Annotated in this window: 47 protein-coding genes and 1 pseudogene (1 of these 48 running past the window's edge); all 48 read right to left on the reverse strand. The window is 47.8% G+C overall.

What is annotated here, in order from left to right; genetic code table 11:
• Positions 1-335: 335 nt before the first annotated feature.
• The gene (lysS, locus tag AC3WTJ_RS35850) at positions 336-1,832 is read right to left on the reverse strand and encodes a lysine--tRNA ligase (RefSeq protein ID WP_492526378.1); all 1,497 of its coding nucleotides are present in this window, start codon (positions 1,830-1,832) and stop codon (positions 336-338) included.
• Between the two features lie 125 nt (positions 1,833-1,957).
• Positions 1,958-2,434 carry a transcription elongation factor GreA gene (greA, locus tag AC3WTJ_RS35855; protein ID WP_127457170.1) on the reverse strand — a complete coding sequence of 159 codons (477 nt, stop codon included), beginning with the start codon at positions 2,432-2,434 and terminating at the stop codon, positions 1,958-1,960.
• Positions 2,435-2,655: 221 nt separating this feature from the next.
• The gene (gene dusB / locus AC3WTJ_RS35860; protein ID WP_127457169.1) at positions 2,656-3,672 is read right to left on the reverse strand and encodes a tRNA dihydrouridine synthase DusB; all 1,017 of its coding nucleotides are present in this window, start codon (positions 3,670-3,672) and stop codon (positions 2,656-2,658) included.
• 17 nt (positions 3,673-3,689) lie between these two features.
• A complete protein-coding gene (locus AC3WTJ_RS35865) occupies positions 3,690-3,902 on the reverse strand; it encodes a helix-turn-helix domain-containing protein (protein WP_157324443.1) in 213 nt (70 codons plus the stop codon).
• The gene (gene folK, locus AC3WTJ_RS35870) at positions 3,884-4,399 is read right to left on the reverse strand and encodes a 2-amino-4-hydroxy-6-hydroxymethyldihydropteridine diphosphokinase (RefSeq protein WP_127457167.1); all 516 of its coding nucleotides are present in this window, start codon (positions 4,397-4,399) and stop codon (positions 3,884-3,886) included. The genes AC3WTJ_RS35865 and folK overlap by 19 nt, the downstream gene beginning before the upstream one ends.
• The gene (gene folB, locus AC3WTJ_RS35875; protein ID WP_407870202.1) at positions 4,396-4,764 is read right to left on the reverse strand and encodes a dihydroneopterin aldolase; all 369 of its coding nucleotides are present in this window, start codon (positions 4,762-4,764) and stop codon (positions 4,396-4,398) included. The genes folK and folB overlap by 4 nt, the downstream gene beginning before the upstream one ends.
• Positions 4,765-4,781: 17 nt before the next feature.
• Positions 4,782-5,597, reverse strand: coding sequence for a dihydropteroate synthase (gene folP / locus AC3WTJ_RS35880; RefSeq protein WP_492526382.1), 816 nt, complete (start codon positions 5,595-5,597; stop codon positions 4,782-4,784).
• Between the two features lie 33 nt (positions 5,598-5,630).
• On the reverse strand, positions 5,631-6,494 hold the full coding sequence (gene pabC / locus AC3WTJ_RS35885; RefSeq protein WP_492526384.1) for an aminodeoxychorismate lyase: 864 nt from the start codon (positions 6,492-6,494) through the stop codon (positions 5,631-5,633).
• 3 nt (positions 6,495-6,497) lie between these two features.
• Positions 6,498-7,079 carry an aminodeoxychorismate/anthranilate synthase component II gene (gene pabA, locus AC3WTJ_RS35890; protein ID WP_492526386.1) on the reverse strand — a complete coding sequence of 194 codons (582 nt, stop codon included), beginning with the start codon at positions 7,077-7,079 and terminating at the stop codon, positions 6,498-6,500.
• Between the two features lie 33 nt (positions 7,080-7,112).
• Positions 7,113-8,651: an anthranilate synthase component I family protein gene (locus AC3WTJ_RS35895; protein WP_492526388.1), complete on the reverse strand. Its 1,539-nt coding sequence runs from the start codon at positions 8,649-8,651 to the stop codon at positions 7,113-7,115.
• A gap of 121 nt (positions 8,652-8,772) precedes the next feature.
• Complete coding sequence (cysK, locus tag AC3WTJ_RS35900) at positions 8,773-9,714, reverse strand: cysteine synthase A (RefSeq protein ID WP_492526390.1); 942 nt, start codon at positions 9,712-9,714, stop codon at positions 8,773-8,775.
• Positions 9,715-9,825: 111 nt separating this feature from the next.
• Complete coding sequence (locus tag AC3WTJ_RS35905) at positions 9,826-10,776, reverse strand: peptidyl-prolyl cis-trans isomerase (protein ID WP_492526392.1); 951 nt, start codon at positions 10,774-10,776, stop codon at positions 9,826-9,828.
• A gap of 34 nt (positions 10,777-10,810) precedes the next feature.
• Positions 10,811-11,677 (reverse strand): Hsp33 family molecular chaperone HslO, encoded by an 867-nt coding sequence (gene hslO, locus AC3WTJ_RS35910; protein ID WP_492526393.1) that lies wholly within the window; start codon positions 11,675-11,677, stop codon positions 10,811-10,813.
• 23 nt (positions 11,678-11,700) lie between these two features.
• A complete protein-coding gene (locus AC3WTJ_RS35915; RefSeq protein ID WP_127457158.1) occupies positions 11,701-12,465 on the reverse strand; it encodes a type III pantothenate kinase in 765 nt (254 codons plus the stop codon).
• Positions 12,462-13,331, reverse strand: a complete 870-nt coding sequence (nadC, locus tag AC3WTJ_RS35920) for a carboxylating nicotinate-nucleotide diphosphorylase (protein WP_407870196.1) — start codon at positions 13,329-13,331, stop codon at positions 12,462-12,464. Before nadC ends, AC3WTJ_RS35915 begins: the two co-directional genes overlap by 4 nt.
• A gap of 1 nt (position 13,332) precedes the next feature.
• The gene (gene nadB / locus AC3WTJ_RS35925) at positions 13,333-14,943 is read right to left on the reverse strand and encodes an L-aspartate oxidase (RefSeq protein ID WP_492526396.1); all 1,611 of its coding nucleotides are present in this window, start codon (positions 14,941-14,943) and stop codon (positions 13,333-13,335) included.
• 133 nt (positions 14,944-15,076) lie between these two features.
• Positions 15,077-16,015: a quinolinate synthase NadA gene (gene nadA / locus AC3WTJ_RS35930; RefSeq protein WP_157324474.1), complete on the reverse strand. Its 939-nt coding sequence runs from the start codon at positions 16,013-16,015 to the stop codon at positions 15,077-15,079.
• A gap of 201 nt (positions 16,016-16,216) precedes the next feature.
• Complete coding sequence (ftsH, locus tag AC3WTJ_RS35935) at positions 16,217-18,169, reverse strand: ATP-dependent zinc metalloprotease FtsH (protein ID WP_492526398.1); 1,953 nt, start codon at positions 18,167-18,169, stop codon at positions 16,217-16,219.
• A 97-nt stretch (positions 18,170-18,266) separates the two neighbouring features.
• A complete protein-coding gene (gene hpt / locus AC3WTJ_RS35940) occupies positions 18,267-18,806 on the reverse strand; it encodes a hypoxanthine phosphoribosyltransferase (protein WP_127457153.1) in 540 nt (179 codons plus the stop codon).
• A 70-nt stretch (positions 18,807-18,876) separates the two neighbouring features.
• Positions 18,877-20,292, reverse strand: a complete 1,416-nt coding sequence (tilS, locus tag AC3WTJ_RS35945; RefSeq protein WP_492526401.1) for a tRNA lysidine(34) synthetase TilS — start codon at positions 20,290-20,292, stop codon at positions 18,877-18,879.
• 36 nt (positions 20,293-20,328) lie between these two features.
• Positions 20,329-21,240 (reverse strand): protein kinase domain-containing protein, encoded by a 912-nt coding sequence (locus AC3WTJ_RS35950; protein ID WP_407870193.1) that lies wholly within the window; start codon positions 21,238-21,240, stop codon positions 20,329-20,331.
• Positions 21,224-21,943 carry a vWA domain-containing protein gene (locus AC3WTJ_RS35955; protein ID WP_127457174.1) on the reverse strand — a complete coding sequence of 240 codons (720 nt, stop codon included), beginning with the start codon at positions 21,941-21,943 and terminating at the stop codon, positions 21,224-21,226. Before AC3WTJ_RS35955 ends, AC3WTJ_RS35950 begins: the two co-directional genes overlap by 17 nt.
• 143 nt (positions 21,944-22,086) lie before the next feature.
• Complete coding sequence (locus AC3WTJ_RS35960; protein ID WP_492526403.1) at positions 22,087-30,315, reverse strand: S-layer homology domain-containing protein; 8,229 nt, start codon at positions 30,313-30,315, stop codon at positions 22,087-22,089.
• A 326-nt stretch (positions 30,316-30,641) separates the two neighbouring features.
• Complete coding sequence (locus AC3WTJ_RS35965; RefSeq protein ID WP_492526405.1) at positions 30,642-34,010, reverse strand: collagen binding domain-containing protein; 3,369 nt, start codon at positions 34,008-34,010, stop codon at positions 30,642-30,644.
• Positions 34,011-34,193: 183 nt separating this feature from the next.
• On the reverse strand, positions 34,194-34,943 hold the full coding sequence (locus AC3WTJ_RS35970; RefSeq protein ID WP_492526407.1) for a class D sortase: 750 nt from the start codon (positions 34,941-34,943) through the stop codon (positions 34,194-34,196).
• Positions 34,944-35,039: 96 nt separating this feature from the next.
• Positions 35,040-37,532 carry a stage II sporulation protein E gene (gene spoIIE / locus AC3WTJ_RS35975; protein WP_492526409.1) on the reverse strand — a complete coding sequence of 831 codons (2,493 nt, stop codon included), beginning with the start codon at positions 37,530-37,532 and terminating at the stop codon, positions 35,040-35,042.
• Between the two features lie 352 nt (positions 37,533-37,884).
• On the reverse strand, positions 37,885-38,475 hold the full coding sequence (locus AC3WTJ_RS35980; RefSeq protein ID WP_157324483.1) for a S1 domain-containing RNA-binding protein: 591 nt from the start codon (positions 38,473-38,475) through the stop codon (positions 37,885-37,887).
• A 105-nt stretch (positions 38,476-38,580) separates the two neighbouring features.
• Positions 38,581-38,901: an FtsB family cell division protein gene (locus AC3WTJ_RS35985; protein ID WP_161407612.1), complete on the reverse strand. Its 321-nt coding sequence runs from the start codon at positions 38,899-38,901 to the stop codon at positions 38,581-38,583.
• Between the two features lie 15 nt (positions 38,902-38,916).
• Entirely contained in the window at positions 38,917-39,492 is a 576-nt protein-coding gene (gene yabQ, locus AC3WTJ_RS35990; RefSeq protein ID WP_492526412.1) for a spore cortex biosynthesis protein YabQ, read from the reverse strand.
• Positions 39,489-39,776, reverse strand: a complete 288-nt coding sequence (gene yabP, locus AC3WTJ_RS35995) for a sporulation protein YabP (protein WP_157324487.1) — start codon at positions 39,774-39,776, stop codon at positions 39,489-39,491. Before yabP ends, yabQ begins: the two co-directional genes overlap by 4 nt.
• A 117-nt stretch (positions 39,777-39,893) precedes the next feature.
• Positions 39,894-40,157, reverse strand: coding sequence for an RNA-binding S4 domain-containing protein (locus AC3WTJ_RS36000; RefSeq protein WP_127457143.1), 264 nt, complete (start codon positions 40,155-40,157; stop codon positions 39,894-39,896).
• Entirely contained in the window at positions 40,157-40,429 is a 273-nt protein-coding gene (locus tag AC3WTJ_RS36005) for an HU family DNA-binding protein (protein ID WP_029197991.1), read from the reverse strand. The genes AC3WTJ_RS36000 and AC3WTJ_RS36005 overlap by 1 nt, the downstream gene beginning before the upstream one ends.
• 168 nt (positions 40,430-40,597) lie before the next feature.
• Positions 40,598-42,115, reverse strand: a complete 1,518-nt coding sequence (gene yabN / locus AC3WTJ_RS36010; RefSeq protein WP_492526415.1) for a bifunctional methyltransferase/pyrophosphohydrolase YabN — start codon at positions 42,113-42,115, stop codon at positions 40,598-40,600.
• A 125-nt stretch (positions 42,116-42,240) separates the two neighbouring features.
• On the reverse strand, positions 42,241-43,947 hold the full coding sequence (locus AC3WTJ_RS36015) for a putative polysaccharide biosynthesis protein (protein ID WP_492526417.1): 1,707 nt from the start codon (positions 43,945-43,947) through the stop codon (positions 42,241-42,243).
• A 131-nt stretch (positions 43,948-44,078) separates the two neighbouring features.
• The gene (gene spoVT / locus AC3WTJ_RS36020) at positions 44,079-44,621 is read right to left on the reverse strand and encodes a stage V sporulation protein T (protein WP_127457141.1); all 543 of its coding nucleotides are present in this window, start codon (positions 44,619-44,621) and stop codon (positions 44,079-44,081) included.
• Between the two features lie 250 nt (positions 44,622-44,871).
• Entirely contained in the window at positions 44,872-45,978 is a 1,107-nt protein-coding gene (locus AC3WTJ_RS36025; RefSeq protein WP_492526419.1) for a peptidylprolyl isomerase, read from the reverse strand.
• Positions 45,959-49,486 carry a transcription-repair coupling factor gene (gene mfd / locus AC3WTJ_RS36030; RefSeq protein ID WP_492526421.1) on the reverse strand — a complete coding sequence of 1,176 codons (3,528 nt, stop codon included), beginning with the start codon at positions 49,484-49,486 and terminating at the stop codon, positions 45,959-45,961. Before mfd ends, AC3WTJ_RS36025 begins: the two co-directional genes overlap by 20 nt.
• Positions 49,487-49,581: 95 nt before the next feature.
• Positions 49,582-49,806, reverse strand: a complete 225-nt coding sequence (locus AC3WTJ_RS36035) for an anti-sigma-F factor Fin family protein (RefSeq protein WP_145669352.1) — start codon at positions 49,804-49,806, stop codon at positions 49,582-49,584.
• A 130-nt stretch (positions 49,807-49,936) separates the two neighbouring features.
• Entirely contained in the window at positions 49,937-50,497 is a 561-nt protein-coding gene (pth, locus tag AC3WTJ_RS36040; protein WP_127457137.1) for an aminoacyl-tRNA hydrolase, read from the reverse strand.
• A 390-nt stretch (positions 50,498-50,887) separates the two neighbouring features.
• Positions 50,888-51,523: a 50S ribosomal protein L25 gene (locus tag AC3WTJ_RS36045; protein ID WP_407870184.1), complete on the reverse strand. Its 636-nt coding sequence runs from the start codon at positions 51,521-51,523 to the stop codon at positions 50,888-50,890.
• Between the two features lie 142 nt (positions 51,524-51,665).
• The gene (gene glmU / locus AC3WTJ_RS36050) at positions 51,666-53,069 is read right to left on the reverse strand and encodes a bifunctional UDP-N-acetylglucosamine diphosphorylase/glucosamine-1-phosphate N-acetyltransferase GlmU (RefSeq protein WP_492526425.1); all 1,404 of its coding nucleotides are present in this window, start codon (positions 53,067-53,069) and stop codon (positions 51,666-51,668) included.
• Between the two features lie 138 nt (positions 53,070-53,207).
• Positions 53,208-53,492, reverse strand: coding sequence for a septation regulator SpoVG (gene spoVG / locus AC3WTJ_RS36055; protein WP_028557369.1), 285 nt, complete (start codon positions 53,490-53,492; stop codon positions 53,208-53,210).
• A gap of 118 nt (positions 53,493-53,610) precedes the next feature.
• A complete protein-coding gene (locus AC3WTJ_RS36060) occupies positions 53,611-53,994 on the reverse strand; it encodes a RidA family protein (RefSeq protein ID WP_127457133.1) in 384 nt (127 codons plus the stop codon).
• Positions 53,995-53,998: 4 nt separating this feature from the next.
• The gene (gene purR, locus AC3WTJ_RS36065) at positions 53,999-54,835 is read right to left on the reverse strand and encodes a pur operon repressor (RefSeq protein WP_492526428.1); all 837 of its coding nucleotides are present in this window, start codon (positions 54,833-54,835) and stop codon (positions 53,999-54,001) included.
• A 270-nt stretch (positions 54,836-55,105) separates the two neighbouring features.
• A complete protein-coding gene (gene ispE / locus AC3WTJ_RS36070; RefSeq protein WP_127457131.1) occupies positions 55,106-55,960 on the reverse strand; it encodes a 4-(cytidine 5'-diphospho)-2-C-methyl-D-erythritol kinase in 855 nt (284 codons plus the stop codon).
• Positions 55,961-56,309: 349 nt separating this feature from the next.
• Positions 56,310-56,480: pseudogene (locus tag AC3WTJ_RS36075) on the reverse strand (small, acid-soluble spore protein, alpha/beta type); the annotation flags it as partial.
• Positions 56,481-56,634: 154 nt separating this feature from the next.
• On the reverse strand, positions 56,635-56,910 hold the full coding sequence (gene veg / locus AC3WTJ_RS36080; protein ID WP_028557365.1) for a biofilm formation stimulator Veg: 276 nt from the start codon (positions 56,908-56,910) through the stop codon (positions 56,635-56,637).
• Positions 56,911-57,175: 265 nt separating this feature from the next.
• A protein-coding gene (gene yabG / locus AC3WTJ_RS36085) for a sporulation peptidase YabG (protein WP_492526431.1) crosses the window boundary here: on the reverse strand, positions 57,176-57,671 show its 3' portion. 377 nt of this gene lie beyond the right edge of the window; only the last 496 of its 873 coding nucleotides appear in the window; its start codon lies off the right edge, out of view — the gene reads right to left on this strand; the stop codon is at positions 57,176-57,178.

The following is a 57,671-nucleotide window of genomic DNA, read 5'->3' on the forward strand; positions in this document are numbered from 1 at the left end:
CAAACTCTCCATAATAGAAAAGCTGAATAGCTCATTGACTTGCTAGCGAGATTTTACAATCTCATTTATAGTCGATTGCTCGACTGTGCTTACTCACTCGTTGTTCAGTTTTCAAAGATCAAGAACCCTTGTCCTATTCGCTCTCTCTCGAAAGCCGGAAATTCAATATACCATACTGAGTTTTTGTTTGCAACTTATTTTTTAAGTTGTTTTTCAACCATTTGCTCGTTGTCCTCAGCGGCAACTTTTATAAGATACCACAGACGCCACAGACAATGCAAGTACTTTCGACAAAAAATTTCGAGGCACCTTACGATGCCCCGAAATGGTCTTCCTTACTCTCCTTGACGCTCACGCATAAGCGGGAACAACAAGACATCGCGAATAGACGGGGCATTGGTCAATAGCATAACCAAACGGTCGATTCCTATTCCTAAACCACCTGTTGGCGGCATTCCATATTCCAATGCACGGATGAAGTCCTCATCCATTTCATGAGCTTCATCATTCCCCTGCTCCTTCTCACGAAGCTGAGCCTCGAAACGCTCCCTTTGATCGATAGGATCGTTAAGCTCAGTAAATGCATTCGCATGCTCACGAGCTACGATAAAGAGCTCGAAGCGATCCGTGAAACGCGGATCTTCCGGGTTCTTTTTGGCAAGCGGTGAAATTTCTAGAGGATGTCCATAAATAAAGGTCGGCTGGATCAGCGTCTCTTCTACAAACGTCTCAAAGAATTGGTTCAAAATATGACCAAATGTCATATGCGGCTCCACCGGCACATTATGCTCTTTGGCTAAGCGATGCGCTTCCTCGTTCGTCATTTGAACGCCGAAGTCTACACCTTTCACTTCTTTAACCGCATCAACCATGGAGATACGTCTCCAGCCAACAGCTAGATCAACCACGTGATCTCCATAAGGAATTGAAGTCGTACCAAGAACCTCTTGAGCGATATGCGCAATAAGCTCCTCAGTCAGCTTCATTATGTCTTTGTAGTCAGCATAGGCTTCGTACAACTCAATCATCGTAAATTCTGGATTATGGCGCGTGGAGATACCTTCGTTCCGGTATACACGACCAATTTCGTAAACTTTCTCTAGTCCGCCAACAATTAGACGTTTCAAGTGAAGCTCAATGGCAATACGCATATGTAGCTGCATATCCAAAGCATTATGATGCGTATTAAACGGACGAGCCGAAGCCCCGCCTGCAACCGAATGAAGCGTCGGTGTTTCCACTTCTAAATAACCCAGCGAATCCAGGTAACGGCGCATCGACTGAATAATACGGGAACGCAGAATAAATGTCTGTTGAACATCTTGATTCATAATCAAATCAACATAGCGTTGACGATAACGCAATTCTACGTCGCTAAGACCATGGAATTTGTCCGGAAGCGGAAGTAAGGACTTGGTCAATACCTCAAGAGACTTAACCTTGATGGAGGTTTCTCCGGTTTTCGTTTTAAAAACAACACCTTGAACGCCAACCATGTCGCCCAGATCCAAAAGATCAAAGGCTTTGTACTTGTTCGCATCCAACGCATCTTCCCGTACGTAGATTTGAATTTTCCCTGTAATGTCTTGGATATGAGCGAAACTTGCTTTACCCATGCCTCTTTTTTGCATAATACGTCCTGCAATACTAACCTCGTGGATCTCTTCGTCCAGCTCTTCCTTTGTTTTGTCCTGGTAAGCTGTCAAGATCTCTTGCGTTGTATGCGTTCTAACGTATTTGCTGCCGAAAGGGTCTACGCCCAGACCGCGAAGCTCGTCCAATTTGTTACGGCGAATGACGAGCAATTCGTTCAATTCCACTTCCTGGCTCATGTTTTCATCTCCTACATATTTTAGTAAAGGGTGCTAAAACCGGAAAAAAGCTTCCGTAAGGAAGCTTTCCAGACAATTTGCCTATGCTAAGCAAAGGTAAACTGCAACGGGGCTGCGGCTGCACGCTACTTTTTAATATCAACAATTTGATACTGAATGACGCCAGCTGGAACGTTAACATCAACGGTTGCGCCCTTTTGCTTGCCAAGAATTGCTTTGCCCACCGGGCTTTCATTGGAAATCTTATTCTGTAGCGGATCAGACTCCGCAGTACCTACAATATTGTACTCAACCAAATCACCGAATTCCAAATCCTTCAGTGTAACGATGGATCCTACACTTACCGTGTTGATATCCACATCGTCGTTATTAATAATCCGCGCATTGCGCAGCATTTTTTCTAAAGTGATAATTCTGCCTTCGATAAAGGCTTGCTCGTTCTTCGCATCTTCGTACTCCGAGTTCTCACTGATATCGCCATACCCGATGGCAACCTTGATTCTCTCCGCGACTTCGCGGCGCTTCACGGATTTAAGATGCTCAAGCTCGTCCTCGAGCCTTCTCAAACCTTCTGGTGTAAGAATGACCTCTTTTTCAGCCATTACCAACTGATCTCCCGTCATGTGAAAGATTTTCATATCGTTGAATCGATGCTTCCTGCTAGGAGTTAGGTCTTTATAGAGCTGATTCAAGTAGTATGAATTCACGGTTATAAAATTAGGAACTTACTCGTTTGTCTTTCAATATATGCAGGAACACATTAATATTGACTGATTATATTGCAACCGTTTCAAAATGTCAATCTCAACCATAGCTGCATGATTTAATGCAGTACGGGAGATTCTTCTTGGCTGGATGACGACGATTGCGCAGCAAGGTGCTCAACGTATTCATTCAGTGTCCGAACCATTTCATCACGCTTCAACATCTCCATAATGGCGTCCTTCACACGAGCTGCTCCTGTTAATCCTTTGAGGTACCAAGCCATATGTTTACGCATCTCTTTGACGGCAACGTGCTCGCCTTTGAGTGCTATGAGCCGGTCCATGTGCAGGATGGCGATGCGGATTTTCTCTTCCGGTGTTGGTTCCGGAGGTAACTCCCCATTAGCAAGATATTGAACCGTGCGGTAGAGCATCCACGGATTGCCTAATGCACCACGGCCGATCATGACGCCGTCCACACCCGTTTGGTCCAACATGCGTTTGGCATCCTCAGGCGTAACTACATCACCATTACCAATAACCGGTATCGACAAAGCTTGCTTCACATCTCGGATAATGTTCCAATCCGCTTTACCTGTGTAGAGCTGCTCGCGCGTACGACCGTGGACGCTAACTGCGCTGCCGCCGCCTCTTTCGACAGCTTTTGCATTTTCGACAGCATAGATGTGATCAGAATCCCAGCCGATCCGCATTTTGACGGTAACAGGTTTGTTTACTGCCTTTACGACGGTTTCGATCATTTGTTCAATTTTATCCGGTTGAAGCAACCAACGTGCGCCAGCATCACATTTGGTGATTTTGGGCACCGGGCAGCCCATATTGATATCAATAATATCTGCATTGGTATGCTGATCAACGATTTTGGCCGCTTGCACGAGTGTTTCCGTGTCGCCGCCGAAGATTTGTAAGCTGAGCGGTTTCTCCCGGTCATCTACATATAACATTTCCATAGAACGGGTGTTCCCGTGTACAATAGCCTTATCACTTACCATCTCCGCACATACCAGCCCTGTGCCAAACTCTTTGGCAATCAGACGGAATGCAGGATTACAAACGCCCGCCATCGGGGCAAGCACAACTTTATTGGGAGCTTCGACATTACCTATTTTCAGCACCGAAGATTCCACCTCTCTTATCTCGCAACCACTGCGACTAACTCGTCCGGCTCGATACCAAGCACCTGCGAGATCTTATTAATGATTTTCGTATCCGGTTTACGTGTTCCTCTTTCAATTGCACCCAAAATGGCGATCGATACGCCGAGCAAATCAGCTAATTCATTCTGGGTATATCCTTTCAATTTACGAAAAGCGCGTATGCGCTGAGCTACTGAGCTTTTTTCCATAACACAACGCCTTCCTTTCCTTCCAGTTTCTCCAGATTCGCGGAGATGAATTCAAATGCAGCATCTTGCCGCTCGTAGAGAACCTCTGAGAGAGGGACTAATACAAAAGCCCGCTCATGCATCCGCGGATGCGGAATGATCAAGTCGGGGGTCGTAAGCTGCTCGTCGCCGTACAGAAGCAAATCCAAATCGATCGTTCTTGGACCCCAGCGCACATCGCGCTTTCTCCCCAAACGATTCTCAATGGCCAGCAATTTGAATAACAAATCTTCAGCAGGAATAACCGTTTGTATCTGAACGACCATATTAAGAAAAGCAGACTGGTCTACATAACCGACCGGCTCGGTTTCGTAAATACTGGACAAGCCAGTCACGACAATACCCGACTCCTGGTTCAGCGCTGTAATCGCATCCTGCAAATATTGTTCGCGATCATTGATATTGGATCCTAATGCGACATAAGCTGCAATGCTGCGTTCTTGTTCTTCGGCTGTCATGTCGTTGCCCGCTTTCGGTTAATCTCTACAGTTACGCCATCAAAAATTACGGCAAAGGGCGGATGCGGCTTAATAACGCGAACCGTCACTTCATTGATACTAGTATAAGTATGAAGAAGCATTGATGCAATGTTTTCCGCTAAAGCTTCAATTAATTGGAAAGTGCGTCCTTCGACAATTTCTTTCACTTTGAAAAAAACCTCGCCATAATTCACCGTATCTTCGAGATGATCCGACTGTCCGGGTTTATGAAGCGGAAGCATCAGCTCGACATCTACATAAAAGCGCTGGCCCAATTTATTTTCTTCCGGAAAAACACCGTGATTACCAAAAAACTGCATGCGGGACAGCGTGATTTTGTCCATTGTTATGACCTCCTTCATTATGAGCGAATAATGGCATCCGTCATGACGGCGGCCCGCTTGGTTGCTAATACATCATGCACGCGAACAATCCCGCAGCCCTGTGCGATCCCCAGCACGACGGTTGAAAGCGAACCTTCCAACCGCTCGGCCGGAGGCAGATTCAGCGTCATCCCGATTACGCTTTTACGCGATGTACCCAGGAGAACCGGATACCCAAGATCAACAAGAGGGCGCAATTGGTTCATAAGCTGCAAGTTCTGTTCGTAAGATTTCGCAAAACCGATGCCGGGGTCCAAAATAATCCGTTCGTCACGAACCCCCGCGTCTCGTGCTTGACTCACATATTGCTGAAGATCACTCAGCACCTCTGGCAGAAAATCCTTATATTCCGCGTTCATTCGGTTATGGGTAATAATGAAGGGACAGTCGCAGTTCGCCGCTATGTCAGCCATACGAGGGTCCGCCTGCCCACCCCATACATCATTGATGATGTGCGCCCCTGCCGCCAAAGCTTGCTTAGCGACCTCTGCTTTATACGTATCTATAGAAATAGGAACGTTAATTTCGCGACTTAACGCTTCAATAACTGAGATTACCCGGCGAAGCTCTTCCTCCTCGGTCACCTCCGCAGATCCCGGACGGGTGGACTCGCCTCCAATATCAATGATATCTGCGCCATCCTCAACCATTTGCCGAGCTCTGCGTATGGCATCTTCTACGGTGACATAGGAGCCGCCATCCGAAAAGGAGTCCGGCGTTACGTTCAATATGCCCATGATGATCGTTCGATCACCGATGGGCAGTTCGTGTCCTTTACAGGATAACACTTTCATCTGCTGTTCACTTCCTGTATGTTTATCAATTTATCAATATTCGTTATATGTCCGAATCAGCTCACGGGTTATGGGACCCACTGTTCCTGTACCCACTGAGATTTTTTGACCGCTTGGTGTATATAAAGTTGTGACCGGCACGATTTCTTGAATGGAATTGACCAAAAACACCTCATCGGCCTCCGTCAAATCTTCCCATCGATATAATCCATCTTCTACAGGAATCTGCCCAAGCTGGGCAATTCGCAGTATATGCGCTCTCGTTATTCCAGCCAAAATGCCCGTATCCAGCGAAGGCGTGTAGCAAGTCCCGTCCTTAATGAAAAAAATGTTGCTGACAATGCCCTCAGCCACATAACCCTCTTCGCTCATCATCAGACCCTCTGCGCCTGTGGCCCAGGGGTATTGGCCTAGCTCTCTTTTAGCCAAAATATTGTTCATATAGTGAAAGGACTTGAATCGGTACAAGCCCTCCGGTGTATTTCTAGGCAGCTTCAGCAGCTGTAAAGCTTTGCCCTCTTCATAAGTTTTCGCATCCCTCGGCGGGAGCGCCTTGATATAGACAATCTCGGTAGGCTGACCGTAGTCCCCAGAAGGAAGACCAAGCGCTTCTACTCCAGCAGAAACGGAAAAACGAATATAAGCATCCTGAAGCTCGTTCGCAGTTAGCAGTTCATCAATTAAATTCTGCACGCGCTCAAGATCAGGCTCATACGCAATCCCCAGTTCCTTACACCCCTCAGCAAGACGATTCATGTGCTCAGCAAGGAGAAAAGGAACTTTGTTATAAGTACGGAAGGTCTCAAAGAGACCTAATCCGTAAAGAAAACCGTGATCATAAACCGAGACCACGGCTTGTTGTTCATCCATAAGTTTGCCATTGATGCTAATAATCATAAATTAAGCTCCCGCTTTAGCCGTGCGGCGTAGAAAATTGCGCAGCATTTGGTGGCCGTGCTCCGTGATAATGGATTCGGGATGAAATTGAACGCCCTCAATCGGATATTCCTTATGACGCAGCGCCATGATTTCACCTTCAGCCGTACGCGCACTGACTTCCAAGCATTCAGGCAGCGTCTCCGCTTTGACAATCAAAGAATGGTAACGCGTCGCGATGAAAGGAGATGGTAACCCTTCGAACAACGTTTGGCCATCATGGAAAATTTCTGAGGTTTTGCCGTGCATTAAGCGCTCAGCGCGAATGACGTCGCCGCCAAAAGCTTGTCCGATAGACTGATGTCCCAGACAAACGCCGAACATGGGGATTTTACCCTTGAAATGGTCAATCAGTGATAGGCTAATACCGGCTTCATTCGGCGTGCAAGGCCCCGGAGATATTAAGATATGGTCGGGCGCCAAGGCCTCCACACCTGCTAAATCAATTTCGTCATTGCGACGAACGATGACTTCTTCCCCAATCTCCCCCAAGTATTGGACGAGGTTGTACGTAAACGAATCATAATTATCAATCACTAAAATCATTCTAAGCTCCCCTTTCGTCAGCCCTGCTCAGGCTTAAGCTCGGCTCATGCTCCGCTCGCTATATTCCATTGCTTTCCACATCGCTTTGGCTTTGTTCAAAGATTCGATATACTCGCGCTCGGGAATTGAATCGATGACGATCCCCGCCCCCGCTTGAATATGCCCCATACCTTCTGCCGCCACCAGCGTGCGTATAATAATATTAAATTCCATATTGCCATTATAGTCAATCCATCCCATAGAACCCGTGTACGGGCCGCGGCGGACCGGTTCCAGCTCTTCAATGATTTCCATCGTCCGAATCTTCGGGGCGCCTGTGATTGTTCCTCCCGGGAACGTAGCCGCAATGACATCGTACGCATCCTTGCCTTCCGCCAGCTCGCCAACTACTTCGGAGACGATGTGCATGACATGGGAATAGTACTCGATGACCATAAAATCTTTGACGCGGACGGAGCCGTACTTGGAGATGCGTCCGAGGTCGTTGCGCTCGAGATCGACCAGCATGACGTGCTCGGCGCGCTCTTTTTCGTTGTCGATGAGCTCGCCGGCCAGGCGCAGGTCATCCTGCTCGTCTTTGCCGCGCGGGCGCGTGCCAGCGATAGGACGCGTCCGCAGGACGCCGTCCTCCAGCTGCACGAGCAGCTCCGGCGAGCCGGAGACGAGGGCGAAGCCTGCGAAACGCAGCAAGCCCATGTAAGGCGAGGGATTGACGATGCGCAGCGCCTCGTAGATCTCTTCCGGCGTCGTATTCAAGCGCCGGCTCTGTCTCACCGACAAGTTGACTTGGAACACGTCACCTTGCGAGATGTAGGCTTGGATGCGCTGCACCGCCGCCATGTAGTCGGCTTTGCCGAACGCAGGCTGGATGCCTGCGATGCTTTCTACATCGATGTGCAGCTGCTCGCGCGCGATCGATGCCCCTTCCGGGCCGCTGTGCGGCGAGCCCGCTGCGCTGGTAGCGCAGATGCTCTGCCAGCGACGAAGCATGGCATCTGCCTGCGCTTGCGCCTGTGCGTAAAGCAGCTGCAGATATGCGTCATCCGCAGCCAGGTCCGGCTGCACGGGCGTGTGGACCGTGAGGTATAGGCTCTTCTCAAGGTGATCCACAGCCCATACTTGATCATACATAGCAAAGCAGTAGTCCGGGATTGGCAGATCATCCGCCGCTTGGGTCGGTAACTTCTCGATGGTACGAATCACATCGTAGCTCCAGTATCCGACACATCCGCCTAAGAATTTAGGCCCGCCTTCTACTTTGGGACTATGATGGGAAGACATCCATTGTTTCACGATCGAAAGCGGCTCGCCTTTCATGCGGGTTACACGACCGGACGAGGTTATTTCAGCCTCCAACCCTTTTCCTTGTATCGTCGAAAATGGTTGTAACCCGAGGAACGTGTAGCGCCCGCCCTTCCCGCTCTCCAGTACAAAAGAATCCGGCGCCGCTTCCTTCCAAGCTGATTCCCAGGAGACGATACGATCTTCGCTCAGCTCGAGCTTAACGACGTAAGGCAGCATGGTATACGCGGAGGACCAACTACGCCACTGCTCTAGGGTTGTTATTATCATGATTGCCCCTCCTTCCAATAATATCCGAAGATTAGTTGTCCATTAGTATACTCCAACCTATTACAGAAAAAAAGCCCCAGCTGCAAGAGCTGAGGCTTACTTAATTGAATGAAGGTCAACTTTATTGCTCTTCGAATTGGTAAAGTGGCGTAGACAAGTAACGCTCACCGTTACTTGGTACGATCGCTACGACACGTTTGCCAGCTCCAAGTTCTTTGGCCACTTTCAAAGCCGCGTAAATCGCTGCGCCTGAGGAAATACCGCCAAGAATTCCTTCTTCTTTGGCTACACGACGGGAAGTTTCGAAAGCATCTTCGTTCTCCACCGCAATGATTTCATCGTAAATGTTCGTGTTCAAAATGCCAGGAACAAAACCTGCTCCGATACCTTGAATTTTGTGAGGACCTGGTTTGCCTCCGGAAAGAACTGGGGAAGCCGCAGGCTCTACCGCATAAATTTTGATATCAGGGAAGTTTTCTTTCAGCACGCCGCCGGCGCCCGAAATCGTACCGCCTGTGCCGATACCGGAAATGAAAGCATCCAATTTACCATCGTGACCTTTGATTGCTTCCACGATTTCTGGACCTGTTGTTTCACGGTGAACTTTCACGTTAGCCGGGTTCTCAAATTGTTGCGGGATGAAATAGGAAGGATTCTCTGCTTTCAGTTCTTCCGCACGTTTGATCGCACCCTTCATTCCTTCTGCTCCCGGTGTAAGAACAAGCTGTGCACCGTAAGCACGAAGCAGGTTGCGTCTTTCTAATGACATCGTTTCTGGCATAACCAGAATCGCTTTATATCCTTTAGCTGCTGCAACTAGTGCAATTCCGATTCCTGTGTTACCGCTAGTTGGCTCAACAATTGTATCACCAGGCTTAAGTTTGCCTTCTTGCTCAGCCACTTCGATCATGGAGATGGCAATACGATCTTTAACGCTGGCACCAGGGTTCTGATACTCCAATTTAACATAAACCTCTGCGCTTCCTTCCGGAACGACACGATTCAAACGAACAAGCGGTGTATCTCCAATCAAATCCGTAATGCTTTGTACTAATCTTGCCATTGCTAGTTCCCCTCCAGATTGAGTAATAGATGATTTCCGAGTTAATTAGTCGGTATTATACATTTAATCTTATCAATGCACCCACGCATTGTCAACCACATTTTCACCGGCCTACCTAAACTCCGGAGCAATAACAGCTACTTTCCATTTCGTCCGAAGCTGCGAAATGTAATCTTTAAGCGGCGGAGCTTCCTGCAGCGCCAACTCTCTGCGCACATTTTCACGAATAAACGCTTGATCCGGATTTTCTTTGTCACGCTTGTTTTTCAGCTTCACTACGGCAAATCCTTGCGTTAACGGTACCGGCTTACTGACTTCACCAGCCTTCAGCAACTTCGCAGCTTCCAGAACGGGTGCCGACACAAAAGGGTCATCCCCTTCAATCCAACCGAGGTCCCCTCCCGAATTATTGGTCGCGTCATCCAGGGAACGATCTCTAGCCAGGATTTCGAAGCTTACGCCTTTCGCCAGCGCGGCAATCACCTTGTTCGCCTGATCCTTGGTAGAAACAATAATCTGCTGAATGTTGTACTCGGTTTCCTGCTTAAATTCGTCAGGATGCGCTTGGACATAAGATTCCACCTGAGCATCCGTTATTTGAATATGGCTGGTGGCAAGTTTCTCCAAAAGCAGTTTATTCGTAACGTCCTCTTTGATTTCTTGCCGGGATAGCCCCAACTGATTTTGCATAGAGGTATAAAATTGTTCTTCACTCTCATATCCTTGCTGCATTCGTTTCAACTCACGTGCAATCTCCGCATCTGCAATCGCAGTCCCCGTCTCGTTTCCTTCCAGAAGTATCACTTCGCGATCCAACAGTTGACCTAACAGTTCTGCACCGTAATGTTGTTCCAACGCCGTTTGAAGCTCTTGCCGCGTAATTTCCCGACTTCCAATTTTGGCTACGACCTGCTCATTGTTCTGCTCGCCTTGCTGCTCAGGATCCGCTGGGTGACTCGATTCTGATTGGTTCATAGTATGAGTGATCAGCAAGGATGCGAGCACGAGAATACATACTGCCATCAGAATGATGACTCCCCACAATCGCTTTACGTTCTGCATCCTGACTCCTCTTCATTTCCATAATGCTGCTGATCTACAGATCAATCATCCGTTGCAAGTCTTCTTCGTCGAAACGATAGGCTTCATTGCAGAAATGACACACAACTTCAGCGAAGCCTTCATCATCGAGAATTTCTTGAAGCTCCGCTTTCCCCAGGGAAATGAGTGTCGATTCAATCCTTTCCCGACTGCATTTGCAGCGGAACATAACATCCATCTGATCGAGTGTTTGAAAAGAAGGCAATACCGTCTGCAAAATTCCCTCCAGGGTTAATCCGCTGCCGAGCATGGTTGTAAAGGAAGGGATGCGTGCGAGTATTTCCTCGATTTCACTAATCTCCTGATCGCTTAATCCAGGAAGCAATTGAATGACGAATCCACCCGCCGCCAAGATGGTATGATCGGTATTTACCAAAACACCAAGAGCTACAGCTGAAGGCGTCTGTTCCGACTTCGCAAAATAGTAGGTGAAATCTTCCGCTAATTCTCCGGAAATTATCGGAGTACTGCCTTTGTAAGGTTCTTTGAGACCTAAATCTTTAGTTATGTACAAAAAGCCGTCCGTTCCGACCGCAGCGGCAACATCGAGTTTGCCATTCGCTTTGAGGGGAGGGTCAACCAGCGGATTATCCACATAACCGCGCACCTCGCCTTTGGCATTGGCATCGACCACAATCTGCCCGATTGGACCGTCTCCTTTGACTTGAATAATGAGATGCTCCTCACCTTTGAGCATAGCTCCCAGAAGAAGGCCGGCTGCTGCCGTTCTTCCTAACGCCGCAGTGGCGGTAGGGGTCGTTTGGTGTCTTCGGCTAAGTTCATCTGTGAGGTCGGTGGTTTGCACTGCAAAAGCACGAACTCTTCCCTGAAGGGCCGTTCCTCGAATTAAATAATCGCCCATGTTACGTCCTTTCCTTAAACAGCTTATGCATTTCTCTCATAAATCATTTGTAAACCTTGCAGTGTCAGCAGAGGATTCACGATTTGAATCGTACGGGACTCACTGGAGATTAATTCTGCAAGCCCCCCCGTTGCTATGACGGTAGGATTTACATTAAACTCCTGTTTTACACGTTCTACAATCCCATCAACCTGACCCACGTAACCGTAAATAATCCCTGCCTGCATAGCAGCTACCGTATTTTTGCCGACTACGCTTTTCGGCTTCACAAGCTCAATGCGCGGAAGTTTCGCCGCCTTTTGATACAGCGCTTCTGTGGAGATACCAATGCCTGGGGCAATCGCACATCCCACTAACTGCTGGTTCGGATCAATATAGTCATAGGTTGTCGCCGTGCCGAAATCAACAATAATACAAGGAGCACCATATAATTCAAGAGCAGCAACCGCATTTACAATACGATCCGCCCCAACTTCTTTGGGATTGTCTACCCGTACATTCAATCCCGTTTTAATGCCGGGACCTACGGTAAATGGCGTCCTTTTCAAATAATGCTTACAAAGGCTTTCCATCACGCTAACGAGCGGAGGAACAACGGAAGAGACGATTACGCCCTCCACTTCGCTGAATTTAATCCCTGAGTGTTGAAAAAGGCTATGCAACTGCATGCCGTACTCATCAACGGTAGCAGAACGGTTCGTGCTCACCCGCCAATGGTGCAGAAGTGTACGCTCTTTGTAGAGGCCAAGCACAATATTGGTATTCCCCACATCGATCACGAGAATCATAACGCTGTCCCCTTCCGCTCATTAAGGTCAAGTGAAATATCCAGCGCTGCAACCGAGTAGGTCAACCGTCCAACCGAGATCACATCTACGCCCGACTCAGCCATTGCTTTAATGGTCTGAACCGTTACAGATCCTGATCCTTCTACTACAATATGCGGAGCTTTGCTTTTAATTATGGAAACTGCTTCCTTCATCTTTGCGGGCGCCATATTATCCAACATGATAATGTCTGCTTGGGCCGATAACGCTTCATGCAGTTGGTCAAAATCTTCGACCTCGACCTCAATCTTCATGGTGTGGGGGATCTGCTTCCTGGCCGCTTGTATAGCCTGTGTGATACCTCCAGAGCCCTTGATGTGATTATCCTTGATCATAACAGCATCATAAAGACCGAAACGGTGATTATGACCCCCGCCTACGCGAACGGCATATTTCTCAAGCAGCCGATGGCCCGGCGTCGTCTTCCTTGTGTCTACGAGTCTGGTAGGCAAACCTTCCAGGGCATTAACAAACTCCCGCGTTCTGGTCGCAATACCGGACAACCTTTGCATGAGGTTAAGGCTCAGACGTTCACCAAGCAGGATGCTTCGCGTGTTGCCCTCCACTTCAGCAATAATCGTCCCTTTATTAACTGACGATCCTTCCGCTACTTTTGTTTCAAAATGAAGCGTTGAATCGACGACAGCGAAAACTTCCCGCGCAATTTGCAAACCGCAGATGATTCCGTCTTCTTTGACGTGGATAATCCCTTTGGACGCATGGTCCAAAGGGATCGTTGTCAGAGTCGTGACATCACCGGTGCCAATATCTTCTTCTAGCCAAAGCCGAATCTGTTTACGAATAAGTTCCATGTTTAAATCCAGCATATTAAATCCACTCCTCTATGCTATCTTCCCCGCGCTTAAAAACAATATGCTTCTTCCAGTCACGATCATCCCGTTCCGGGAAATCTTCCCGGTAATGTCCGCCGCGGCTTTCCTCACGCGCCAAAGCCGCTGTTGTCGTAAGCAATGCACAGTTCAGTAAATTAGCAAACTCATAATCTTCACGTTTCGTCATCAAGGAATCAAAAATAGAAAGCTGTCTGGACAGTTCATCATGGCCTTTCTGCAGACCTTTGGCTGAACGCTTCAATCCGGCGTAACGCAGCATGACTTTCTGCAGCTTCAGCTTCTTTTCGACAACAGCTTGATTCGGAATTTCGGTTCTTGGTGCTTCGGACTCCGCTCGGATTTGAATGTCGCCTTCCAGAGCCGGCAGCTCTTGAATACGCTCGATAATCCTTCTGCCGAAGACGATCGCTTCCGATAACGAATTGCTCGCTAAGCGGTTAGCGCCATGTACACCTGTAGAAGACACTTCACCGCACGCGAAAAGTCGACGAACATGTGTTTCTCCGTGCAAATCCGTCTTCACGCCACCCATCATATAGTGAGCTGCGGGAGCAACCGGGATCCAGTCCGTGCTCATATCCAAACCATAATTCAAGCAATACTCATAAATCGTTGGAAACCGATGTTTAATTAGTTCCTCAGATTCATGTGTAATATCTATGTATACAAATGTTGACTTGCAATTCTCCATCTCGTCGACGATAGCGCGAGCCACAACATCCCTAGGCGCTAACTCCAGCTGCGGATGGTACCTTTCCATAAAGCGCTCCCCTTTGATGTTGCGAAGGTAAGCCCCCTCGCCGCGTACCGCTTCGGAGATCAGAAAGCGGGGAGCGCCAGGATAGCACAGCGCCGTAGGGTGGAATTGTACGAATTCCACATCCTGTATTTGCGCACCGGCACGGTAAGCGATCGCGATGCCGTCAGCTGTCGCGATATCGGGATTGGTGGTGTAGCGGAACAGCTGCCCCGCACCACCCGAGCAAAGGATCGTGGCGTTGCCGCGGACAAAAACCCGCTGGCCGCCCGGCTTCTGCACGAGTGCACCGTAGCACTCGCCATCTTGCGTGATCAGGTCGATCACGAAGTGATCGTCCCAGATCTCGATGTTCGGATCTTGTTTCGTGCGCTCCGAAAGGGCTCGTACAATTTCGGCGCCGGTAGCATCGCCATGGGCATGCAAAATGCGTCGCTGGCTGTGAGCCCCTTCCTTCGTCAAAGCGAACTCTCCATTTTCCAGATCGAACTGAGTTCCCATTTGAATCAAATCCTGTACGCCGTTAGGACCTTCGTGAACAAGAACATCAACAGCCTCTGGTGAGCAGAGGCCGGCGCCGGCGATCAAAGTATCCTGCATATGATATTCAGGTGAATCCTCATCCGAAATAACAGCTGCAATCCCGCCTTGTGCATAACGCGTATTGCTATCGAGGAGAGATTTCTTCGTAATCATCAGAACTTTCTTATTTTCACTAGCGCGCAGAGCCGTAAATAATCCTGCAATACCTGCGCCAATCACAATCACATCTGTATGTACATGAGGAATGGAATTTAAGTCTACATCTACGAGGTATCTAGGAATCATGCCGCTCACCCGATCTTCACCATTTATTCTCGCTAAGAAACAGAATCGGAAAAAATGGGATTCTGTTTCTTCACGAGGGTATAACAAAAATGATTTGATGCGTACTTTCAATTAAACAAGAGAGTAGCGCATGCTACTTTACTTGTAACATGCGCTCTAAGGACAATCTTGCTTTATCGGCTACATCTTCCGGTACATAAATCTCTGGCTGCATGGTCTCCAAACATTTTACAATTTTCTTTAAATTGTTTACTTTCATGTTCGGGCAAACCAGGTATTTGGTTGCAAAGTGGAATTGTTTGTCCGGGCTATCCAAGCGTAATTGGTACCCTGTCCCGTCTTCCGTCCCGACAATAAACTCCTTGCAGTCTGATTCTTTACAATATTTAATAATCGCTGTCGTGCTTCCCACAAAATCGCCCAACTTCACGACTTCTGGCCGGCACTCCGGATGTACAACAAATTGCGCATTTGGATATTGCGCTTTCATTTCCTCTACATCTTTAACCGTCAGCATATCATGCGTATTGCAATAACCTTCCCAGATGATCACTTTTTTGCTTGTGAATTTTGATACATAGTCGCCCAAATTTTTATCCGGTACCCAGATGATCTCATCCGAATCGACGGAATTAATAACATTTATGGCATTTGCAGAGGTACAACAAATATCTGTTTCTGATTTAACATCGGCTGATGTATTGATGTAGGCAACGACCTTAGCTTTCGGATGTTGCCGCTTCAAAGCACGAAGACCCTCAACATTGACCATATCCGCCATCGGGCAGCCTGCACGCTCATCCGGAATAATCACGGTTTTGTTCGGCGCCAGAATTTTAGCGCTTTCTCCCATGAAATGGACCCCACAAAAAACAATCACATCTGCATCTGTTTGTGCCGCCTTTTGCGCTAGCAAAAAGGAATCCCCCCGGAAATCGGCAACTTCTTGAACCTCGTCACGCTGATAATAATGAGCAAGAATAATAGCATTCCGTTCTTTCTTCAATTGAAGCAACCGCTCTTTCAATTCTCGGTTCTGCTCCGCTTTACGCTCTAGTGCTAAAGCTTCCATGGATGCTTCCTCCCCTGTCTGGGATGTAAAGTGTACTTCTTAACTATCTAAAAGTAGTATGATCTAAGCTAGTTAAAATTAGAGATTTACAACTAATTTACACATTCCAGCATCCCCTGTCAATGCGTAAAAAAGCCGAAATAAGCAGAAAATCCGGGTACACCTAACGTGTACACCGGATTTACGAGTTGCCATTGCTTGTTACTCTTCGGATTGATCCGAATTCGGATCTTTCTCTTTTTCGAACTCTAATTTATTGCTTTCATTCTCTTTGCTTTGCGGTTGAATGTTCACTTTAACGTCCTCGTCGATCCCGCCGGCATTCAGCTTGCCTTTCTCCAAAAGCTCAATAATTTCGTCTTTATCGAGCGTTTCTTTCTCAAGCAGCGTTTTGGCTACGAGATGCATTTGATCGGCATGCTCAGTAAGAATAGCGCGTGCACGGTCATAACAAGTGCGGATAAAGCTTTGCATCTCTTGGTCAATCTCATAAGCGATTGCATCGCTATAGTTTTGTTCATGGCCAATATCGCGGCCTAAGAACACTTGACCTTGGGAGCTGCCGAACTGCATCGGTCCAAGCTTATCGCTCATCCCGTATTCCATAATCATGCGGCGGACGATGCCTGTAGCCTTCTGGAAGTCACTGTAAGCCCCTGTGCCGATCTCACCGATAAATAATTCTTCGGCAACACGACCACCAAGGAGTCCAGTCACTTTATCCAACAGCTCGTTCTTCGTCTGCATCATGCGGTCTTCGCCTTCTTTTGGCAGCATCATCACGTAACCGCCAGCGCGTCCGCGCGGAACGATCGTCACTTTGTGCACCATATCTGCATTTTCCGCATGATAACCAATGATTGCGTGTCCGGCTTCATGATAGGCAACAATGCGTTTCTCAGCCTCGCTGATGATCCGGCTTTTCTTTTGCGTACCTACAATAATACGGTCAAAAGCTTCCTCGATCTCAGCCATCGAAATATCTTTACGGTTACGGCGAGCAGCAATCAACGCTGCTTCGTTCAATAGATTCTCTAGATCAGCGCCTGTAAATCCAGTCGTGTAACGGGACAAAGCGTCCAGCTTCACATCTTTGGCAAGCGGTTTATTGCGCGCATGTACTTTCAGTACAGCTTCGCGGCCTTTAATGTCAGGGCGGTCAACCGTGATTTGACGGTCAAAACGACCTGGACGCAATAAGGCAGGGTCAAGAATATCAGGGCGGTTCGTTGCCGCAACGATAATAATACCTTCGTTAGCGCCAAACCCGTCCATCTCAACTAGCAACTGATTGAGGGTTTGCTCACGCTCGTCATGTCCGCCACCTAATCCGGCGCCGCGTTGACGACCGACTGCATCGATCTCATCAATGAAAATGATACAAGGCGAGTTCTTCTTCGCGTTCTCGAACAAGTCACGAACACGGGATGCGCCGACACCGACGAACATCTCCACGAAGTCAGAACCGGAAATACTGAAGAACGGAACGCCTGCTTCACCGGCTACTGCCCGTGCAAGCAATGTTTTACCCGTTCCCGGAGGACCATTGAGCAGAACCCCTTTAGGAATTCTTGCGCCGACTGCTGCGAATTTCCTTGGATCTTTGAGGAATTCAACAACTTCGACCAGCTCTTGTTTTTCTTCATCCGCACCGGCCACATCTTCAAATGTGACACGTTTCTTCTCCTCATTATATAAGCGGGCACGGCTTTTGCCGAAGTTCATCACTTTGCCGCCGCCACCCTGAGCTTGGTTCAGTAAGAAGAAAAACAGGATGAAGATAATGACGAATGGGATGATAGAGGTCAGGAAGCTAATCCAGACGCTATCCCGCTCCATTGTCTCATACGTTTCTGACGGAACACCATTGGCTTCGATCAGTTGAACGACCAATTGCTCGTACGGAGCATGCGTTTCAAAACTCTTCTTATCTGCTCCGCTTGGAGGGTTAATATACTTACCTTTAATCAAATACGTGTATCCATCGAACTTGAGGGTTACGGATTCCACATTTTTGTTAACTACCGCTTGGCGGAATTTATCGTAAGTAATTAATTCCTTTTGTTCGTTTTGGGTACTGATGAAATGGACGATACCTACTGTTACCAAAAATATAAGTAAATAAAAACCGGTATTCCGGATAATTCGATTCATCCCAAGCCTCCTCTCGAACGGCACACTTTTATTATTTTACCATATCCCGGTAAAGCACTACAACATAACCGCAATGAAGAAGCCCGGAGATATGACATTAGGTTGAGTAAATCTCTGGTTTCAATATGCCGATAAATGGAAGGTTACGGTATTTCTCTGCATAATCCAGACCATATCCGACAACGAACTCATCTGGAAGCACATAACCTGCGTAATCAGGTTCGAGTTCAACGGTTCTGCGTGCCGGTTTATTAAACAGCGCAACGACCGAAATCGTCTTCGCATTGCGTCGCTCTAGCACATCTATCAGATAACTCAGCGTTAAACCGCTATCGATAATGTCTTCCACGATAAGAATGTGCCGTCCTTCTACGGGAACATCAAGATCTTTGATAATCTTGACGACACCGGATGACTTCGTGGATTGACCATAGCTCGAAACGGCCATGAAGTCGAGTTCCAATGGCACTTTAATTTGCTTCACAAGGTCGGCCATGAAAATAAAAGCTCCCTTAAGTACGCAAATGACCAATGGATTCTTGCCTTCGTAATCTTTGGAGAGTTGCTCTCCTAATTCTTGAATCTTCCCTTGAATCTGTTCTTCACTGTAAAGAACGTCTTGAATGTCGCTGTACAAGGATGAACCCCCTAGTTTATATTATGAATCCTTATAAATTTACATTCTAGAAGAACGAAATTTACGCATGTTACTTCAGCACGAGCTTCAGATGAAGCACACGTTCTGTATCGGGACCAACAAGAGCGTGCTTGGACCTACGAAAGCCGGCAATCCAGAGGATTTGTCCGGAAGCATCGACCAGTAACGGGATGACCTCACGCCGGCTTAGCGGCATTTTGGCATCAATGAACATATCTTTTACCTTTTTGGACCCGTTTAAACCATACGGTTCCAATCGATCTCCTGACCTGCGGCTTCGAAGAACTAGCGGCAGTTGAAGTTGATCCAGATCCAAAAATACGTCCGTTGCGGATGAGAGCAAAGCTGCTGTCTCTAGCGAACTGACGGGCATCCATGAGCAAAGCAGTTTGGCTTCTATTTCCGGCAGGTTCAGTTCATCCGTATCAGATCCGATCGCATAAGCATAAGGCTTCGGCGAGGGAGCAGATGTCTGAAATTGAATGGCTTCATATTCTCTCACAATATAAAGGGCATCATCCACCTGCAGTACTTGATTAGAAACCTGATCCTGCAAGATCAGCTCGCGGATACTTTCAATCCGGTTAAATTCCAGCCGGTCCATTCCCAAACAAAGACAGTTTAATATTAATTTAATCAAACGCCTTTGTAAAGCAACGTGAAGTCCGCTGAAATCACTTCTCTGTAGCCGGCAAGCCGCTTCCTGAAAAGTCACTATCCGGCGTAAAACCTGCTCGGTCTCCCCAGCCAAATAATCATCCTCAGCGCGCATCATATCCGTCAATCGATTCAGCGACTCCGGCAGATGTTCATTGTACTGCTTCAGCATCGGCATAACATCCAGCCGAATTTGATTACGAAAGTACTTCCGCAGCTCATTGCTGCTGTCTTTACAATAAGTAATATGATGCTGAGCGCAATAATTCACAATATCTGATTTGTATATACGTAGGAAAGGACGAATCAGTTCCACTTTTTTTTCTCGCCTGCGTTCCGGCATCCCGACAAGCCCGGACGGGCCTGTTCCTCGGAGGATTCGCATCATGACCGTTTCCGCTTGATCATCGGCATGATGCGCGAATGCAATTCGCTGAGCATCATAATCTTCAGCAACTTGATGTAGGAATTCGTACCGCTTCTCACGCGCGGCTGCTTGCCCATTCAACGCCGTTTCCTCTATATAAGCCGGTACATCGATGACGCCAATTTCACAAGGTAGACCTAACGTCTGAGCCACCTTCATCACAAACTCGGCTTCCCCATCCGATTCCGCACCCCGGAACTGATGATTCACATGAGCGACAACCAGTTTCCAGTTGAAATCGGGCGTCAGCGCAAAAAGGACATGAAGCAGCGCCACGGAATCAGGTCCTCCTGAAACTGCGACGACGACGACATCTCCCGAATCCGCCAACTTCTCTTCGGTCACCCGCTGCCGCACCTTGGCGACAAGATCGATTTCCATACTGTCTTCCTTTCCGACTTGCATGTTTCCTAGTTATTAGTTCAGCCAATAAACATAAACAGTAGCTGCAAAAATAAAAATGGAGGCCGCGAAGCAAATCTTGAGCCACGGCATTTTCAGAGCGGGCTGTGTAAGCTTTTTACCCGAAATGAGTTTTTTCCAATAATGAAAAGCTTCCTGCGACGTAGTAAACTCGCCTCTCAATGCTTTTTGAAGAAATGGCGCGATCTGGGCAGCTGCTGAATTTTCTCGCATAATGACCATAAGCTGATCCACATCTCTGTTTTGAGGAAGCATCTTGTTCATTGCCGTGAAGCGTTTGCGCTGATCGAGCGATTTTAAAAGTAAAATGGCAAATGAAAATAAATCATAGCTCTCTTCCGCTACCCGCTCCCCCATCTTCCAATAGCCGCGATCGTACACTTCGGTCAGTTGTTTAATCGCTCTGCCTTTGGGTGTCACCCCACCGAAGTCGATGAGATCCACATCCCCATATTTGGATACGATCATGTTCTCAATCTTCAAATCCCCGAACACGTAACCGCTCTTATGGATCTCCGTCAGCTTTCTGAGCAGGTTAGAGCCAATGACATAGATCCAATCCTGCCCACGCTTATGTATAAAATGAGAGATTGTCATTCCATCAATATATCGCATGACATAGAAAGAGATCTCTTTCCCGCGAACCTGCATATCATCCGCATCGATTAAGAAGTTCTTAAAGGATGTATCTGTGAGGGATATGGCGAGAAGCGAATTAATCTCTGATTGGTGGTCAACCGTTTCGTGTCCTGCTTTTAGAGCAAATCTGGCCGTTCCTCTTCGTACGAGAACCACAACACCGTTAGAGCCAGCACCTAATAAACGTTCGACCACATAACTGCGGCCGTTCCATTTGCCTTGGATTTCTGTCCCTGGACGGAAAGCTTCCTCATACCACGTAGTCACTCAGCATCCCATCCTCGGTTGTTGGTGCGACAGGCTTCTCCGTCACGAACTGCAGCGTCTGCAGGAGCGCCGGACCCGTCGGAGTCGTACCCTTCATGTTTATTTTATAGAACATCTTGTCTAAATTTGCAAGCTGATTCGTCCAGTTGAGATCCATCTCCAGCTCTTGATCCCTTGTTTTGGTTGACGGAAAGTGGAATACGGCTAATTCACTTTTACCACTGCGGGCTCTAAGACTTAGCAGAAGATCATGAATAGCTTCCCGCACCGCTGCAAGCTTGGGCTTCATACTAGCACTAGCATCTATTAAAAGCGCTACGCGAAGGGAAGTAGTTTCACTCATGGAATCGATCACCTGCACGACCTCTGCCCGCTTCTCAGGCGGCAGCTGCTCTAATTGATTAATCCCCAGAATGCTCTGCAATTCTTTGCCTACCGCATGCTGTATCGTTGTTGTTACAGTTTTGCGCGTCATCATCTGAACGGTTTGGGACAGCTGGACCGAATTGACAATACGGCTCATCCCACCGCCTGCTGCGGCAATCTCACGAATCTCCTCCGTGCCTAACAGGCCTAACTCCCCTTGATCGACCACTCCTATGACATTCACAGTTACACCTTCAGTATGCGCCTGTGCAGCCGCTATAACAGGACTCACGCCAACATTCGAACATCCATCTGTAATTAACAAAATCTGTTTCATCATAACAATTGCCTCCCTGACATAAGGAAAATTTGCTCTCTAGCAGTTCTTCTCCTAGTTTTTCCATTTTCGAGAGGCTCTAATCACCTGAAATAGAAAGAAAAGAAGCAGGATACCCCGAGGGGTTCCTGCCTCTATTTTCATTACCAGAGTGGCTCAGGTATCAACTTGGTTAATGTTTCTGAGCCGTCTTCATTGCGTTTGTACTCGTGCGTATTGGCGCTTTCCTCTACTTGCTCGAAGCCCCAATATGACGGGGAGACGTCAGGGAAAGACTGACTGGCGTTTTTCAACGGACCGCGGTGCAGAAGACGATTAATCATCGTCACAGCTTCTGCGCGAATCATCGCTTGCCCCGGTTGGAAGGAGCCGTCCGGATATCCGTTAATGATGTGATAACGGTAAATCTCCTCGATCTCATTCTTCGCCCAGTGCGCAGAAATATCATTGAAATGAAGATTGTTGGATGCATCTGCTTTCAGGCTCAAGTAACGGGCTATGACAGCCGATAACTCAGCACGCGTAATCGCAGTATCCGGCCGGAACGATCGATCCTCATACCCGCCAAATAAGCCGGCTCTCGTAGCAGCCTCAATGTACTCGCTGCCCCAATAAGCGATTGGCACATCCGGGTAGAGTACTTCCCCTTTCACTGTACTGCGCAGATCCATAATCCTTGCGAAAATCGCCGCAACTTCAGCGCGGGTAATATTGCGCAGCGGTTTGAATTCCAGATCAGGGTATCCCATGATATATCTGGTGTGCTTGCTATTCTCATAACGGTTCGAGAACAACATCACTTGAAGAGCGGACTTATCGTCTTCCCAATGTACCAGTGTTGTCTTACTTGAAATCGATGCTTCGTTCGTCACGATTTGTTCTGCTTTAGGAAGAGCGTTGGACAACACTTTCACTTTGTAGGTCAACGACCCTTTTCCATTCGCGGCCAAATCACCGATCGCCCAAGTGATCGTATCTCCGTTCACGGATCCGCCTGCTGCGTCAGCAACCGTTGTGTAGGTCGGAACTTGTGCGCTAACGTTAACTCCCTGCGCTAATGTACCTGTTTTATTGCTGTATTCGACCGTAAACGTGATTTCTTGTTCTTCCCCATAATTGGCTTTATCCGAAAATAAATGCACGGACAAGTCTGTTTGACCCGGCAGAACAACACTGCCTCCGACATAGCCGCTGTCTGATGGTGATTCCGGCAGCATTTGCAAATCGTGTTTAACGATTGCATATTCTACGGATATCGTCGGGCTGATATACGTCACATATCCTGGTTTCGTTACTCGGATGTAATAATCCGATGTCGGGAAGACCATATACGCGTAATCTCCGGCTGCATCTGTATTCTGCGGGTTCTTGTTATCGTTTGGCGCAAAGCCAGTGAGAACAGGAAGTGGTACCATAGTGTGTTTAGTTTTTCCACTAATTTCGTTTCTAGGCGTATCTGCATAGTACAACTCAACGTGCGCATCTTCGATTACTGCCCCCGTGATGGCATCTGTAACTTTGCCGTAAGGGTCGATAAGCTCAAGTGCAATGTTCAGTTCGCCATCGCTGCTGATTTTTAGCTTCGACAGTTCCCCTTGCGCATTCTCATTCAGCACAATGAATACGCCCGGTTCTACTTCGTAGCTAATTTCCATCTTGTATTCGCCTTGCGTCAGGCCGTTCATACTGAACGTTCCGTTGGCTTGAAGCGGAGCATTCGAAATTTCATGATTCGAGCCGTCCAGCAAGCGAACTCTCATTTTGTTCGTCATGTCCGCAGGAAATACACCGACACTCTGGTTGTCGTTACCTACTGCAATAAGACCGCCAGCCCCTTTGGAAGGCATAAATTCTTCATGTCCTGTACCGGAAACCACACCTGCCGTTATCATTTGTGTATAGGTGATAAGTTGGGTTTGTCCGCCGATTTGAACAGGCTTCGTAATTTGCATTTGATAATCGACGCCTCCGCGAGGGATCGCGATTTTGTAATAGCCTTGGTACGTATCTTTCGTAACCGTGTAAGCTTCGCCAGTAAAGTCGACGCCGGGATTCCCGTCAAAATTAGCCGTAATGACAACATGAGCTCCATTAACCGGTGTTACAACGCCATCGATCATCTCAGTAACAATCCCGACAATGCTAGCCGGTTCAAACGTCATGATAATTTGCGCTTTGGCATGAAGATCGCGCGGACTGTCGTCAGCAACCGCCTGAATCGGAAACCTCTCGGAGATGATGCCCTCGATGACGGCAGACTTGAACGTTACTTTTGCTTCACCTTTGTCATTCGTGGCAGCCGATGAGCCACCAACGAAAGTACCGATTGGAGCAGTGAAGTTCACTTGAACATTCGAAAGCGGCTGACCCGCTTGATCCAATACAATTGCCGTTAAAATAGTCGTGGACTGCCCATCGCCGACAATGCTGCTAGGATCAGCCGTTAAAACTAAGCGATATTGGCTAAGCTCGGCATCTACGATAACTTGGTTGCTTCCAACAGTGTTCGGTATCGCATAGAATGTTTTGCTTGCCTCTGCGTAATCCTCAGCTTGTACCACGATGCTATAACGTGCTGCCGGACGTTGTCCGAAATTGTAGCCACCGTTGGCATCCGTTGTTGTTTTTGCGATTTCCACATGGTTGGCATCTTCCTTGTACAAGGTAACCGTAGCGCCGGCGATTGGCCGGTGTTCTCCTGCAACTGTAATGGTGCCAAGAATTTCAATCGCATTTTTCACCGTAAAACCATTATTGCCGCCTAATGCGCCGTTAGGTGCATCTGTCTGGATGTCATGACCGCCGATTACCGCATCGTAACCTTTGAAGGTTAATTTGAACGACTCTGAAGTCTGATTACCCAGAATATCGTCCGGTAACCGTGTCAGCACATTTTTCCATTCTTTATGGCCATCTGTAATGTATTGTTCCGGGTTCGTCAGCACGAATTGAATGACTTCGGAATGGGAGCCATGGATATAAACAGCTTCCACTCGCTGTACATCGTTAGAGCTAACGGCTGAAAGCTTCAATGGATCCCCTGGTGCAAGCACCGGCTCTGTCCATGGCGAACGCGGCTGACTACCCGCCCATCCGTCAATTGGATCCCCAACAACATATAGCTTGTCTTGAATGCTCTCTTCTTTTCCGCTCTCGGCGGCTGATGCCTTCAGGCCGATCAGATACGGATGATCGTTGTCATACGGAGTGCCTTCCGGAACATGAACGACTAGCTGCAGCGCCTGCTGCTGTCCGGCATTCAACATGAAGCCCGGGACGCCGCCTTGATTCACATCCGGAGAGATGTAAGTCCATTTCCACTGGCCCTGATCGAATGCCCACGTGGCTGCCACTTGGCCATTAACGATCACATCCGTAGTAAATGGCGTGTTCACTTCAAGCTTAAAGAGATCTACACCCGCTCCAGTATTCGTCACGATGTGCGGGAACGTTGCCGTTTGTCCAGCCTTCACACTTTGATCCGGAGCTGTATTCAACGTGTGCTGCCCAAGTACAATGGCGTTGATTAAGTTCGAACTCAGCTCATCATACTTCTTCCCGCCCTTCGAAGGGAGAGAGTAGTATTCGTTCAAGGTATACTTGACGCTATATACCGAGCTAACCACGGTAGCGTTATCCGCTTGTACTTTGAATTGTAATTCGCTGTTGCTGCCAGGCTGAATCGGCGTACCCTCCCAAGTCAAGCTATAGGTAGATCCGCTTACTGTAGCCCTAGGATCTGCCCAGCTGATATGAACGCCTGTTGGAAGCTGGATCGTCGTGAACGGGTTGAACGCGGTACTTTGCCCGTTATTCGTCAGCTTCATGGTGAAGAGAAGCTCTTCACTCGCCGTATCGAACGGAACAGAACCGTCCGGACGAGCCGGTTTGATGCTGCTTAACAGCAGGGAAATGTCGGGTTGCACGACGTTCACGGACAGCATCTCGGCCGATATGTTTCGAGGCGCGCCTTCAACAGCCGCTGTCTGATAGTCAAGCTTCGGCGTGAACTGTGCGAAGTAGCCGCCCGTCGGTCCATCCGTTTTCAACCTTGTAACAATTTGATACTGCGCGGACGGATCCGTCGGACTGGCATCCCCTGTGATAGACCCAAGCGGATACTTATCTCCAACTTTCGGAATATCAGTGACAGAGCCGCCAACGATTTTACCTACCGAAATGATTTCCTGTTGGACAAGCCCTGACAGCGAATCAAGATTTACATGATACGAGGTCGTATTAAGCGGCTGATCCAAATTCAGGAGATAGGTCACTTCATCCCCAGGGCGCACTGTCGTCGTGCTGTTGTTCGTCGATTCTTTGATTGAAGCCGATACCGTCAACACATCTACGGAGAGGACCTGTGGCAAGGACACTACAGGTGTGTAAATGGCAACCGGAGTGCTCTCCCGAGACTCGTATCCGGTTATTTTACCGTTGATCGTAATAGCCGTCGTCCCCGGCAAAACTTCTGGCTTCGTAGTGACGATGAAAGTCACTTTCTTCTTACCGCTTACAGCTAGATCAGAGAGCGCGGACCATGTAAGCGTGTCGCCGCCGCTAAGGGATCCGCTGTCCGAAATTGAGCCTGGCTTCACGTTCAGTTCGCTTGGCAGCTTGATTTCCACCGAAGGCTTGTATGCTGTCGCGTTCCCAACGTTATTCAGTTCAAACTCAACTGTGATCTCCGTGTTGGTTTTGGAAAACTTCGTATCTGTAATTGCTACCGGAGCCATGGTCAATTTCGGTTGCATAATGGCAATGCTCGTTACTGCATCAGCCGTTTGGGCTGGGTCGGAACCGTTTTGCTTATTCCACTTGGCCACAGCCGTAGTTTTGTACGGAACTACTTCAGTGGAGTCGAAAACACCTGCTTTTGCTCGTGCTTGAAAGGTGTACGTGAACACTTTAGCTCCAAGTGAGGCATCCGTCTCCGAATTAGTTAAAACTTTAGTGAGCTTGTTCCCTGCAACTGTAAAATTGTCAGGATTGTTCGTTAAAGTAAAGTTGCTTCCAAGAGAATCAACCACATCTTCAACAACAACGTTGTACGCTATCGTCCCGTCAGGTATTGTCACTTTAACTTGATAGTCTACGGTATCTCCTGGACGAATCTTGGTGATGTCGCCACTGCTCGTTGCCGTAATAACATTCGTAATCGCGACGCGCGGAACCTCAACTGTAGCTGAACCTGCCACGTAATCATACTTGGCACCGCCACTATCAGGCAGACTGTAGTAGTCTCCTGTGGAGGCTTGAATTGTTTGCGTTGATCCCGACCCCTTGACGTTGTCAAGACGGGCAGTGAATGTGTATGTTTGCTCGGCATTATTAGCAAGTGTCGTCACTTGCGGGAACGTCATCGTGCCCCCTGCGACCGTCTCGTCTACAGGAACGAAACTAAATCCTGCAGGCAGCGTTACTGTTGGCGTAAAGTTGTAGGCCGGGTTCAGCCCCTTGTTCTTCACCTTGACAGTGTAGGCTTGGGTATCTCCTGCTTTCATGGATGTTGTAGCAGGACTTAAGGTGATTTCCAACTGCGGCGCTTTAATGGTCACCGTAGGCTTTTCTGTGTTTTGAACGGATAAGCTTTTCTTTGTTGTTGCTGATGCATCTGCCTTCCATCTGAAGGTTGCGCCAGACGTATCATTTACCGATGTACCTGCATTAATCTTCTTAACTGTGGTTTTAACAAAATACGTATACGTCGCGCCCTGCTCTTCTACCATTCCGGTATCAATTTTAATGAGACCCGCTGTCGTCGTATCGACAGTTTGCGATCCCGTCCCTGTATGAGTTCCGGAATTATAACCTGTATACGTGGCAGCATAATCTTCATTACTTGGTATTTCAATTTCGACCGATGGTGAATAAGTCACGTTGTGGTCCGGCACTTTCACTTCCACCTTGTAAATTACCCAATCTCCAGGCTTCAAGGAAGTTTTCGTACCCGAAGTATCCTCAACGGTTTTCGTAATCGTCGGTCCGGCTGTTGTTAGATTGGTTGTCGTCGTCTCTTGCCCGGTGTAAGGGCGATTGAAGATTCCTGCTGATGTATTATTTTGCCCATAGTAGGTCCAACTCGCATCTTTCAGCACAATATCTCTGCTCGCGCCGATTGGATCGATTAGCTGAGCTGTGTAAGTCAATGTAACCGTATAGGTTGTACCTGGTTGTATGGAAGGAATTTCATTAAATTTGATCGAAGTGTCTGTCTGCGTATAGTCTTCACTTTCCGGCAAGTCCTTTAAGCCATCCGCTAACTTATCCGTTAGCTTGACATGATAGGCCGGTGTCGATCCATTATTCGTTAGCTTGATTTTAATTGTAACGGATTCATTCCCGTGAAGGTCCGTCGTTTTGCTCACTGTGCGCGATATGCTCACATCAGGCTCTACATAAGCTAATTCAACTTCTTTACGCTTGCTTTCAACAATACCTTCTGAATTCTCATAAGTAAGGACAACCAGGTTTTTAGCCCCTTTATCCTTGGTGACGTAACTGGTATCGTTTTGGATCCGCACTTTTAAATCCGTGGTCATTCGGTCAACCTGACCCTCGACTAGATCCGTATTACCAAAATCCCACATCAGGGCTTGCATATCCTCTTCGTATGTAGGCGTTATTCCATTAATTTGATAAGTGCTAAGTGAGCCTTCATACATCGTGCCGAGAGGCAGATAGTCATAAAGCTTAACTTTGTGCTGTTTCGCCGGCAGTCCCACAGCGTCGTAAGCCACTTCAAAGCTAGCCGTGTCACCCACGGTTACCGCCTGCTTCTGCTCATTAACCGGCTGGCCCCCCACGGTAGTTCCATCGTTCACTTTAACGATTTTCTCGCTAACACTAGGCGTCGTCACGTGAATGTCCGTTGAATCGGAATCGGTAACCGCTCCTGACGAAACAGATACACCGCTTACCTCAGCCTTGTTGACGAGGACGTCCGCTGCAACTACATTGCTTCCACCGGATTTAGCAACCTTCCAGGTCGACCGAACGGTGGCTTCATACGTAATTGTGAATTCACGATCCGTGGCACTTGCGTAGTTCATATCGCCTAGCGTCCACGTTAAGGCTGTAGTTCCTTCCGCTGGAGCCGTTTCCGATAAACCACGGGATATTGATGTACCGGTTGCATCCTTGACTTCTGTCGAACCATCAACAAAGTCCTGCCCGTCACCCAGCGTGTCTTTCACAGTGACCCCTGTCACAGGAACGTACTCGTTGACTTTGACACGCAGCGTGTATACAAGCCTGTCGCCGTACCCGACCTCACTTCCTTCTGAAGAAGAACCTGCCTTCTTCTGTACACCTTTATATATCACGATATCTCGAGCAGTCACCTTCTGTGTAACAGACCCCGTGAAGGTTTGACCGTCCACAGTAGCTGAATAGTCAAACTTATCGTCCTTCTGCATGCCATGCGTCATGATATGATTGCCTGAGTCCGTATTCAAAAAAGCCGCCTGATAACTAAACGTTTTCTTGCCTTTTCCGTCCTCGCCTGCCACGGTTAGTGCCGGAAGCGTCCAGTTAATGGTTCGCACCCCGCTGGTAACCGTTTGTGTCGGCGTTCCGGTTTGACCTGTAAAACCGTAGTGCTCAACTGCCGCATCTGTTGTCTCTTTAAAGAGTGTGAATGTTGTAGATGACCGTGCATTGTTAACCATTTCGATCTTGTAAGGGAGATCCCCCCACTCTGAGCCTCCTGCAGGAGGTGCATCATCAGGGCCTGCCCCCTTCACATTTTTCACATCATTGATAAGTCGGATGGAAAAAGGCGTGACCTTGATGGCTTTGCTCCACGTCTTGGTAGGCAGCGCAGCGTCATAGTATAACTTGCGGGCATCACTGCTCGCATATAACCGAACGGTAGGCGTCAACATAGTCCCAAACGGAACCAGACCGCTGCTATTGGCTTTCCTGTAGTTATTAGAAACTTTGATTTTCACAGGAAAATCGAAGTTTTCCCCGGCAGCGATATCTTTGATATCTTTCCAGAAGGCTGTCATGGTTCCTGTTGCGCCATCCGTCACTACCGTACTGGGACTCATATCCGATGCCAGCTCAAGACCGTCCGGCAGTACAACTTCAACGCCAACGTTGAAGGCCATCGATCCCGAAGCTTTATTATGGGCATGGACCAAAATTTCCGTATCGCGCCCTAGCACAGCTTCCGATAATTCTTTCTTTTGTAGTCCATTTGGATCATTAGGGTCTGAATCGTACCCGGTTACACTAAACTCATCTAGCTCGCTTCCGTCAAATGCATAGGATGATGCAGCTTGCACCGCGCCAAGCATACCGCCAATTAACTGGATGACCAGCATCAGCGACATCAGAATGGCAATTCTCTTCCGATAACGCAGCATGATTTACCTCCATTATAATTGTCGCAACCCAATACTGTTCGCTCATCATAGATGCACGATTGCTCAGTTTTTCCTCAGCTTAAACGCTTGATCTACCCATTCTGTGAATCCCAACTTTAACGACTCTCCATGCGACCTTCGCCATCCCTCACCTCATTTATTTAACTGTAAAGAATCTATTTATAGTTAACCATGATTATAGTCCTATTGGCAAGGGAATATAGGTCTTAATTCCTAATAATTGCAAGAAATATGTCATAATTTATCAGAAAAAAAATATAAAAAAGCCCTAACAGCGAATGAGCTGTTAAGGCTTGGCATTAACTTTAATTTTTATGCCATTTTCTTCGTAAGAGGAAGCCTAGAAGAATGAGCGCCAAACCGGATAATTTCACTGCCGTGTGACTGGACTCACCGGTAACCGGGAGTGTCTCCGGCTGGAGACCATCCAACGTCGTTGGCTGTGGACTGAGCGAAGGCGCAGACCCATTTGATTGAGCAGGCGTCGGACTCGGCGACAAACCAGGACTTGGGCTTGGGCTTAAGCTTGGACTCGGGCTTGTTCCCAAACCCGGACTTGGCGAACCGGACGGAGCAGGCGATGTACTTGGCTTCGGTGATGTTGAAGCACTCGGAGTCGGATCCGGATCATTCGATGATGAATCGTTATTAGGCGGACTAGACGGCGAACTAGACGGCGAATCAGTTGGCGTACCAGTAGGTGGGTTAGATGGTTCGGTGGACTTAGTATTAGTTACAGTGATTGAATAATTCTCACCCGAACTTAAGGATACCGGATATTCCTTATCAGCATCCAATGCGTACCCAGCAGGCGCTGCACTCTCCTTCACAACATAATTTCCCTTCAACAAGCCGGTAAAATTAGCAATTCCATTTTCATTCGTGGTCGTTGTACCAATCCGATCCAACGTCCTGTCGGACTTCCGGTACAAGTCGAAAGTTGCTCCACTGAGCAATACAGTGTTATTCGACGCATCCACCTTCTTCACGGAGAGCGAGCCTCTCACACCGCTGCCTGTGCCGGAACCGCTCGAAACGCCAACGATGATATCCTGCACGGTTTCCTTGGTCACTGTCGTTACATTGTTACCACTCAGGATAACCTTATTGGAAACAGTATCCTTATCGTTAGCCGCGATGAGCGATTGGTACTCCAAGATATAGGCGGAGCTAATAGGATTCACGAAATGCAAGCGGAACGTTTGTTTGCCGCTTGCATCCGTTTCAATTACCAAGGTATAGTCGACATCCTTGGTTAGCTCTGCTCCTTTCGTTACGTTGCCATTCACATCTACTATCGTTTTAAACAGATGGAACGTATCCAGCAGCAGCAGTTGATTTACCGTAGGCGTATCGATTAATAAAGCGTCATTCAAAGTTGACTGTCCTTGATTAATCGTTATCGTCCAATTAATCTTGTCGCCGCTTTGTAACCCTTTCTTGCTGACGTACTCGCCTCCGTGCGGGATGTTGACCGTCGCTTTCAGACCGTTCGACACGGGCTTACTCGCATCGAATAGTTTGGCTGTGTTGTTTACTGTGGTATTGTTAATCAGCTGTCCGTCTAGACTCGTTTTGAAGACGATGGAATACGGCTCTAAAATAGGTTGCTTGAATAAGAGTTTTAATTTATTAGCTGCATCAATTTGATACTCGTAGTCAGAAGGATCTACTATGCCGCCTAATGCTGTGGTCCCATTTGGAGCAATGACCATCTTATAAACAGCAAGCGTGACGGCATCGAGCTTTTGATTTGACTCCAAGAGATCCTCAACAACAGCTTGCTCAATGGGCTTACTATTATAGTTGACCCCTACTGTCCAAGTAATCTGCTTGTGCGCAGCGTCATAGGTGCCGTTTTTGAAACCATTATTCTTGACTTCGTCCCTTGTATAAAAAATATCCGTCACTGTCTTGGTTTGCTCATTTTCCCAACGATCCAACCAGGCCATTTGAGCTGTATTATAGAAGTCTGTTCTGCTGCCTGCAGGTTGAATCCAATCCAGATTAAATGCTGTTTTGTAATTAATGGTTACCGGCCCGGTTAACGGATTCTTGAATCTTACTATAAAGCCATCCTCAGGAGCTACAGAGTCGTCTAATGTATATTCAGATGGATCCAGCACTCCTGCGCCTTGCTTAACTTTAAAGGTATCTGGAAGAAGACGAAGACCCTTGTAGGGGAATGTATCCGTTACAACCACATGGCTCATTTGCTGGCTGTCCCCATTAATCGCAATATTCCATTCAACTATTTTTGTATTATAATCGATATGCCCGTCACCTTTGACAAGTACCACCTGATTAATCGGCTTAACAACCGAATCGCTGCTTCCGCCACCTGAAGTAACGGTGTTAGTTACGGAACCATTGTCCAGAACAGGTTTACTTGCCTTCGTTTTATAGATTACTTTATAAGCAGATGAAATATCTTGAAGAAACTGCAGCTTAAATCCCTTCTTACCCTCGGCCGTTTGCGGCGTCAAAGTATACTCAGTAGAAGGCACTACACTACCCAAAACTTCGCCGCCCACCCCATTAAATGTGACTGGAAATACTTGAAAGGATTCGGCTATTAACTCTTGGGACTCATTGAATAGGTCCGATAACCAGGCTGCCGTTTGCGGGATATTCCCCTCATTATAATTATACTGAATTGCCCAACTTATCGTCTGCGTCCCTGTCGCGTAGTCAGTTGCGATCTTCTTAAGCACACTTCCATGCTTGACTTCAACAGTTGCAGTTGCTTGAGCCGGTGTTTTGTTGCTGCCAGACAATGTTGCCGTGTTCACAAACGATGACTTGGTTGAGTCCGTAATTGCCGTAGCGAATTGTATCCTGTATGCATGAGTAATTGGGTTATCAGCAAAGTGAACGGCAAGAATACTGTCATCCGTGCTTACTGTATACTTGCTGCTGTCCACCAATCCCCCTTGTACCATTGTACCGTCCAGCTTCACATCCAAATCATAAACAGCAACTGTTAAAGGCACAGCCAGCCCCGTAGGAATAGGATCTTTTACGACTGCTTGTTGAATGGAGTCCATCGACTTGTTCACATCAACGGTCCAATCAATTTGCTTCGCATTAAAACCGTTAGCCACACCTGCCTTACTTATGGTAGAAGGAACATCTGGCCTAAAAATGAGGGTAAATACCTCTTCTCCCGATTGAACCGGGATCGTAATAATTTGCGTTGTGGAGCCGGTTATTTGGCTTTTATTAAACTGGGTATTGATCGTGAGGGTCCCTCTCACATTATCATGGCTCTCAATGAAGTTGTTAAATGTAATGATGACTTGGCGGCTGTCCTTGTTCACTTGAAAGGTTCCAACTTGATCGTCACCGGTAGTCAAAGTCCCACCCACGTTATTAAATAACAAAAATTGTGCTGGCAGCAAAAACGTATAGGTGTCGCCTGCACGGTAACTATGGCCGTCCGGCAAAGACCAGGTATAGTCCAGCCTTACTCTAGCTCCCTGATCATAGACGTTTCCTGTCACGACTTGTCCCGCACTGTCGTAAACAGCCATCGTCACGCTCTCCAAAATGTTATTTGTATTGGAGATTTCAGTCGCGCTTGCTTTGGTTGAAACGCCGACTGCATACAAGCACTGCATGAAGACTAACAAAATGACGAGTAGCAGCTTCAATTCCTTCTTCAACATCTTCATAAATTCCCTCCATTCCTATGCATATGTGGACCAAAAAAACTTAATTCACCTTTGATACAAAATGTATCAGAAAACACCGCGCTATACAATACATAACGTATCAATATAACTATTATATGATACATTTTGTATTGTATACGTCATAACTGTTTCTCATCGGACTAAAGTGAGAGCAAAATCCACTTAGTCCGATGATTCTACAATTTTCCCTTTAATAATTAAACGGTGCGTCGGATTATCCATAGGATCGCAGGTAATTAATGTTATTTCCTTATCTTTAGCATTACCCTTTAAGACCGAAATATCTGTAGGAAGGACATATTGCTTATCCTCCACAATATATTTGAACTGTTTGCTCCCTGTCTCGACTTGAACGATGTCGCCAAGGTCAACTTCATCTAACCGGTTGAAATTTTTCCCATAGGTCAAATTTCTATGGCCAGCTATCGCATAGTTGCCTACCTCGCCCGGTTTCCCCGTATTAGCTATACTTGCCACGGATACTTTCAAATTCTTTACAGTTGCGTCCGTCAAGATCGGAAGTTTCAAATTGATTTTATCGATTCGCAGTACGCCCTCCACATTCTTGGGCAGAGGTGTCGGTTTCTGCGCAGCTTGCAAATCCAAAGGCTGCACTGGCTTTACACTAGGGGGATTAGTAGCAGCCGAATCAACAGATCCAGCGGTATCCACTGGGCCCATAGCACCCAAGCTGCCAGTTGCCTCGACTTTTCCTATGAGCGTATCCACACCCTCAGTTTGTGCGCTCTCACTCTCCTCCGGCGGGATCTGATCCATAAGCTGCAAACTTTCTTGCCATTGATTCATAATCTTCTGCTGCTGATAACTCTCGTACCGGTCATTCAAGGCTGGATATAGAAAAATCAAGGCCCCGAGGATGATGCATGCGAGAGAAAGCACTTTCCTGAACATGCCATACCGCCTTTCTCATAAATCCTGTAATACCCTTATTTTCCCACACCAAAACCGCAACAGCAAATGAGCTGTTACGGCGGCTTCGTTTACTAGCTAGCTGACCGTTTTCGGACGCTCCATGCGCGTAATCCCCGGCCAGCGGAATGTCGCCCATTCCGGCTGCTGCTTCTCTACGCGAGCGACAACGACCGTCATATCATCTTGAATTTCGCCATGATGATGGCGGAAAATTCGTTCCAATAAACAATCCGCGAACTCTTGCGGCAAGGTCGTGTCAATTTCATGGATCATGCGCTTCATCCACATCTCCTTATTCACCGCATGGCCAGGCGCATCATAGATCCCATCGGTCATCATGACGAGGATATCTCCCGATTGGAGAGGGATAGAAACCAGATCGACATCGATCTCGCTAAGAATGCCCACAGGCAGATTATTCGCGGAGATCGAGATCACCTCGTTTCCTCGCTTAATAAAGCTCGGTATGGAGCCAATTTTCATGAAAGTCGTATTGGCATTGTACATGTCAATCAAGGCCATATCCACCGTTGCATACATCTCATCGGAGGAACGGAGCATCAGCACCGAGTTCAGCGACTTGATCGCCAGCTTCTCGTCCATCCCGGACTGCAGCAGCTGCTGCAGGATGCTAAGGGCGGTCTGACTCTCGGCCCGCGCCCGCTCGCCGTTGCCCATGCCGTCGCTAAGCGCAACGGCATACTTGCCATTGCCCAGCTCCACCGTGGAAAAGCTGTCGCCTGAGAAAAGGTCGCCCCCTTTGGCTGCGCCGGCGACCCCGGTCTCGACCACGTATTCTTTGGCAGAACCGAATACGACCGTACTGTAGCCTTCGCCGCGCTCATGCATCTCTTCACGCATCACGGCGACATTCTCGCCGATGATTTCGCTCAGCAGCGGCGCAATGATTTTCCGGCATTCATCGAAGCCCTTCGTGTATTGATGAATGATTTCAATTTCAATATTTCCTTCATCTAAGGAAATAATGTCGATTGTATGAATTGATAAGCCCAACTCCTCCAGCGCATTGCGAATTTGCTCCTCCTGAAGGAACAACTCCTGCCCTTCGCGTTTAATTTCCTTCGCCAGGTCCTCCATGACCTGCGAGACACCGGATAGCTGATCTGCGACGAGATGGCGGCTATCCATAATTTGTTTTTTCCAATGCATATCATTCTTGTATAAGCTATATTGCTGCTTCATTACATCGAGCACCTGATCCGTCTTATTACACACCTTCTTCCATTCTGCAGGTATTTGTTTCTTCGTCATATTCTCCTTTGTCTCAATATTGGTCATCATATCCGTCATAAACGTATACGTTTGGTAAAATTTCTGATCCCAGCACTGGCTCTTCTTCCAGCAGGATTCACAAGTTTTCTGTGCAACGGCATTCATGAAATGCCCAACTTCCTCCTCCTTACGGCTGACCGCATCATCCGTCGTTAATTGTTTAAAGCTGCGCGACAGCTGCCGGAACACTTCCGAGAACTGTTCCACACGGCTGGCCGTCACATCGCGAACCCGCTTCGCATAGTCCTGCTGCGATTTGAGATTCTCCTGTGTGCCAGGCACATATTTGGCAAGCGTAAGAATCAGGCTCCTCGGTGTAAGGAGAAACAGCGTAACGGCCGCAAGCGATTCCCACGCGGAATTAATCATATCGGCACTCGAACCTATATAGAACGATAGAATCGAAGATCCCAGCAGCATACCGAAAGCAACCGCGAGCCGGTTCCCTTCCTTGAGCAGTCCGGCCAACATCCCGGAGAAGGCAAGCAAGCTCATTTGATAGATGGCGTTGCTATTCGCAAGACTTAAGATAAGCCCTGTGATAACGCCAACCGAGGCTCCAAAAGGCGCTCCGCCTACCAATGCAAATAGCAGAATCAAGTATCGGGAGAGTACGTGCTCCACGGTGACAGGCCCCATTACCCAGCTCACCGTCCCTGTCATAACGGAGGCTAACAAAATAATTAAGCAGATGATTTCCTCATGTTTCAAATGATAGTTTTTACGGGTAAGTGTGAATACCGGAATAGCTTGTATGAAAATCAGTGTCAGCACTAGACTAAGCAGTGCCTCTACGGACAGCATCATCAGGGTATACCAGCTTAAGTTCGATACGACCAACTCTGCAAAAAGCTGAACCAGGAAGGTTGAGCTGAAAACGAGCAGCGGAGCGAGTGAAAGCTCTGAACGCTCAAACTTCTCAAGCGCTTTTTGAATGAGCAGGAAGACAATAATCTCCGTAACAAGATATCCTGTATTCGAATTGATGGACAGTAAGCTCCCGGCAAACGCCGCAATACCTACCCAATGTAAAATGTCTCTCCTCGTAAAATAGATAACCGCGATAAAGGCTAAAGCAAAAGGAGATAGCTGTTCGAGGATCATCGCACGTCCAAGAAGGAATGCCATAACGATGAGGAGAAAAGACCATTTCTTAGCTACAAAAGCTTGAACAAACCGATTTTCCACTGCCGCACTGTGAGCACCTGTTTTCGCTCTTTGCCAAATTCCTGACCATCCACCGCTAATCGCCGCTCCTAGGCTTCTTCTTTGCATGCTTTGAACACCATCCATTCTTCCCTTATTTGTTTCTCTAGTATAGAGACAATCTAGCAGAAAGTTTGTCAGAATGAGTTGATAGATTCAAAGAAATTTCCGACAAGCCGCGCCAGCCGTGTCACCCGCCCCCAGCCCTTGCCGCGTCTCGCTTTTTTATGCTGAAAGCGTATCCAAAAGTCTGATCCTCCCGAACTTTCGCCACGCAGATGGGGGAGATACCCGTAACTCCATGTCGATTGGAATTGACCATACGATGAATTGTAATAATTGGTAATTCCACAGAAACCATCGAAAAAAATAAAAAAACCACATCCGCCTAAGCGAAATGTGGTTCTATTATAAGCATCTATTAGTCTCTTCTTCCGCCTCGACCACCGCGTTTGGACTCGGTGTTCTTCTTCAGAGACGAAATCCGCTCTTCACTATCTTTAAGGAAACGAGATACTTTATCTTCGAACGAGAACGGTCTAGCTCCGCCTTGCTGCTTGTTAAAGCCGCCGCGACCGCCACCACCGCCGCCGCCACGATTGAAGCCGCCGCCGCCTGGACGACCACCGCCTGGGCCACCACTAGGAGGACCGCTGCGCTCTCCGCCACTGCTTGGACGACCACCTTGGAAGCCGCCTGGACGATCTCCGCTCGGGCGTCCTTGATAGCTGCTGCCACCTGTACGTTCAGGACGAGCTGGTCTTTCCTCAACTGGCTTGTCAATCGTTTGCTTGATCGACAGTCCGATCTTGCCATCCTTGTCCACGTTAATCACTTTGACCAATACTTTGTCTTCCAGCTTTAAATGGTCATTAACGTCTTTCACATAATTGTCTGCGATCTCCGAAATGTGAACAAGACCGGTAACTCCTTCAGCAAGCTCGACGAATGCTCCAAAGTGAGTAATCCCCGTCACTCTACCCTCTAACTTGGTGCCAACTTCAATTGCCATAAAGTAAAATGTTCCTCCCTTAAAATGTTGAAAACACTGGCTACGCCGATTATAACCGATGCAGAAACCACGGTCAACACGGCATTCGCCCCTTCTTCAGTCCTTTTATTGCTTCGAGACACTAAGTGGCGTCTCTCCCGTTTTGCTATAGTGAAAATCCCGGCGAATAATTTGATCTAAGTATTCATCATTATGAAGCCTACTGATTTCCTTCTGCGTCTGCTCCTTGACCTTCTTCGCATCAACGAGCTGTTGCTCCATATTCGCCACGGCATTTCTCTTCTCGTGAAGCTTAGCGAACTGCCCCCAAATGTTAACAGCAGCCCAACTCATAAAACAGAGAACAAAGATCATCAGAAAACGCAGTCTTCGCTTTGAGCCTACACTACTGCTGCGCTTGTTTGGTGCGGTTGCTTGAGCCTGCATGTATAGGAATTCCTCCTACTTTGAGAATAACCTGCGATACAACGTTACGATCTTGCCTGTCAGCTTCTTCAACCAATCAGGGATCACGAAATATTTATGCACAGGCCGAGTCATCCAGAGGAGTAATCTCCACAAAGGATAAAGCAATTGTAGCACAATTCTGTAAAGGAATATAGCTACAGCAAGCAAAAAGCCCAAAATTATCACAGTTAGACGATATAAGCCAATGATCGGTTTAATGATAAGAATTTCGACGGTTTTTGCAATAAACTTGTAAATCGCAATAACTACTCGTATGAGAAACAGCGTCAGATGAACCACTGCCTGGCTGAGGAAGGCGAAATAAAAGCAAATACCGATCCCCATTCCCAGAAAAATAAACATGCGAACTTGTCCTTCATTGCTGTAAATCAACAGTCGGAACACGAGGATTGTCGCCACAATCCAATACACCGTATCAATGAGCGGAATCGTCCATCGCGGCAACCTGAGCTTACCGGAAAGCACACGAAACACATCAAACATCGCGCTAATGGCAACCCCGCTCAAAAACATCATGAAGATCGTGTGGAATTGAACGTTCAGCGTCACTTGAATAATTTACCAAGAAACCCCTTGGATTTCTCCTGGGTATTTCCATCCACATACGATAATTCTTGAATAAGTCCTTCAATGGCGACTAACCCCTGCTCCAAGCTCAAATTCTTAATGTGCAAATTCTGCCCCTTAATCATCAGGTAGCCCATTTCCGTTTCAAGGAGGAACTCTTCGCTGTCAAAGCTCTCTACGTTCAAAACTCCGGAGATCTCCAAGAGCTTGCGATTCAGCATTTTGATTTCTTGCCGTTTGTTCGTATTTTTAACGGGTTCCATCATGGCCTGTACCCCTCCTTCATCTATCATTACGATATGGGAGGATGTCCTATTTTAGAACCAAAAAAAAGCCCAAGATCCCTCATCCGGGAATCCTGGACTATTCGGTGTTATATCGTGTTACTCGGACTGATAAGCCTCTTCCTTGACCAGCGTGTACATCTTCGCAGCGTCTTCCTTGCGGGTCGACTCCGACAGGAGCTCTACGCGAATCGTCACTTTTTTCTGACCAAATTGAATAGCTAATTCGTCGCCGACTTTCACTTGCGTACTCGCCTTGGCATCTCTGCCGTTAATCCAGACACGCCCTTGGTCGGACACATCCTTCGCTACGGTTCGGCGCTTAATCAGTCGAGATACTTTTAGAAACTTGTCAATTCGCATTATTTTACAGCGTCTTTAAGCTTGTTACCCGCTTTGAAAGCTGGAACATTGGATTCCGCGATCACGATTGGGTTACCAGTTTGTGGGTTGCGGCCTGTACGACCGGAACGTTTGCGAGTTTCGAAAGTTCCGAAACCGATTAATTGAACTTTATCTCCGGATGAAAGAGCGTCTGTAACTTCACCAAGGAATCCGTTAAGTACAACTTCTACGTCTTTCTTAGTTAGTCCGCTTTTTTCTGCAATGTTGTTGATTAAATCCGTTTTGTTCATGTGATTTGTTACCTCCCAAAAATAGTTGAAGATCATGTCTTCTATGTACCAAAACTCGCAAAGCTGAGAGACTTTGAACGATGTTCAAATATCCCTACTAGTAAATTTCCATATTCAACCTTACACCAAACTTAGTATTCTTCTTTTTTCGCCAAATTCCTTCTATTACTAGCGAAGTTTTGTAACTTTTTTTGCTTCCTGCCAATAATTTTCCATCTCTGATAACCCAGTTTGTTCAAAAGAAAGCCCTTTTAAACGTAGCTGATCTTCCATATATGAAAATCTTTGAATAAATTTGCGATTTGTGTGCGCAATAGCTTCTTCCGGATCAATTTTGAGGAATCTAGCAACATTTACAATAGAAAAAAGCACATCCCCAAGCTCCTCAAGCCGATCTTGAGCTGCTTCTTCCGACGTATTGTCGATAGCCTCACGCAGTTCGACCAGCTCTTCGTCCAGCTTCCCAAGCACCTCTTGCAGCTCGGACCAATCAAAGCCGACAGTAGCCGCCTTCTTCTGCAGCTTCAAAGCCTTCATGAGCCCAGGCAACTCCCGTGGAATGCCGTCCAGGACCGATTGCTTCGTCACGTCGATGCCTTTCTTCCGCTTCTCTTCGGCCTTCATCGCATTCCAGTTCACAAGCGCCTCATCGGCATCTTCCGCTTTGTTGTTCCCGAATACGTGCGGATGGCGGCGAATGAGTTTCTCATTTAGCGTAGCAATCACGTCATACACAGTGAAAGTCCCGATCTCCTCTTCCATCTGGGCATGCAGCATAACTTGCAGCAGCAAATCTCCCAATTCTTCGCACATGTGCTCAGGATCATCTTCATCGATCGTTTCCAGCACTTCGTAAGCTTCTTCTATGAGATTTTTGCGGAGGCTGGCATGCGTCTGCTCGCGATCCCAAGGACAGCCCTCTGGACTCCGAAGAATTTGCACGATTTCATGCAATCGGCCAAAAGTGCGATAGCGGACCTCGTCCTCCTCGCTTTTCGGCACCCAAACTAGCGATAAATTTCCGTAGCCTTTCACATGATCCAGCTCATGCAGCGGCACTTCAATAATCTGCTCGGCACCCGCCACACCCAGGGAGTGGCCCACAACAACGCGATATTCATCCGGGTATGTATCCATGAGAGAAATCTTGAGGTCTGACGCCGTGTAGGTATCATAGACCTGCCCGATAATTGTATGCATCTGCGGATTTAGCGCATAGCGGCTGAGACTGGTCGCATCAAGCAGTTGAAATCCATCGATCGGATCAAAGCCAAAGCGTAAAAATGCCTGATCCAGAAAACTTTCTCCCCCAATGACTTGGAGCGAGATCCCTTCTTCCGGACACCGCTGCTTCAAAAGCTGTACCGTGTACTCCGCCACCATGGGGTGACCGGGAACAGCATAGATGACCTCGATGGATGAATCTTTGGCAGATTGAATAAGTGCTTCCGCTATAGATTCATAAACCCCTTCAAAACTTTGATGAGCCACATAATTGGCGTCGAAAGTTTGGTAAGGGATTTGATTGCTGTCCAACATACGGACCATCGGATGGTCTTCCGTGCGCAAATAGAGCGCGGCTTGTGATTTTGCTGCACTTTGGAGCTTTTTCCAGACGCCGAGTGTGAGCTGGTCTTCGTCTCCCGTTCCGAGTCCGACGACGGTTATTTGAGCTTGAGTTGACATGGATGGCACCTCCTGAGAAATATGTTTGTTATTTGAGAGCAAGCCTGCAAGCTATGTTGTATGTTGTGCAACATACAGCATGGATTAGGCTTCAGCCCATCAATACAGGCTCACAAGACAAGGCTCTACCGGCCGGCCGAACGCCCCGCCGGCCAGATCCGAGCCAGGACCGGCGCCAGCTTCCGGTCCAGCTCCGGCATCAGCCGCAGCTCCTCGCGGCTGATGCTGCCGCTGCGCAGCAGCGCAAGCCCGTAGACGGCCGCGCCGCCGGCTACCCCAACCAAAGCGATGGCGCTCGCGCTCAATCGCTCAGGCACGTGCCATGCCGCCACAGCGGGCATGGCCAGCAGCTGCAGCGCTGCGAGGCAAACGCCCATCGCCACCACGCCCAGCGTGGGTGCGATGACGTACGGCCGCAGCGCGAAGCGCGCCCCGGTGCAGCGGCGCAGCTGCACCAGATTCAGCCCCGCCGCAGCGGCGTAGGCGATGACCGCGCTGAGCGCGGCGCCTTCGATGCCCCAGCGGGGCATGAGCACGACGTTGCCGAGTCCTTTCAGCACGATGGCAACGAGCAAGGCCTGCGCCGGCGTGTGAATCGCGCCGGCCCCCTGCAGCACGCTGGCGGAGACCGCGTTCAGCGTGCTGAACAAGGCCGTGAACGCCAGCACGGCCATCGTTAGGCTTGCCTCATTGTTTTTATACAGCATGATATTGATCGGCACCGCGGCAAATGCGAGTCCAAACGAGGCGCCCAACCCAATAAGCCAAGAGAGCCGGATGGACATTTCCGCGCGGGAGCGCATGACATCGGTCAGCCCTCTTGCCTTCGCATCCGCCATCGCAGGAACGAGGACAGCGGACATCGAGGAAGCCACCATTACAACAAGCTGGACGAGCGGCAAGCCGCGGTTATACAAACCAAACTGCCGCATAGCCTCAAGCTCGCTGCCTTGCGAAGCTTCGAGCAACCGCGGCATCGTAAACGTGTCGACCAAAGTCAGAAGCGGCACTACGATCGCTCCTAAGCAGACAGGAATCGCATAAGCTGCAATCCGTCTCACCCACTGCCGAGTGGACAGGAGCTGAGCTTTAGGACTGCCTCCATCCTCCTGCTCCTCCGAATCACTCAGATTCCGCATGGCTTTTCGCCAATATGTATACATAACCACTAGCCCTGCCGCTGCACCGGTAACGGAACCGAAAGTTGCTCCTGCTGCAATCCACTCCTCATCATAAGCAAGTGCCGCCAAATAAAGCAGTAAAGCAACCATCGTAATAACCCGAATCAATTGCTCCATGACTTGTGAGACCGCGGTTGGCAGCATGTTTTGATACCCCTGAAAATAACCGCGCAGCACCGCCAGTGTCGGAGCCAAGAGCAGGGCAAAGGAAACGCTTCGAATCGCCTTCTCCGTCTGCTGAATCCCAATCCAACCGGCAATTTCGCCCGCTCCAAGATACAGCAATACAAACAAAACGATACCGCTGCCTAGCAGTACTGTTCCCGATATGCGGGCGATTCGTTTCGCCTCACGATGATCGCCGTGAATGACACTCTCCGCCACAAACTTGGAAACAGCGACAGGAAAACCTGCCGTTGCCGCAAATAAAATCAAAATATAAAGCGGATAAACCGCATTATAGATACCAAAAGCGGCATCTCCCGCTACATTTTGCAGCGGTATTTTTTGCAATGTGCCCAGTAACTTCGAGAGCACAGCTGCTGCACCCAGAACCGCAGCCCCTTTTAACAGCTTGGCTGTCCCCTGTTTTCCGGCATTCTGATGGAGCTCTTCGCGATCCATGTGATGCCCCTTGCCGGTCTCCCCCATCCTATTTCTCCTCTGCCTGATGTGATACCTATACACGTATTATAACGAAATAGCTCTATGCAGACAAAAAAAGCTTCTCTTACAGATGAACATCACCTCAGTAAGGAAGCCTTTGTGTTTTATGATTTTCTCTATTGTTCCATCTGTTTCGCCAGAAAACCGGCCGCTGTTTCTACCATCTTCACTTCCATGTTCCCCATTTTTACACTCTCGTCTTTCGAGATCAAAATAACGGAGCCAATTGGATCGCCCCCCGCCACAATTGGAGCAGCGACGAAAGAAGAGAACGTCTCATTCATATCCTTAATAATCTCAAACTGCCCGGAGTTGCTCTCCAGAATCGGTTTACGGCTTTCCATACAGGATTCAATAATTGACCCCACTGATTTTTCTAAGAAATCCTTTTTGGACCCACCAGCCATAGCAATTATCGTGTCTCGGTCTGAAATCATGGCAACATGATTCGTACTCTCAAACAACGACTCTGCGTACTCCTTAGCAAAATCACCGAGCTCTCCAATAGGCGAATATTTCTTCAGAATCACTTCACCATCGCGATCAACGAAAATTTCCAAAGGGTCGCCTTCGCGAATTCGCAGTGTGCGTCGTATTTCCTTGGGAATAACAACTCTCCCTAAATCATCTATCCGACGGACAATTCCAGTTGCTTTCATACCTCTAGATGCCTCACTTTCCGCTCAAGAATTAGATACGACAGGAGCATGAAATCTTGTATGCTAGATCGGGTGTTGGTGGGAACTTGAATTCTATCCATAGTATTCTTCACTTCCCAATCTTCTATGCAGTCGCTTCTGCTAAGGAATTTTTCTTTATGTAGCTTTGCATTGCACCCTGCTGTGATTATGTTGTCCAAAAATAACAAATAAAAACAGGATGTCCATATTCGGACATCCTGGTAAGTTCTTACTTTGCCGCCGGGCTTGCTGCAGGGCTCGCCGCTGGACTTGCAGCAGGGCTTGCCGCTGGAGCCGGGCTTGCTTCCGGTTTAGGCAAATTATTCGTTTCGATCAAGTTCGGGTATTCTTTCTCTGCGAACTCAGAAAGGGATTTCTCCGCAAGCTGAGATTTGATTTGTGTTTTAAGCGTGTCATCCAGCTGTTTCGTGCTTCTGGATTCCACTTTCATCACGTGGTAACCAAAAGAGGATTCAACCGGATCTGAAATTTTGTTCAAAGGAAGTGTGCTTGCCGCTTCTTTAAATTCAGGCACCCATTGGTTGATGTCTGCATCTTTGTACGTACCGCCAGCATCTTTGGAACCTGGATCATCGGAATACTGTTTCGCTAGTTCCGCGAAATCTCCGCCGCTATCCAATTTGCCTTTAACTTCTTTCGCTCGTGCCAAAGCTTCATCTTTCGTGCGCAGATCTTTCTGAGTAGCTGCATCCTTCAAGGAGATCAGAATGTGGCTAACTGTCGCGATATCAAAAGCATGTGCAGCTGCTTGCTCGTTATAAGAATCTTGAACAGCTTTGTCCGTGATTTTGCTTTCCATGCTGCCCATTGTGTAGAAGCTCATTTTCATCAAAGACTCGATATCTTTCAGTTCGATACCGTTGTCTTTCAACTGCTTGTCCATTCCGCCTTCTTGTTTACCGAAGTAATCCGTGATAGCTTTCATTTGCTCAGTGACTTGTTTGTCAGCATCCGCTTTTACTTTGTCATCCGCTTTCGCAGACAACACGCGGAAAGTCACCATTTGCTTCAACATATCTTGTTGAAAAGCCGGATCTGTCATGAATTGCGCCAATTGTGGCGAGAACATTTTGTTCACGTTGATGAAAGAATCGAATTCACCGCGCGTGATTTTGCCGCCTTCTTTGTAAGTCGCAATCACGTCAGCCGGATTACCCGTTGCTGTTGCTGCTGCAGATGGGGAAGGTGAAGCGGTTGCTGCACCCTCCTTTTTGCTTCCACAAGCACTTAATACGGAAAATGCAACAAGCAATGCCACCATGCTTAATATCCATTTTTTAGAAAAAAGTCGTTTGCTAGTATGATTTGGCAACATCCTTTAATTCCCCTTTCGTTTTCAGAACATCCTTATATTGTACCAAGAATTTTTCCACCAACTCGATGGAAGCTTCTGGCTTCATACCTTTGGAGCGAATAACAATATGCAACTGCGGGTCTGCATTGAGCTTGATCCGATTATCAAAGCCTTTGGACAAATTAAGCAGCTTCTGTCCATCCAGCCTGCCATTTTGGTCAATATGCACCTTGATTAGGTAATCATCCCCTTTTTGGCTAATCGTTTCAATTCGGTACTCCGCACCGTATGCTTTCAGGCGAGCCACTGACAGCAAGTTAAACACGGCCTGCGGCAGATCTCCGAAGCGATCCACGAGCTCATCATGCAGGTCTGCCGCTTCTTCCAGCGTGCGAATCGCGGCCACTTTTTTGTAAATCTCGATCTTTTGCATGCTGTCGTAGATGTAGTCGGATGGCAGATAGGCATCCAATTGTATGTCGATGGAAGTGTTCCATTCCGGTTCCGGGATGGTCGCTTCCCCATCTATTTCTAGTTTCAGCTTTGCAATTTCTTCGGCTAACATCTGTGAGTAGAGGTCGAATCCTACAGAAGCAATGAAGCCATGCTGTTCGGCACCCAGCAGGTTCCCTGCACCGCGAATCGACAAATCCCTCATCGCAATTTTAAAGCCTGAGCCAAGTTCTGTAAACTCTTTAATCGCTTGAAGCCGTTTCTCCGCTACTTCCGTGAGCACTTTATCCCGCTGATACGTGAAATAAGCATACGCAACGCGATTCGATCGCCCTACGCGACCGCGCAGCTGATACAGCTGAGAAAGTCCCATTTTATCCGCATCATGAACGATAAGCGTGTTCACATTCGGAATATCGACACCCGTCTCGATAATGCTCGTACTGACAAGCACGTCGTATTCTCCGTCCAAGAAGTCAAGAATCGTTTTCTCAAGTTCCTGCTCGCCCATCTGACCATGCGCAACTGTAACACGGGCATCCGGTATCATCATCGAGATTTGATCGGCAATCTGCGTAATCCCTTGAACCCGATTGTAAAGGTAATACACTTGACCTTCACGCGCCAACTCCCGCTCGATCGCTTCCCGAACCAGTGTCGGGCCATACTCGACCACGTACGTCTGAACAGGGAACCGATTTTCCGGCGGCGTTTCAATAACGGACAAATCCCGAACGCCGAGCATAGACATATGCAGCGTCCTTGGAATCGGCGTTGCGGTCAGCGTCAACACGTCGACGTTCGTCTTAAGCCGCTTCAGCTTCTCTTTGTGGGATACGCCAAACCGCTGCTCTTCATCGACAATCAGCAGGCCTAGATCCTTGAATTGCACGTCTTGTGACAGCAATCTGTGTGTTCCAATGACAACGTCAACCGTTCCTTTTTTGACACCCTTCATGACTTCCGTCTGCTCTTTCTTGGAGCGGAAACGGCTGAGCACCCTCACATTAAACGGATAGCCGGAGAAACGCTCGCGGAATGTCTCGTAGTGCTGCTGCGCCAAAATCGTTGTCGGCACCAAGACCGCAACCTGCTTACCGTCAATGGCTGCTTTAAAGGCCGCACGAACGGCAACCTCGGTCTTCCCGTAACCAACGTCGCCGCAAAGCAAGCGATCCATCGGACGCGATTTCTCCATGTCGTTCTTAATTTCTTCGATGGCACGAAGCTGATCCCGCGTTTCATCGTACGGGAACATGGCTTCGAACTCGTTTTGGTAGGAGCTGTCTTTGCTAAATCCATAACCTGTCGTAGCCTGTCGTTCCGCATAAAGCTTAATCAGCTCATCGGCAATATCCTTAACGGATGCTCTTGCCTTGCTCTTCACTCTCGCCCAATCGGCTCCGCCAAGCTTATAAACCTTCGGTTCCTTCTCTTCGGAACCTACATATTTCTGAATCAGATCAATCTGGTCAATCGGCACTGACAGCTTATCGCCGCCGGCATACATAATATGCAAATAATCTTTGTGGATACCGCCCACTTCGAGCGTACCTATACCGACGTATTTCCCGATCCCATGGTTCACATGAACAACATAATCGCCAATTTTAAGCTCTTGATAGCTTTTGATCCGCTCGGCGTTCTCCAGCTTCTTCTCGACTTTACGGGCTTTGCGCTGTTTCTGTGTGAAAATCTCGCCTTCCGTAATGACAACCAAATGAATCGAAGGCAGTTCAAACCCTGTTTGCAGATTCCCATCTACAATTTCCGGCACTTCAATCTGGTAGTCGTTCAGAACACGCCTCACCCGTTCAGCACGTTCTTCGCCGTTGGCAAGTAGAATGACGTTGGCTCCGTTTTTCTTCCAACGCTCCATCTCCGCTTTGAGCAAATTCATCTGCCCGTGGAAATTTTGCATCACGCGACTGACGAAGTTCACGATATTTTGCGGTTGAATCCCAATGACCTGACGCAGAAATAGAGAGAGATACAACGTTGGAAAAGGTCTGCGGTGCAGCAGCGTTTCGTAAGATTTGGACAGCACAAAAGCCGGCAAGCTCTTCCCCTCTGTCAGCGCATGCATCATCCACTCTGCCTCGTCGCGCTCAAGCTGCTTCGCGGTTTCCAGCAAACGAGCCGGTTCGTCGATAATCAGCACCGCATCCTTAGGCATGTAGTCTATGAGGGTCTGTCTTTCCGTATATAGAAGAGAAATATATTTATAAATGCCCGGGAACGTCTGCCCTTCACGGAGCAGTTCAATGTCATGTCCGATCCCTTCAAGCAGCTTGTCTTTGGCCGTTCGGTCGGTCATCTTCTCCAGCTGAGCCTGCAGCAGTTCATATGCATGCTGGGCAGCAGATTGTAATCGCTTTCTATCCGCTTGAATCTCACGGCATGGCGGAATCGTAATCGACGTTAATTTATCTATTGACCGCTGGTCACTCACATCAAAAGTCCGAATAGAGTCCACATCGACATCAAAAAGTTCAATTCGGATCGCATTTTCCGACGTCAATGGAAACAAATCCAGAATGCCGCCGCGAACGCTCATCTCCCCTTTGGTCTCCACCCGCTCCACGCGTTCGTAGCCCAAATTCGACAAGGTGCTGAGAAGCTCATCCAGTTGAATGGTATCCCCGACTTTAACGGTTATTCGGGATTCTTCGAACACTTGCTTAATCGGAAGCAATCTGCGCACGCCTGCGAACGGAGCAATCACAATGCCGCGGTAACCGCCCGCTAGCTTCGTGAGCACATCAATGCGCTGTGCCAGCATCTCCGGGCTGGAAGCTGCTTCTTCCGCTGTCAGAAGCTCTTGCGACGGATAGAGCAGAACATCATCGGATGATAGGCATTCTAGCAAATCCTCCGCTATTTTTTGAGCGGCAAACATATTATGAGTAACAATGAATAGCGGGCGCGTTAGCTCTCGCGCAAGAGTTGCGATCATCACTTGCTTGGAGGAACCGGTAAGTCCGGCAACGAGCTGCTCTTTCATCTCGGACCTGATGCCTGACACGATCGTTTGAAAGTCGGTATCCGCAGAAAAAGCCTGTATTAAAGCTTGCAAACAAGTACACTCCTCTCACAAAAAGAAGCCTTGGCACACTTGCCTCGGCTATTAACTCTTCATCTTCATCATTTTAATTCAGCGAAAATATCATGTTACTGCAATGGACTGGCCAGCAGCGACAGCTCTGGATTGGCTTCCAGCGCCTCGCGGCAGTAATCGCAAACAACCCTAACCGTAACATCACCATTCGTGTTATACGATATTATATCTCTACGCTCATCAGGGGTCAAGAAATGGAAGCCGAGTTGCTGCTCCGTAATTGCTTGATTAATTTCCCCAACAAAGGTATGACAATGCCTGCAAATGTACTTAATCATATATGTATGCCTCCTTCGACGATTCAATTACATCCTAGTATGACCATTCTCCGGAGAAATTAGCCGAATGTACCATTGTCATTTTCGAATAAGGACCATGCCTATGATGTTTGGAGACAAACCGTTTTACCTATTTATTAAATTTGCCCATCGTCTTCTCGAAAGGCTCGTCCAAGCTCGACAGCATCGCTTCGCAGGTTAGATCCAGCACCTGATCCAGCGATTTCATCTCTTCCTTGGAAAAGTTCGCCAAGACATAATCAGCGATATTATAGCCTGGAGCTGGACGGTTCACGCCCACGCGAATGCGGTTGAAGCTCTGAGTCCCGGCATGCTGAATAATGGACTTAATCCCATTGTGGCCGCCTGCACTTCCTTGATAGCGGAGCCTGATTTGCCCGAAAGGCGTGTCCATATCATCATAAATGATGACGACATCCTCCACCTTCAGTTTATAAAAGTCCAAGATTGCTCTCATCGACTCACCTGACAGATTCATATACGTCATCGGCTTCAATAGAAATACTTTCGTGCCGTTCACGTTTCCCTCTCCCAGATGTCCCTTCCCCTTACTTTGAAAAGAGTTTATCCCCCATTTGGCGGCAAAACGGTCTATCGCCATGAACCCGACATTATGCCGATTCATCTCATATTGCTTTCCCGGGTTACCCAGTCCGATAAAACATTTCATTTTTTTCCAGATCCTCCTAGCCTTTTACTAAAAAATCCTTGGCGTAACCTGCATCTTAAGGTTATTGTTTACCTATATGTTACTAAAGTGAACATCAAATTCATAATTGCGGGTGAAACAGCGAATATGTATCTAAACGGTCAACAACTTACAAGCGATCATCATTTTCAAGATCATATAGATGCCGGTATTCCCGTCCAAGTATACTACCAAAATCTGCATAAGGATATAGGCTATATCGAATTTTACAGCCCGCATTTTATTAAAATTAATAATACGTTTTATAACAGAAATACGCACTTCATCGTTTCCCGACCCGGGTATTAACGGAAGAAAGAGGAAAAACAAAGGATACCCTTTGCGCAGCGGCGAGGGTACCCTTCTTTAAGCTTATACGGTCTGCTCTTCTTTCGCTTCCTCACTAACCTCACTTGGCTTATCCTCTTTGCCCTGAGCAGCAACATCCTCAGGAGCCTCTTTCTGAGGCGCCAGGATGGTCAGTACAAGCTCGCTCGGATCCGATTTCACTTCAATCGTGCCCGGCACGTTGAGCTCACTAACCAGCATATTTTCTCCGATTCCTACATTCGAAATATCCACAGTAATCGATGCCGGGATCTCACTCGGTAAGCAGCGGATTTCCAGCTCATGCAATTGAATTTGCAAGATACCGCCCTCCTTCGCCCCAACAGCATCCCCGATGAACTCCAAGGTGACCACTGTTTTGACTGGCTCGTCCATGTTGATTTGATGGAAGTCAACATGGAGCAGCTCCCGGTTCAACGGGTTGCGCTGGATTTCATTGATCATGACCGGCTGCTTGCCGCCGTCCGGCAGCTCCAGCTCAATGACAGCGTGCGGGCTTTTGCGAAGCAGCGCCACTAATTCCTTCTGGTCGACGGTTATCACCGTTGCAGCCACCTTTTTGCCATACACGACCGCAGGCACTTTGCCTTTTACACGCAGTTGTTTGATATCGAATTTCGTTGTGTCCTTGCGGGCTTCCGCTTTCAGTGACAATGCCATAAGAAAAAGAACCTCCTAAGAATTTTGCTCAGCACACTTACTTTCGTAAACGACGCCAAGTGGGTAACAGCTAGTTCATAGCGTACCCATCCTTCAGAGATTCCATCCAAATTCCCCCTCGCTAGGGAGATTTAACGTTTTCCTATTCTTTTTTAGCTTTGTTTTCTTTCTTCGCTTTCATCCGGCCTTTGATTTTGTCCGCGTAACCGGGTTTGTTCGTTTGTCTTTCTCTTGCGATAGCCAGATCCCCATCGCTCACAGCGTGGGTAATGGTCGATCCTGCGACAACGTATGCACCATTGCCGATTTTCACAGGAGCAATCAAGTTCACATTACTGCCTACGAACGCATCGTCTCCGATTTCCGTTAAACTCTTATTAAATCCATCGTAATTAACCGTAATCGCGCCACAGCCAATGTTAACATTTGTGCCAACAATCGCATCTCCAACGTAACTTAAGTGAGACACTTTCGTGCCCTCGCCAAGCTTCGCATTCTTGATTTCGACGAAATCGCCGATCTTCACTTGCTTCCCGATGTCCGCTCCAGGTCTCAAATACGCGAAAGGCCCTACGCTAGCCTCATTATCCACAAAAGCCTCTTGGAGAACGGATTGCTTAATCGTAACGTCATCTTTCACAACAGAATCAATAATCTCGGTTTGAGGTCCGATCGTGCACTGCTCGCCAATGATCGTTTTCCCGCGCAAAATAGTACCTGGCAGCAGAACGGTGTCCGCTCCAATCACAACATCCTTCTCAATATATGTGTTGGCAGGATCAATAATCGTAACTCCGTTCAGCATATGCTCACGGTTAATGCGCGCTTTGAACAAGCGTTCCGCTTCGGCAAGCGCCACACGGTCATTCACGCCGATAGATTCTGCAGCATCCGCCATGCAGTACCCTTGCACAGTTTCCCCTGCACTCGTCATGATACCGATGACATCCGTCAAGTAATACTCATTCTGAGCATTGTTGTTTGTGACAGAGCCCAGCGCCTTGAAGAGCTTCCGGTTATCGAAAATATATGTCCCTGTATTAATCTCCTGAACAGCCGCTTCCTCGCTGCTGCAGTCCTTCTGTTCAACTATTCGCGCAACTCTGCCATCTTCACCGCGAATCACACGGCCATAGCCTTGCGGCTCATCGAGCTTCGCTGTCAGGATCGTAGCTGCCGCGCCCGAACGCTGATGAAGTTCTATCGTATTCTTAAGCGTTACGTCTGAGATTAGCGGCGTATCTCCGCAGATGACCACCGTCATCCCGTCTTCATCGCCTAACAAATCTTTCGCTTGCAGGACCGCATGACCGGTTCCACATTGCTTCTCCTGGAGTGCATACTCAACCTGATCTCCAAGATAATTCCGGACGGCTTCTGCTCCAAATCCTACGATGACCATCGTTCTTGTTACATCTATTTGCCGAAGAGTATCTACAACATGCCCTACCATCGGTTTGCCTACAACCGGATGAAGCACCTTATACAGCTTCGATTTCATTCGTTTACCTTGTCCTGCCGCCAACACAATCGCCATGAGTTTCAAAGACTATCCAACCCCTTTATTATAAATAGCTGTATGATTTATGCCTAAATGAAGTAGTTAACAGTTCTTTACCAAATATAGCATCAAAGTCCCCAAAAAGAAAAGAGAGCCCTTACGGGCCCTCTCAATTATTAGACATTATGCGCCTTCTTCAATAACCTCTTCTTCTACCGCTGCACGGTCATATTCAGCCAATACCGCAGCTTGAATTTTCTCACGAGTCGTAGAAGAAATTGGATGAGCGATATCTCGAAACTCCCCATCCGGCGTTCGTTTGCTTGGCATCGCTACGAACATACCGTTGTTCCCATCAATAACACGAATGTCGTGTACTACGAATTCATTATCGATAGTTATGGAAGCGATTGCCTTCATCCTCCCCTCGGAGTTGACCCGGCGGAGCCTTACATCTGTAATTTGCACTTGTGTTCACCACCTTTTTCCATCTCTGAGACTTGGGTGTAATATTCCACATCGTTGTGCAAATTCCTTCTTATTTTTTTGAAATTTTCGATAATTTTATACAATCTTAATGTTACTGTTAAATTTCGACAGGAATCACAGCAATTAACTCTATTTCGACAAAAACATCACGTGGTAATCTAGCCACTTCGACAGTCGATCTAGCCGGTTTGTGATCTCCAAAGTAGGTGCCATAGATCTCATTCAGCTCAGCAAATTGATTCATGTCCTTGAGGAAAACGGTCGCTTTCACAACTTGATCGAAAGAAGTACCCGCTGCTTCCAACACGCCTTTCAAATTTGCAAACACTTGATGAGCTTGCTCCTTAATGCCGCCCTGTACGATTTGCCCATCTAAGCCAAGCGGGATTTGTCCTGAAGTAAACAGCAAATTACCGAGCTTCACGGCTTGTGAATAAGGTCCGATAGCAGCAGGTGCTGCCGTTGTTGAGATGAATTCCATCGTTTTACGCGTCTCCTTTTTTACTATCAAAATAATTACCTGGCTCTACCGTGATTTGTTTGGTCTTGGAATCAACGCCAAACAATCGGGATAGGGAAACGTATTGATCCACTAAACGTTCTTCCACTTCCACAGACTCCATGAAGACGCCAACCCCTTGGACTGAGGCTTTGAATTCCGCCAGCAGATCCATCATGCCGTGAATCGTTCCGCCGACATGCATGAAATCATCGATGATAAGCACCTTGGATTCTTCTTTCAAGGCGCGTCTTGCAAGCGACATGGTCTGAATACGTTTGTTGGAGCCGGAAACATAGTTAATGCTTACGGCTGAGCCTTCTGTTACCCGACTATCCCTACGAACAACAACAACGGGTAGATTCATATAAGTAGCCGTCGCGTACGCGAGCGGAATGCCTTTCGTTTCTACGGTCATAATCACATCGATATCACGCCCTGCGAACGCAGATGCGAACGTTTTGCCAATTTCATTCAAATACTGGGGCTGCCCCATGATATCGGACATATATAAGTAACCGCCTGGCAGGATCCGTTCAGGCTGCTGCAGCTGCAAACAGAGCTGCTCAATGAACTTCAACGAGGTTTCCTTCGGCACTTTCGGTGAGAACTTCACGCCGCCGGCTGCACCCGCAAGCGTTTGCAGTTCCCCGAGTCCTTCTTCTTCAAAAACCTCTTTAATAATCGCCAAATCCTCACTGATCGAGGATTTCGCTGAGTTGTAACGCTCGGCAAAAGTCGTTAAAGGAATTAACGAATGGGGGCGAAATAACAAGTATTGCGTCATTTCTACCAGCCTAGCGCTCCTTTTCAACTTTTTCATCGCACTACCCCCCAAAATCCGAATAATATAAAGAAAATATACCACTTTTATACGTATTTATTCAAGCTTCACATGAAAATTAACTTAACATATACATAACATAATACTAACACAGTAAAAATTACTCTCAGCAAGGTGAATATTTCCACAAAAAAGCACCGCCAAGGCATGAGCCTGACGGCTTTATCGTTCTAGTAGATTAAGTGCTGCCCCTTTATCCACTCCGTTAAAAAAGAGCCCCTTCGGGCCCCTCGCACACAACTCCACATGCTAGGTCAACATCCGCACCGCATAAACATCCTTACAGAATCCTCGGAGCCCATTATAAATACGGGGAACTTTCGCTTCCTTGGAGACAAGGCCGAACACCGTCGGCCCGCTTCCGGACATTAACACGCCGTCTGCGCCGAGACGCTGCATGCAATCTTTCAATTGTCTAACTTCCGGGTACAGGTCGAGCGTTACTTCCTCCAGCACATTGCCGAGGTTGCCGCAGAGCTGGTCAAACTGCTTCTCACGAATCGCCTTCATGACATTCTCCGTTGAAGGGTGATTCTTGATCTCACGAGCGTTCAGCTTGCCGTAGATCTCCGACGTGGACACATTGATGGGAGGCTTGGCCAATACAACCCAACATTGCGGCGGCGAGACGATTGGCTCCAGCTTTTCTCCGCGCCCTCTGGCGACAGCCGTCCCTCCCGTTACACAAAAGGGCACATCCGATCCAAGCTCAGCGCCAAGCACCTGCAGCTCCTCCATAGGGATGTTTAAATTCCAAAGCCGATTCAAACCCCTAAGCGTTGCCGCCGCGTCACTGCTGCCCCCTGCAAGTCCTGCAGCCACGGGAATCTTTTTATCCAAATGAATGTAAACGCCTTGCTTGACGTCATAGCGATCTTTGATAAGCCGCGCAGCCTGAAAGGCCAAGTTCTTCTCATCCAACGGAATATAGCCCGCTTGACTGGAAATAATGATCGTATCCCGCGAAAGCTCCTGCATTTCAATCCGATCAGCCAGGTCGACCATCGTCATGACCATCTCTACTTCATGATAACCATCTGGTCTTTTATGTAAAACATCTAAGGATAAATTAATTTTAGCCGGTGCTTTTTCAAAAATCTTCATCAGGATCACCTTCTTTTGCTCGTTTGCCGTTAAAATATTATAACAAAAGCGCAAAAAAAAAGCTAAAGCATTCGCTTTAGCTGTAGTAGGGTCGCCGTTCGCCTTGCCCCGCTTGTTGGGTGGCCGATGCCATAGGATTCCAGCCCGCTTGTGACTGACCGCTAGGTGAAGACGAGGTGTACGTGTTTTGAGAGCTATAGGAAGGTGTAAAAGCCTGCGTTTGCTGTCCATAGTGCTGTTGAGACTGTACAACCCGCTGATTGTACATTGGCGCCTGTGAGAAGCTTGGCTGCGTAGAGCCATTCTGCCCGTATGAAGTTTGCGTAACCGGCGGCGCTGAGGCTACATACTGCTTCGCCAACTGTTCTTCTGCAATCTGAATAGCTCGCTTCACCATATTCCCGGCATCCTTGGTACGAATTCCTTCCCAACCCTCGCGCTGAACGACATCATAGAACCCCAGATCTTTCGCCAACTCATTTTTAAAACTTTCGGACATAACACCTCTTCTGCGACTCATCAAAAAACCTCCTTTTCCTGAGCTTAGTCTGAGCTTTGAGCGATCAAAGCTGGCAGCGTAAGCGTAAAGTAAGGTTAGTATGCCCAGACGCACCAAGACCATTCAAATGCAAAAACAGACCCTAGGGTCTGCTCATTATAGAAACTTATTAAGCTTAATGTTGGATATAGGTGATACGAACCTGACCATCATCATTACAAACCGTAACTTCAACAGATTCGGTAAGAATGTCGGCGTAGCTGTATGACACTCGTTTAAAGGCGTGTGATTCTTGGTCAAGCTTCACGATAAACACAGAAGGGTAGGTTTCTTCTAAAACACCGGAACGTTCGACTGTCTTTCGACGGCCACCATTCGCTCTCAACATGATCTTCTGCCCGACGTGGGGCTCCAAACTGCGTTTGATTTCCAACAGCGCATTTTTTGCCATTGTCAACTACCACCTCTTTCCTTGTTAATTATAACCCATCCTGACAAGCATGTCAAACAGGGTCAAATATTATATCAGCACCATAATCCAGTTGTCAACGGGATTTTCGCCTAATTTCTGAATTCCCCATTGTACAGGTTGTCTCCAAAGTTCGCAAATTATTCACACTTTTCCAATAAAAAAAGAACACTCCCCTGCTACCCTCTCCGAAGAGAGAAGTATCAGGCAAGTGTCCTTAAAAGAAAATCATGTGCTGAGCAAAGATTTACGCATGCTCATCTGTATGTTGAATGCCGGGAACACCCATTCGGTAGCTCCCTCGTGTCTCTACACCACCTAGGCCATCAAGCCCCGTCACCGTCAAATCCATAATATCCAACATCGAAATCGTGTCCTTCACGGATGTATAGGATAGCTTTGCGGCGATACACAGCGGATCTAACGCGTGGATGAGTATACGAGCCGGCGAGCTGGCGAAATTGGCTCCAGCTCGAAGCAAAGCCTCAAAGTGTGACTGGCAAGCTCCAGCCACGACAATCATCGCGTCGCGATTGCGCTCATACTGCCGCGCTATTTGAACCGCGTTCACGAAGTTCTGCGAGTTCTTATAGCTGGACAAGCCGCCTGGCCCAGCTGCTTTGCGATGCTTAAGTATTCCGTCATGCCCTGTGATGACGACAATATCCGGCTTAATTTGCGGAAGCAGCCGGTGAAGCGCGTCGGCCATCTGGGGCTCGGGAATATAGAAGCCCTCAGCGGGC

This window comes from Paenibacillus sp. FW101-FHT12H11, from assembly GCF_058790355.1.

Bases quoted from the DNA above. Each gene is read 5' to 3' on its own strand.
- cysK (WP_492526390.1), bottom strand. From the start codon at position 9,714: ATGGCAAGATTAGTACAAAGCATTACGGATTTGATTGGAGATACACCG.
- ispE (WP_127457131.1), bottom strand. From the start codon at position 55,960: ATGAAGATTTTTGAAAAAGCACCGGCTAAAATTAATTTATCCTTAGAT.
- AC3WTJ_RS35865 (WP_157324443.1), bottom strand. From the start codon at position 3,902: ATGGAAAAAAGCTCAGTAGCTCAGCGCATACGCGCTTTTCGTAAATTG.
- yabP (WP_157324487.1), bottom strand. From the start codon at position 39,776: ATGATGGAACCCGTTAAAAATACGAACAAACGGCAAGAAATCAAAATG.
- tilS (WP_492526401.1), bottom strand. From the start codon at position 20,292: ATGGAAATCGATCTTGTCGCCAAGGTGCGGCAGCGGGTGACCGAAGAG.
- AC3WTJ_RS36035 (WP_145669352.1), bottom strand. From the start codon at position 49,806: ATGATTAAGTACATTTGCAGGCATTGTCATACCTTTGTTGGGGAAATT.
- AC3WTJ_RS36000 (WP_127457143.1), bottom strand. From the start codon at position 40,157: ATGCGAATTGACAAGTTTCTAAAAGTATCTCGACTGATTAAGCGCCGA.
- AC3WTJ_RS35960 (WP_492526403.1), bottom strand. From the start codon at position 30,315: ATGCTGCGTTATCGGAAGAGAATTGCCATTCTGATGTCGCTGATGCTG.
- folP (WP_492526382.1), bottom strand. From the start codon at position 5,597: ATGAAAGTGTTATCCTGTAAAGGACACGAACTGCCCATCGGTGATCGA.
- AC3WTJ_RS35915 (WP_127457158.1), bottom strand. From the start codon at position 12,465: ATGATTCTCGTGATCGATGTGGGGAATACCAATATTGTGCTTGGCCTC.
- purR (WP_492526428.1), bottom strand. From the start codon at position 54,835: ATGAAAAAGTTGAAAAGGAGCGCTAGGCTGGTAGAAATGACGCAATAC.
- AC3WTJ_RS35905 (WP_492526392.1), bottom strand. From the start codon at position 10,776: ATGCAGAACGTAAAGCGATTGTGGGGAGTCATCATTCTGATGGCAGTA.
- folK (WP_127457167.1), bottom strand. From the start codon at position 4,399: ATGACAGCCGAAGAACAAGAACGCAGCATTGCAGCTTATGTCGCATTA.
- AC3WTJ_RS36060 (WP_127457133.1), bottom strand. From the start codon at position 53,994: ATGGAATTCATCTCAACAACGGCAGCACCTGCTGCTATCGGACCTTAT.
- AC3WTJ_RS35895 (WP_492526388.1), bottom strand. From the start codon at position 8,651: ATGATAATAACAACCCTAGAGCAGTGGCGTAGTTGGTCCTCCGCGTAT.
- AC3WTJ_RS36045 (WP_407870184.1), bottom strand. From the start codon at position 51,523: ATGGCATTGTCACTGAAAGCGGAAGCCCGCAAGGACACAACGAAATTC.
- yabN (WP_492526415.1), bottom strand. From the start codon at position 42,115: ATGTCAACTCAAGCTCAAATAACCGTCGTCGGACTCGGAACGGGAGAC.
- pabA (WP_492526386.1), bottom strand. From the start codon at position 7,079: ATGATTTTAGTGATTGATAATTATGATTCGTTTACGTACAACCTCGTC.
- nadB (WP_492526396.1), bottom strand. From the start codon at position 14,943: ATGATTCCTAGATACCTCGTAGATGTAGACTTAAATTCCATTCCTCAT.
- spoVT (WP_127457141.1), bottom strand. From the start codon at position 44,621: ATGAAAGCAACTGGAATTGTCCGTCGGATAGATGATTTAGGGAGAGTT.
- AC3WTJ_RS36005 (WP_029197991.1), bottom strand. From the start codon at position 40,429: ATGAACAAAACGGATTTAATCAACAACATTGCAGAAAAAAGCGGACTA.
- AC3WTJ_RS36015 (WP_492526417.1), bottom strand. From the start codon at position 43,947: ATGGGGGAGACCGGCAAGGGGCATCACATGGATCGCGAAGAGCTCCAT.
- ftsH (WP_492526398.1), bottom strand. From the start codon at position 18,169: ATGAATCGAATTATCCGGAATACCGGTTTTTATTTACTTATATTTTTG.
- greA (WP_127457170.1), bottom strand. From the start codon at position 2,434: ATGGCTGAAAAAGAGGTCATTCTTACACCAGAAGGTTTGAGAAGGCTC.
- nadC (WP_407870196.1), bottom strand. From the start codon at position 13,331: ATGCTGGATTTAAACATGGAACTTATTCGTAAACAGATTCGGCTTTGG.
- veg (WP_028557365.1), bottom strand. From the start codon at position 56,910: ATGGCAAAAAATGCGCTGTTGGAAATCAAACGCAGTTTGGAGCCCCAC.
- folB (WP_407870202.1), bottom strand. From the start codon at position 4,764: ATGGACAAAATCACGCTGTCCCGCATGCAGTTTTTTGGTAATCACGGT.
- spoIIE (WP_492526409.1), bottom strand. From the start codon at position 37,532: ATGCAAAGAAGAAGCCTAGGAGCGGCGATTAGCGGTGGATGGTCAGGA.
- AC3WTJ_RS35980 (WP_157324483.1), bottom strand. From the start codon at position 38,475: ATGGCAATTGAAGTTGGCACCAAGTTAGAGGGTAGAGTGACGGGGATT.
- lysS (WP_492526378.1), bottom strand. From the start codon at position 1,832: ATGAGCCAGGAAGTGGAATTGAACGAATTGCTCGTCATTCGCCGTAAC.
- nadA (WP_157324474.1), bottom strand. From the start codon at position 16,015: ATGGAAGCTTTAGCACTAGAGCGTAAAGCGGAGCAGAACCGAGAATTG.
- AC3WTJ_RS35985 (WP_161407612.1), bottom strand. From the start codon at position 38,901: ATGCAGGCTCAAGCAACCGCACCAAACAAGCGCAGCAGTAGTGTAGGC.
- AC3WTJ_RS36025 (WP_492526419.1), bottom strand. From the start codon at position 45,978: ATGTTGCCAAATCATACTAGCAAACGACTTTTTTCTAAAAAATGGATA.
- AC3WTJ_RS35970 (WP_492526407.1), bottom strand. From the start codon at position 34,943: ATGTTCAGGAAAGTGCTTTCTCTCGCATGCATCATCCTCGGGGCCTTG.
- AC3WTJ_RS35965 (WP_492526405.1), bottom strand. From the start codon at position 34,010: ATGAAGATGTTGAAGAAGGAATTGAAGCTGCTACTCGTCATTTTGTTA.
- hslO (WP_492526393.1), bottom strand. From the start codon at position 11,677: ATGGGCGATTATTTAATTCGAGGAACGGCCCTTCAGGGAAGAGTTCGT.
- pabC (WP_492526384.1), bottom strand. From the start codon at position 6,494: ATGATTATTAGCATCAATGGCAAACTTATGGATGAACAACAAGCCGTG.
- AC3WTJ_RS35955 (WP_127457174.1), bottom strand. From the start codon at position 21,943: ATGAAACAGATTTTGTTAATTACAGATGGATGTTCGAATGTTGGCGTG.
- pth (WP_127457137.1), bottom strand. From the start codon at position 50,497: ATGAAATGTTTTATCGGACTGGGTAACCCGGGAAAGCAATATGAGATG.